Here is a 56,145-nt window from a genome sequence, read left to right as displayed (position 1 = left end):
CCAGGTGGCCGTGTTGCGGAAGATCCACGAGAAGTTCGTGGATGACGCCCTGTTCCTGATGGTCACCCACGACGTGAACCCGCGGGCAATGAGCAAGAAGGTGCAGGGCTTCGTCCAGGCCCAGAGCTGGTTCCAGGACTTCTCGCCGATCACCATGGCGAAGTAGACGCCTGCCTCGCGTGAGAGGCCAACGTTACAACTGACATCCTCCTGGTCGTTCCGGGGCCGCGCCGCGGAGCCCGGAATCCAGAAGCGCCGGGACTTCAGGACAAGGCGGGCACGGTCCCGCCCCGTCCGGCACCTCCTGCGGTTCCGGATCCCGGGCTCCGCTTTCGCGGTCCCGGGATGCCCCGGAGGATCGCAGACCCGTCGGGCCAGGCCCGCCCCCCGAGATTCCGGCGCCGCCGCAAGGATCCGCTCGTCATGATCCTCTTCATCCTCAAGCGCATCGGCTACGCCGCCCCGGTCGCCCTGGGCGTCAGCCTGGTGTGCTTCCTCCTCGTCCACCTCGCCCCCGGCGATCCCCTGAGCGCGATCCTGCCGGTGGACGCCACCGCCGAGATGCAGGCGCAGATGCGGTCGGCCTACGGCTTCGACAAGCCGCTGCCGGTGCAATACGGCCTGTGGCTCTGGAAGATCCTGCACGGCGATCTCGGCACCTCGATCGCCACCGGCCGCCCGGTCCTGTCGGAGGTCGGCCGTGCCGTCGGCAACAGCCTGATCCTCGCCTCGATGGCGACGCTGATCGGCTTCACCTTCGGCACCTTCTTCGGCTTCGTCGCCGGCTATGCCCGCGATTCCTGGCTCGACCGGGTCGCTTCGGCCATCGCGGTATTCGGGGTCAGCGTGCCGCATTACTGGCTCGGCATCGTGCTGGTGATCGTGTTCTCGGCCACCCTCGGCTGGCTGCCGCCGACCGGCGCGGGGCCGCAAGGGTCGGGCAACTGGGTCCCCGATATCGAGCACCTGCGCTACATCCTGCTGCCCGCCATCACCATGTCGGTGATCCCCATGGGGGTGATCTCCCGCACCGTCCGGGCGCTCGTCGGCGACATCCTGCACCAGGACTTCGTGCAGGCGCTCCGCGCCAAGGGCCTGTCCGAGTTCGGCGTCTTCCGCCACGTGGTCAAGAACGCGGCACCCACCGCCATCGCCATCATGGGGTTGCAGCTCGGCTACCTGCTCGGCGGCTCGATCCTGATCGAGACGGTGTTCGCCTGGCCGGGCACCGGCTTCCTCCTCAACGCCGCGATCTTCCAGCGCGACCTGCCGCTGTTGCAGGGCACGATCCTGGTCCTGGCGATGTTCTTCGTCTCCCTCAACCTCCTGGTCGACGTGGTGCAGACCGCCCTCGACCCCCGCATCGAGAGGGCCTGACCCGATGTCGAGCCAGACCTCCCTCACGGGCGATCCCGTCGCGTCGGTGCCGGCGCCCGAGATCCCGGTGCAAGCCTCCCGCGGCTACTGGGGCAGCGTGCTGCGGCGGCTCGCCCGTGACCCGGTCGCGATGGCGGCCGGTCTCGTGATCCTCGCCATCGTCCTCGCGGCGATCTTCGCGCCGCTGATCGCCCCGATGGACCCGTTCAAGGGCTCGATGGTCCGGCGCCTGCGCCACGTCGGCGACGCGACCTACTGGCTCGGCTCGGACGAGCTCGGCCGCGACATGCTCACGCGGCTGCTCTATGCCGGGCGCCTGTCGCTGTTCATGGGCGTGCTGCCGGTCGTCATCGCGTTCTTCATCGGATCCGGCCTCGGAATCCTGGCGGGCTATGCCGGCGGCTGGGTCAACACGCTGATCATGCGCGTGGTCGACGTGTTCTTCGCCTTCCCGTCGGTGCTCCTCGCCATCGCGCTCTCGGGCGCGCTCGGGGCCGGCATCCTGAATTCCATCGTCTCGCTCACGGTCGTGTTCGTGCCGCAGATCACCCGCGTCGCCGAGAGCGTCACGGTGCAGATCCGCAACCGCGACTATGTCGAGGCGGCCCGGGTCTCGGGCGCCCATCCGGTCACGGTGGTGCGGGTGCAGGTGCTCGGCAACGTGCTCGGGCCGGTCTTCGTCTACGCCACCAGCCTGATCTCGGTGTCGATGATCCTGGCCTCCGGCCTGTCCTTCCTCGGCCTCGGCGTGAAGCCGCCGGAGCCGGAATGGGGCCTGATGCTCAACACCCTGCGCACCGCGATCTACGTCAACCCGGTCGTGGCGGCTTTACCCGGCGTGATGATCTTTCTCACCTCGATCTCCTTCAACCTTTTGTCGGACGGCCTGCGCTCGGCCATGGAGGTGCGCCAGTGACCGAGCTCGATCCCCGCGACCGCGGCGGTCCCGCCCAGCCGCTCCTGACCGTCGACGGGCTGGTGAAGCACTTTCCCGGCAAGGGCGGCCTGTTCGGCAAGGGACTTGCGGTGCGGGCCGTCGACGGCGTCGACTTCTCGGTGATGAAGGGGGAGACCCTCGGCGTCGTCGGCGAGTCGGGCTGCGGCAAGTCGACGACCGCCCGCCTGCTGATGCAGATCAGCCGGCAGGACAAGGGTGACATCGTCTTCGACGGCGAGCTGCTCGGCTCCCGCGCCCTCGACCTGAAAGCCTATCGCCGCCAGGTGCAGATGGTGTTCCAGGATTCCTATGCCTCGCTCAACCCGCGGCTGACGGTCGAGGAATCGGTGGCCTTCGGCCCGCGGGCGCACGGGCTGTCCGCGGCGGCGGCCCTGTCGCGCGCCCACGACCTGTTGCGCCGGGTCGGCCTGGAGCCGCGGCGCTTCGGCGGGCGCTATCCGCACGAGGTCTCGGGCGGCCAGCGCCAGCGGGTCAACATCGCCCGGGCGCTTGCCCTCGAGCCGCGGCTGCTCATCCTCGACGAGGCGGTCTCGGCCCTCGACAAGTCGGTGGAGGCGCAGGTGCTGAACCTGCTCACCGACCTGAAGCAGGAATTCGGCCTGACCTACATCTTCATCTCGCACGATCTCAACGTCGTGCGCTTCATGTCCGACCGGGTGATGGTGATGTATCTCGGCCGCGTCGCCGAGATCGGCCCGGCCGACGCGATCCTGAGCACCCCGCGCCACCCCTACACGGCGGCGTTGCTGGCCTCGCAGCCGTCGACCGACCCGAATGCCCGGCTCGAAGAGGCGCCGCTCACCGGCGATCCGCCGAACCCGATCAACCCGCCCCCGGGCTGCCGCTTCCACACCCGCTGCCAGTTCGCGGCCGACATCTGCCGCATCCGCGAGCCGGGCCTCGATCCCGTCGCGCCGGCGCATTTCGCCGCCTGCCACATGGCGGTGGCGGGCTCCGGCCACCCGAAGGCTCCGGCCGCCGCGATGGCGGCGTGAGGCGCGAATCATGAACGCACCCCTGCGCCCCTCCGATGCCGCTACGGCGGGCATCTCCGACGCCCTGATCGAGGTCCGCGACCTCACGGTCGATTTCCTCGGCGGCCGCAAACCCGTCCGGGCGGTCGGCGGGGTCGATTTCACCATCCGGGCCGGCGAGGCGCTGGCGCTGCTCGGCGAATCGGGCTCGGGCAAGTCCGTCACCCTGCGGGCCCTGATGCGGCTCCTGCCCGAATCCCGCACCCGGATCGGCGGGCATCTCCGGGTCGACGGGCATGACGTGCTCGCGCTCAAGCCCCGGGCGCTCTCGGCCTATCGCGGCGGCACCGTCGCGATGATCTTCCAGGATCCGGGCCTCGCCCTCGATCCGGTCTACCGCATCGGCGACCAGATCGCCGAGGCGGTGATCCGCCACGAGGGCGTGTCCCGGGCCGCCGGGCGCGCCCGGGCGCTGGAGCTGTTCGAGCGGGTCCACATCCCCTCCCCGGCCCGGCGCCTCGACGCCTATCCGCACGAGCTGTCGGGCGGCATGCGCCAGCGGGCGATGATCGCGCTGGCGCTGGCCTGCCGGCCGAAGGTGCTGCTCGCCGACGAGCCGACCACGGCGTTGGACGCCACGGTGCAGATCCAGATCCTGCTGCTGCTGCGCGAGTTGCAGCGCGACCTTGGCCTCGCGGTGATCTTCGTCACCCACGATGTCGGCGTCGCGGTCCAGGTCGCCGATCGGGTGGCGGTGATGTATGGCGGCCATCTCGTCGAGGTGGGCGCGAGCGGCGAGGTAATCGGCTCGCCGGCCCACCCCTATACGCAGGGCCTGCTCGCCTCCCGCATCACCCCGGATTCGCCGCGAGGCGTGCGGCTGCCCACCATCCCGGGCTCGCCCCCCGACCTCGCCGACCCGCCGCCCGGCTGTCCGTTCGAGCCGCGCTGCGGCCTCGTCGTGCCGGATTGCCGGTCGGGCCTGCCGGCGCGGGTGGCGGTGGCGCCGGGACATGCGGCGCGGTGCGTGCGCCTGGGCGCGGCGGCCTGACGCAAAGGTGATGCTGAGACCGTGATTTTCAATTCATCGTTGTGAGAGCGGCCCCCTGTCCCCGGGGCAGGGTTGTCACCGGGGAGGGGCGCATTTCCGCGCCTCGCCTGTCCCGTTACGGCCCGCCATGGCGGGCACCGGCCGGCACCAGCGGAGCGCCTGATCCGCCGCCGCGTCCGGCGGGCGACGCGTCTTGCCGCGTTGCACCCGTACCACCCGCGGTTTAACTCCGGTTTCGGACTTGGTGACGAAGCGGGAGACCGGAACACGGTGAGCAAAGCCGAGGTGACGAAACGCGGGCCCGCCAAGGCGGCCGCCGCCCCCTTCGCCGAGATCGTGATGCTGTGCGCCAAATGCGCCAAGCGGCAGGGGGTCGGTGCCAAGGCGGTCCGGGGCGGGCTGAAGCGCGCCCTCAAGGCGGGTCACCGCGGCCGCAAGGTGCGGGTGGTCGAGACCGGCTGCCTCGGCCTGTGCCCGAAGCGCAGCCTGACGCTCGCCACCGCCGGCTCCCTCGGCGAAGGGCGCCTCCTGGTGCTCGATCCCGCGCTCGAACCCGAGGCGATGCTGGACGCGCTGCTGCCGGCCAGGCGGGGGCAAGAGCCGGGCGGGACGCCGTGATGGCGGGCGCCGGTGCGGCGCAAGCCCGGCCGAGCCTCGGGCGCCGCCTGCTGCGGCGGGTCCCGCTCCTCGGCGCCGCGATCGGGGTGGGGCTCGCCCTCTGGCTCGTCGCCGCCAACGACGTCGGGGCGGTGGCCGATGCCTTTGGGCGCATCGGCCTCCTCGGCATCGCCGCGGTGGTGCTGGTGCGGGTGGCGATCATCGGGCTGTGCGGCGTGGCCTGGGCCCGGATCCTCACCGGCCTCGTCGGCGTCGCCGCCGGGCCGTTCGTGGTGCTGCGCTTCGTGCGCGAGGGCGTCAACACGCTCCTGCCCGTCGCCTCGGTCGGCGGCGAGGTGCTGGGCGCGCGCCTGCTCACCTTCTGGGGCGTCACCGGTTCGGCGAGCGCCGCCGGCATCCTGGTCGACATGTTCTTCCAGGTCGTCACCGAGGCGGCGTTCGCGCTCACCGGCGTCGTGCTGCTGTCGCAGGTCGAGGGCGAGCAGGCCGCGACCCTGGCGGCCTGGTGCGCCAAGGGGCTGGCCTTGAGCGGCGTCGTGCTCGCCGCCTTCTTCGCGGTGCAGCGCTACGGCGGCGCAGCCTTCATCGAGCGCCGGGTCACGGCGCTCGCCCGCCGCTTCGCCGCGGAGGGCGGGACCGCCCCGGCCGGCGGTGGCGTGCAGGCGTCCCTGGACGCGGTGTGGGACCGGCGGCGCTGGCTGCCGCTGACGCAAGGATTCCTGCTCCACCTCGCCGCCTGGTTCCTCGGCGCCCTGGAGATCTGGATCGCGCTCCGCTGCATCGGCATCGAGGGGGTGACCCTGGCCGAGGCGGTGGTGCTCGAATCCCTGAGCCAGGCGATCAAGTCCGCCGCCTTCCCGGTTCCGAGCGGGCTCGGGGTGCAGGAGGGCGGCTTCGTGGTCCTCGGCAGCCTGTTCGGCATCGATCCGCACACCGCGCTCGCCCTCTCGCTGGTCAAACGGGTGCCGGACGTGGTGCTGGGCGTGCCGGCGCTGATGGTCTGGCAGACGATCGAGGCCCGGCGCGGGCTGATGGTGGCGAAGGCGGTGCCGCCGCCGATTTAACGCGCCTCTCCCGCGGCGACCGCACGGGCAAGAAGCTCCGGCGTGTCCGGCGCGTTCATCGCGCGGGCGGCGCTCTCGGCGGTGTGGCCGCCGGCATCGCGCCGGGCCGGATCGGCCCCACGGGCCAACAGCGTCTCGACCATCGCGACGCGGTTGAACATCGCGGCCGTCATCAGGGCGGTGCGCCCGTCCGGGCCGGCGCCGTCGATCGCAGCCCCGCCGTCGAGGAGGGACAGGAGTACCGGCATCGCGCCCTTGAACGCCGCCGCGGCGAGCGGGGTCTGGCCGCGGTCGTTGGGAATCTCCGCATCGGCCCCGTGCGCCATCAGCACGCGCACCGTCTCGACATGGCCGTGATAGGCCGCGAGCATCAGCAGCGTGTCGCCCTTGTCGTTGCGCAGGTTGGGCGGCAGGCCCATGGCCAGCAGCTCGCCCAGCTCCGCATGGTGGCCGAGGCGGGCATACTGGAAGACCCGGCCCGCGAAGGCGATGGTGTCCTCGTCCAGTGCCGGCCGCGCCGGGGTGCCGGCCTCCTCGTTCTGCATCGCGCTTGTATCCCTTGCTGGTCGGGGCCGGATATCGGGCGGAGGGGCGGGCCGCCAAGAGGGGCGCAGATGCCGACCGGGCGGCGGCCGGGGCGGGCGCCCGATGGGCAGAAATCAAAGATCCGCGCCCGGATTCCTTAGGGACACATTCACTAAGCGCCCAAAGAAACGTGCTGAGGGTGCAAACGACAATGTGGATGTTCACCGCGCGGGGCGCACCTATCGCGCCATGAAGAGCCCACCCATGGGACGCAGCTCGTGACCGCCCTCTACAATTGTCTCGCCGCCACTCACGACCTCAAACTCATTTTTCTCGCGGCAGTTGTATGCAACTTGGCTGCGGCGACCAGCCTGACGCTTCTGGACCATGCCCGGCTCAGTGTGGGCCGCGAGCGCCGGCTCTGGCTCGCCACCGCCGCCCTGGCGGGCGGGACCGGGATCTGGGCCACGCATTTCATCGCCATGCTGGCCTTCTCGCCCGGCCTCGCCTCGGCCTATGACCTCGGGCTGACCGGGCTGTCCCTGATGATCGGGATCGGCATGGCGGCGGCGGGCTTCTGGGTCGCCCTGCGGCCGGGCCTGCCCGGGGCGGCGTGGCTCGGCGGCGCGCAGATCGGCCTCGGCGTCGGTGCGATGCACTTCACCGGCATGGCGGCCTTCGAGGTGGCGGGCCGCATCGCCTGGAATCCGGGGCTCGTGCTCGTGGCGCTCGCGGCCGGCGCCGGGTTCGGCAGCCTGGCCCTCGCCACGACCCTGCGGGACGGCTCGGTGCGGAGGAAGCTGGCCGGGGCCGGCCTGATGGTGGCGGGGATCTGCGGCCTGCACTTCACCGCGATGGCCGCCGCCGTGATCACGCCGGATCCGGGCATCACCCTGTCGGGCACCGCGGTGCCGGCGGAGATCCTCGCCATGGCGGTGGCCGTCGCGAGCATCACCATCCTGCTGCTCGCCTTCGCGGGCCTGTGGCTGCATCTGCGTGACGAGCGCCGCTCGGCCCTTGAGGGCGACCGGATGCGCGGGCTCGCCAACGCCGCGGTCGAGGGGCTGATGGTCTGCGACGGCGATCGGATCGTCACCGTCAACGACAGCTTCGCCGACCTCGTCGGCCGGACGGCCGAGGCGCTGACAGGGGCGGCCCTCTCGGACTTCCTCGACGAGGCGACCGGTTCCGGCCCGGCCGAGGCCCCGGACGTGCCCGAGGCCAAGCTGCGCCGGGACGACGGCAGCCTGATCCCGGTCGAGGTGATCCGCCGCGTCATCGATTTCGCCGGCCGACCGCACGCCGCCCTGGCGGTGCGCGACCTGCGGGCACGCAAGCGCGCCGAGGCACGGATCGCCTATCTCGCCCATCACGACGCGCTCACGGGGGCGCCGAACCGTACCAGCTTCAACGCCCGGCTGGGGCAGGAGATCGCGCTCGCCCAGGCCGCCGGCCGGCCGCTGGCGGTGCTCTGCGCCGATCTCGACCGCTTCAAGGAGGTCAACGACCTGTTCGGCCACGCCGCCGGCGACGCGCTGTTGCGCGCCGTCTGCGCGGCGATCACCCCGGTGCTGAGCCCCGGCCAGATGCTGGCGCGGCTGGGTGGCGACGAGTTCGCCGTGCTGGCGCCGAACCTCGATGCGGCGGGCGCCGAGGCGCTCGGCGAGGCGATCCTGGCCGCCCTGCGGCAGGCCGAAGCCGGGCCGGCCGGCGCCATTGCGGCGGCGAGCCTCGGCCTCGCGCTCTATCCGCATGATGGCGAGGATGCGGAGACCCTGATGGTCCAGGCCGACACCGCCCTGTACCGCGCCAAGCAGGAGGGCCGCGGCCAACTGCGCTTCTACGAGGCGCTGATGGGCGTGCAGGTCCGCGAGCGGCGCCAGATCGAGCACGACCTGCGCCACGCGATCGAGCGGGGAGAATTGCGGGTCGTCTACCAGCCCCAGACCCGCATCGATACCGGCGAGGCGGTCGGGTTCGAGGCGCTGCTGCGCTGGCACCATCCCGAGCGCGGCACCGTGCCGCCGGATCGCTTCATTCCGATCTCCGAGGAGACCGGCAGCATCCTGGAGATCGGCGAGTGGGTCCTGCGCGAGACCTGCCGCGAGGCGGCGTCCTGGGACAACCCGCTGCGCATCGCCGTCAACGTCTCGGCGGTCCAGCTTCATGCCCCGGGCTTCTCGGAGTTGGTGCACGAGGTGCTGTTCGCCACCGGCCTTCCCGCCGCCCGCCTCGAACTCGAGATCACCGAGACGGCGCTGATCCGCGACCTGCCGCGGGCGCTTGCCACCCTGCGCCGGGTCAAGGCGATGGGGGTGCGGATCGCCATGGACGATTTCGGGACCGGCTACTCGTCCCTGTCGAACCTGCGGGCCTTCCCGTTCGACAAGATCAAGATCGATTCCTCGTTCACCCGCGCGGTCGATTCGAGCGAGCAGGCCGCCACGATCGTGCGGACGGTGCTGGGCCTCGGGCGAGGTCTCGGCCTGCCGGTCCTGGCCGAGGGGGTGGAGACGACGGGCGAACTCGCCTTCCTGGGGGCCGAGGCGTGCCAGGAGGCGCAGGGCTATCTGTTCGGCCGGCCGGGTCCGATCGACGGGTTCCGGCACCTGACCACGGGCCTGCCGCCCGTCGCCGACACGGCGGCGTAGGGGATCATCGCGAAACCGGCCGGCCGGGCTGGCCGCCGGTGGCACGAGGCGGCATAAGCCTGGCAGACGGGGCCGCCCGGCCCCCGCCCTCTCCCGAGACGAGACCCCATGACCGTCAAGGCCGTCCCCACGCAGCCCTTTCCCGACCAGAAGCCCGGCACGTCGGGCCTGCGCAAGAAGGTGCCGGTCTTCCGCCAGCCTGCCTACGTGGAGAATTTCGTCCAGGCGATCGTCGATTGCCTGCCCGACCGGGCCGGCACGACGCTGGTGGTCGGCGGCGACGGACGCTTCCTCAACCGCGAGGTGGTGCAGACGACCCTGAAGATCGCCGCCGCCAACGGCTTCTCGCGCATCCTGGTCGGCCGCGGCGGCCTGCTCTCGACCCCGGCCGCCTCCTGCGTGATCCGGAAAGCCGGCGCGATCGGCGGCGTGGTCCTGTCGGCGAGCCACAATCCCGGCGGGCCCGAGGGCGATTTCGGCATCAAGTTCAACGCCCGCAACGGCGGCCCGGCGCCCGAGCCGGTGACCGAGGCGATCTTTGCCCGCACCAAGGCGATCACCGAGTACCGCATCGTCGAGGCGGCCGACATCGATCTCGACACCCTCGGCGACGTCTCGCTCGGTGAGGCCACCGTCTCGGTGATCGATCCGGTGGCGGATTACGCCGCGCTGATGGAGACCCTGATCGATTTCGACGGCGTTGCGGCCCTGTTCCGCTCCGGCTTCCGGATGCGCTTCGATGCGATGAGCGCCGTCACCGGCCCCTACGCGGTGGAGATCCTGGAGCGGCGCCTCGGCGCGCCTGCCGGCACGGTGGTCAATGCCGAGCCGCTGCCCGATTTCGGCGGCCATCACCCGGATCCGAATCCGGTTCACGCCCACGACCTGATGGCGGAGATGACAGGCCCGGACGCGCCCGATTTCGGCGCGGCGTCCGACGGCGACGGCGACCGCAACATGATCGTGGCGCCCCACCTCTTCGTCACCCCGAGCGATAGCCTGGCGATCCTCGCCGCCCACGCGCATCTGGCGCCGGGCTACAAGGCCGGCCTCTCCGGCATCGCCCGCTCGATGCCGACGAGCCGCGCCGCCGACCGGGTCGCGGCCTCTCTCGGGATCCCGGCCTTCGAGACCCCGACCGGCTGGAAGTTCTTCGGCAACCTGCTCGATGCCGGGCGGATCACGCTCTGCGGCGAGGAGAGCGCCGGCACCGGCTCGAACCACGTGCGCGAGAAGGACGGGCTGTGGGCGGTGCTGCTCTGGCTCAACCTGCTCGCCGCGACGGGCAAGCGCGCCGATCAGGTGGTGCGCGACCACTGGGCGGCCTATGGCCGCGACTACTACGCCCGCCACGATTACGAGGAGGTCGAGAGCGCTGCGGCCGAGGGCCTGATGACGGCCCTTCGCGACAAGCTCGCCGGGCTGCCGGGGCAGCGATTCGGGGAGCTGACGGTCGAGGCCGCGGACGACTTCGCCTATACCGACCCGGTCGACGGCTCGGTGACGGCGCGCCAGGGCGTGCGGATCCTGTTCCGCGAGGACGCCCGGGTGGTCTTTCGCCTGTCGGGCACCGGCACGGTCGGGGCGACGCTCCGGGTCTATCTCGAACGCTTCTCGAAAGATCGGCTCGACGCGCCGACCGCCGAGATGCTGGCTCCGGTCGTGGCGGCCGCCGAGGCGATCGCCGGGATCGTGCAGCATACTGGCCGGACCGAGCCGTCGGTGGTGACGTAAGGCATAGGGTGCACCGCCCCGAACCCTCCCCTCTTTGCGGGGGAGGGTTCCGGAGGCGGCGGCTCACGCCGCCCCCTCCTCCCCCGGCGGTGTGACCCGCGGGCGCTCGTGGTACAGGAGGTACAGCCCGGAGGCCGCCACCACCGCGCCGCCGATCACCGTCCAATGGTCCGGCAGGTGGCCGAAGACCAGGACGCCGAGGAGCACCGCCCAGAGCAGGTGGGCATAGGCGAAGGGCGCCAGCGTCGAGGCCGGCGCCCGGCGATGCGCCAGGATCAGCAGCCAGTGCCCGAGCGCCCCGAAGAATCCGACCGACACGATACCGATCCAGGTCGAGGGCGCACTCGGCGTCTCCCACAGGAACGGCAAAGCCGGTGCGGTCAGCACCGAGCCGACGAGGCCGGTATAGAACATGGTCGTCTCGGGCGGATCGGAGGCGGCGAGCATCCGCGTGACCACGATGTAGACGCCGTTGACCAACGCCGTCACCACGGCGAGCAACGCCGCCGGATGCATCCCTGAGACGCCCGGCCGGCTCACCACCAGCACCCCCGAGAAGCCGACCAGCACCGCCGCCGCCCGTCGCCAGCCGACCCGCTCGCCGAGGAGCGGTCCGGCGATCAGCGCCACCACGAGCGGCGAGGCGAAGGTGATCGAGGTCACCTGCGCCAGCGGCAGGTAGCGGAGCGCCACGAACGAACACATCGTCGCCGTCACGAGGCAGAGCGAGCGCAAGACCTGCAACCCGGGCCTGCGGGTCCGCATCAGCCCGACGATGTCGCGCCGCGCGGCCAGGAACGCCGCCACGATGACGAAGCTGACGAGGTAGCGCACGGCGACGATCAGCATCGGGCTCATTGTCCCGCTCAGGAACTTCGCCGAGGCGTCGATCGAGGCGAAGCCCGCCACCGCGCTCACCATCAGGGCGATGCCGATCAGGGTCTCGTGCTGGCCCGTTCCGCCGCGCATGCCCGTCTCCCCTCTCCGGTCCACCCGTCTTGACTTAGGACGGAACTCCATTCAAATCCAGAACTGCGTTCCATATTTGTGAGCGCATGAGACGAGACGAGAGATGGCCGGCTCCCTGCTGCGGCGCGTCCTGGATCTGGTGGAACTCCTCGCGAACCATCCGCGCGGGCTCCCGCTCCAATCCATCGCCGAGACGCTGGATATCCCGAAGAGCGGCGTGCACCGGCTCCTGGCCGAACTGGCCGAGTACGCTTACGTCGTGCAGGACGGCGAGACCGGCCGCTATCTCCTCACCACCAAGTTCGCGACGCTCGGCCTCAAGCACCTCTCGCGCACCGGCGTGGTCGACATCGCCCAGTCGGTGCTCAACCGGCTGGCGGATCTCAGCGGCGAGCTGGCCCGCCTCGCGGTGGTCGATTACCCGCGCCTGGTCTGGGTGGCGAAGGCGCAAGGCGCGCGCACCGGCCTGCGCTACGACGGCGACATGGGCACGGAGGCCCGGCTCTCCACCACCTCGACCGGCATCGCGTGGCTCGCCAGCCTCACCGACGAGGAGGCGCTGCGCCTCGTGATGCGCCAAGGCCTCGGCGCCCCGGAGGAGTGCGGGCCCAACGCGCCGCGCACCATCGCCGCCCTGATGAGCCTGGTGAACGAGGCCCGGGCCCGGGGCTATGCCTGGGTGCAGGACACCAACACCCCGGGCGCCGCCGCGATGGCGGCCAACATCGTGCATCCGCAGACCGGCCGGGCGATCGGCAACCTCAGCGTCGCCGGCCCGAGCCTGCGCCTCACGGTCGCGCAGCGCGACGCCATCGCGCCGGACCTGCTCTCGGCGGCGGCCGACCTGTCCTCGGTCGGCGCCTTCTCCGAGTATCTCGGAGCGCTCGGCGGCCGGGCCCCGGCCCTGTCCTGAGACACCGGCATCCCGAGGAGTTCCCGTCCTCGCGACACCCCGACATGGCTCGGCCCCCGGGACGGTGGTAAGTCCCGCGGGCACGTCGAACGACCGGGCCAGCAAGAGCCACCGAGGATCACCCCTCGCACGACCTGCCACGGCCCCGACGGGCCTCCAGGAGGAGACGATGACCGACGCCGACAGCGAGTTCCTGCAACGGGACCGTTCGATCCACCCGCCGGCCTTCACGCCGGACTACAAGACCAGCGTGCTGCGCTCGCCGCGCCGGGCGATGATCTCGCTGCAATCCTCCCTGTCGGAGGTGACCGGCCCGGCCTTCGGCCACTCCGAACTCGGCCCGCTCGACAACGACCTGATCCTCAACTACGCCCGCGAGGGCGAGCCGATCGGCGAGCGGATCTTCGTCCACGGCCATGTCCGCGACGAGAACGGCCGGGGCATACCCCACACCCTGGTCGAGTTCTGGCAGGCCAATGCGGGCGGGCGCTACCGCCACCGCAACGACCGCTACCTCGCCCCGATCGACCCGAATTTCGGCGGCTGCGGCCGGACGATCACCGACGCAAACGGCTTCTACTACTTCCGCACGATCAAGCCCGGGCCCTATCCCTGGCGCAACAACCTCAATTCCTGGCGCCCGGCCCATATCCACTTCTCGGTGTTCGGCTCCGGCTTCGCCCAGCGCCTCATCACCCAGATGTACTTCGAAGGCGATCCGCTGATCTGGCGCGACCCGATGGTGCTCGGGATTCCCGACCGCTCGGCGGCCGAACGGCTGATCGCCCCCCTCGACCTCGGCGCCGCGGTGCCGCTCGACATGCTCGCCTATAAGTTCGACATCGTGCTGCGCGGCCGCCAGCAGACGCTGTTCGAGAACAAGCTTCAGGGGAACTGAGACGATGGTCCAGCCGCTTCCCGTCCGCCTCCAGGAAACGCCGTCCCAGACCGCGGGCCCCTACGTCCATATCGGGCTGATCCCGAAACAGGCCGGCTTCGACATCTTCGAGACCAACTTCACCAACGTGCTGACCGACCCCGACACCGCGGGCGAGCGGATCCGCATCGAGGGCCGGGTCTTCGACGGCGCCGGCGTGCCCGTGCGCGACGTGCTGATCGAGATCTGGCAGGCCAACGCCGCCGGCCGCTACAACCACCCGGCCGACCGTCAGGAGGGCAAGCCCCTCGACGAGGGTTTTCGGGGCTGGGGCCGCACCGGCTCGGATTTCGAGACCGGCCTGTGGCACTTCGAGACGGTGAAGCCCGGCCCGGTCGTCGGCCGGAAAGGCCACCGACCGATGGCGCCCCACATCAACCTCTGGATCGCCGCCCGCGGCATCAATATCGGTCTCCAGACCCGGCTCTACTTCGCCGACGAGGCGGCAGCGAATGCCGACGACCCGGTGCTGAACCTCGTCGAGCGCGGCCAGCAGCGCGACAGCCTGCTGGCGAACCGCGAGGAGCGGGACGGCAAGACCGTCTACGTCTTCGACATCCACTTGCAGGGCCCGAACGAGACCGTCTTCTTCGACGTGTGAGATCGACCCGGTAAAACGTGAAACAGCACGACGCCGCGGCGATTGAAGCCTTCCGCGTCATCCCGGGGACGCGCAGCGGAGCCCGGGATCCAGAACCGTCGATGGTGCTGAAGCGAGCGGATCGCGTTCCGCGGACTTCTCAAAGACCTGAGTTTCTGGATTTCGGGCTCCGCGACGCGACTCCGGAATGACCTGGAGGGTGGAGTACCCCGGCACGCACGACCATCATCACTGAGGAAACCACCATGAACCCCGTCGTCATCGCGGTCGCGATCACCGGATCGGTGCCGCGCAAGAAGGACAACCCGGCGGTCCCCACCACCGTCGCCGAGCAAATCGAATCCACCCATCAGGCTTATCAAGCCGGCGCCACCCTGGTCCATATCCACGTCCGCAACGACGACGAGTCGCCCTCCTCCGACCCGGACAAGTTCGCCGCCGTCCAGGAGGGCGTGCGCAAGCACTGCCCCGGCATGATCGTGCAGTTCTCGACCGGCGGCCGCGGCCGTGATCCGAGCGCGCGCGGCCTCTCGCTGGTGCACCGGCCCGACATGGCCTCGCTCTCGACCGGCTCGGTCAACTTCCCGACCATCGTCTACGAGAACCACGCCACCCTGGTGAACGACCTCGCCGGGTCGATGCACACGCATGGCATCCGGCCCGAGATCGAGATCTTCGATCTCTCCCACATCCACGGCGCCAAGCGTCTGATCGAGGACGGGCTGATCGACGCCCATCCCCACGTCCAGTTCGTGATGGGCGTGAAGAACGCGATGCCGGCGGACGAGCACCTGCTCGACATCCTGCTCGCCGAGACCAAGCGCGTGATCCCGGGCGCGACCTGGACCGCCGCCGGCATCGGCCGCGAGCAGGCCCGCGTGATGGGCTGGGCGCTCGCCCGCGGGGCGGATGCGGTGCGGACCGGGCTCGAGGACAACGTCCGGGTGACCAAGGACCGCCTGGCCGCGAGCAATGCCGAGCTGGTCTCGCTGGCCGCCGAGATGGTGACCCGCCACAACCGCACGGTCGCGACCCCGGCGGAGGCGCGCGCCCTCCTCCACATCAAGCCCGCGGCCTGATCCGATGACGCTCTCGGCCCTCGACTCCGCCCTGCTCGGGCCCCTCTTCGCCACGGATGCGATGCGCTCCGTCTTCGCCGACGAGGCCCGGGTGGCGGCGATGCTGCGGGCCGAGGCGGCCCTCGCCCGGGCGCAAGCCGAGGCCGGCCTGGTGCCGGCCTCCCTTGCCCCCGCCATCGAAGGCATGGCCCCGAAGGCGCTCGATCCGGCGGCTTTGGGCCGGCGCACTGCCGTCGCGGGCGTGCCGGTGATCCCCTTCGTCAAGGCGGTGCAGGGGGCGCTTCCCCCGGAGCTGGAACCCGCCTTCCACAAGGCCACCACCACCCAGGACATCGCCGATACCGCCCTGGTGCTCCAGGTCCGCGACGCCCTCGACCTCGTCGCGGCGGACCTGAAGGCGATCCTCGACGGTCTCTCGGGGCTCGCCCGCCAGCACCGCGAGACGCCCTGCGTCGGGCGCACCTACGGCCAGCACGCGGCGCCGGTCACCTTCGGCTTCAAGGTGGCGATCTGGGCGCTCGGCATCGCCGAGGTGGCGGCCCTGCTGCCCTCCTTGCGCGAGCGGGTGCTCACCGCCTCCCTCGGCGGCCCCGTCGGCACGCTCGCCGGCCTCGGCGAGACAGCGGAAGCGGTCGGCGACGGATTCGCGGCGGCCCTCGGTCTCCACCCCGACCTCGCGCCCTGGCACACGCGGCGCGCCCGCATCGCCGAGACCGGGTCGTGGCTCGCCCTCCTGATGGGGGCGCTCGCCAAATTCGCCACCGACGTGGCGCATCTCGCCACAACCGAGGTCGGTGAGGTGGCGGAGCCCTACGTGCCGGGCCGCGGCGGCTCCTCGGCCATGCCGCACAAGCGCAATCCCGTCTCCTCGACGGTGATTCTTTCTGCCTTCGGCGCCGCCAAGGGCACGAGCTTGATCCTTCTCGACGGGATGGCGGCGGCCCACGAGCGCCCGGCCGGCGCCTGGCACGCCGAGTGGCACGCCCTGCCGACCCTGTTCGGCCTCGCCTCGGGCGCCTTGCGCGAGGCGCGTGGCCTCGCCCAGGGGCTGGTGCCCGACCCGGAGCGGATGCGCCGCACCATCGACGTGACGCAAGGTCTCCTCTTCGCCGATGCCGCGGCGGGCCGGCTCAGCCCGGTGATCGGCGCCAAGGCCGCCCACGCCCTGGTCGAGGCGGCCGCCGGCGCCGTCCGCGACGGGCAGGGCTCGCTCCAGGAGGTTCTGCGCACCCGGCCCGAGGCAGCGGGCGCCGATCTCGACGCCGCCTTCGACCTGACCCCCGCCATCCGGGCCGGGGCCCGCACCGCCGACCGGGCGCTCGCCGAGGTGTCGCGCCTTGCCGCCTTCCTGCACTCCGCTTGAACCCGAGGTTCCCATGCCCCAGATCGAGGCCAACGGTACCCGTCTGAACTACGAGATCTCCGGCCCGAGCGGCGCGCCGGTGGTGGTCTTCTCCAACTCGCTCGGCACCTCGCTGGCGATGTGGGACCCGCTGGTGCCGCTCTTGCGCGGCCGCTACCGGGTGCTGCGCTACGACACACGCGGTCATGGCGCCTCGCAGGTGCGGGACGCCCAGATCGAGATCGCGGACCTGGCCGAGGATCTGATCGGCCTGCTCGATGCGCTTCAGATCCCCCGTGCCCACGTGGTCGGGCTGTCGCTCGGCGGCATGACCGGACAGGCGGCGGCGAGCCGCCATCCCGACCGGATCATCAGCCTGACCCTGATGGCCACCGCCGCCTTCATGCCGAGCGAGGCGTCCTGGAACGAGCGCGCCGCGCTGGTGCGGGAGAAGGGCACCGCGGCGATCGTCGAGGCGACGATGACCCGCTGGTTCACGCCCGACTTCCCGGCCAAGGCTCCTGAGGCGGTGGCACCGGTGCGCCAGCAGTTCACCGGCACGGATTCCGCCGGCTATGCCGTGTGCTGCAACGCGATCGGCCGCATGGACCTGCGGCCGGTCCTGAACCGCATCACCGCCCCGACCCTGGTGATCGCCGGGCGCGACGACCCGGCGACGCCGCCCGCCATGGCGCAGGAGATCTGCGACGGCATCCGCCACGCCGAGCTGGTGGTGCTGCCGAACGCCGCCCATCTCCTCGCCGTCGAGCAGCCGGCGGCCAGTGCCGCCCACCTCCTCGGCTTCCTCGACCGTCACCGCGGGGCGCCCGAGGCGGCGACCGGCGCGGTGGCGTTCGAGACCGGGCTTTCCAACCGCAAGAGCGTGCTCGGCGAGGCCCATGTCGCGCGCTCGCTGGCCGCGGCCGGCGACTTCGCGGGGCCGTGGCAGGACTTCATCACCCGCACTGCCTGGGGCGAGGTTTGGGGCGACCCGCGCATCCCGTGGAAGACCCGCTCCTTCGTGACGCTCGCCATGATGGTGGCGCTCGGCCGCGAGGAGGAGTTCAAGCTCCATATCCGCCCGGCCCTGCGCAACGGCGTCACCCCGTCCGAGTTGCAGGCGCTGCTGATCCAGACCGCGATCTATGCCGGCGTGCCGGCGGCGAACGGCGCCTTCCGCTGGGCCCGCGAGGTGCTGGACGACGAGCTGGCGTAACCAACATCCCGGCGCGAGCCGATGCGCCGGAGCGGCCGGGATGGTAGAGCACCCATCCCGGCCGCCCTCCCCCGCCCGCCGAAGTGTTCGACCCATGGACGCCGTCACGCCCCGCGCCTCCTCCCGCATCAAGGATCCCGAGCGGACCAAGGCCGACATCCTGGCGGTCGCCACGGAGGAATTCGCCGCCTTCGGGCTCAGCGGCGCGCGCGTGGACGCCATCGCGGAGCGCACCCGCACGTCGAAGCGGATGATCTACTACTACTTCGGCGGCAAGGAGGGCCTGTACCTCGCAGTGCTGGAGAAAGCCTATGCCGATATCCGCCAGGTCGAGGCCGATCTCGATCTCGGCAACGTGAGCCCGGCCGAGGCGATCCGCCGGCTCGTCGAGTTCACCTTCGACTATGACGAGGCCCATCCGGACTTCATCCGCCTCGTGGCGATCGAGAACATCCACCGGGCCGAGCACCTGGCGGGATCGGAGACGATCCGCGGGCTCAATCTCGGGGTGATCCAGACGATCACCGACATCATCGCCCGCGGCCAGCGCGAGGGCCTGTTCCGGCCGGATGTCGATCCCCTCGACGTGCACCTGATGATCAGCGCCCTGTGCTTCTTCCGGGTCTCGAACCGGCACACCTTCGGGGCGATTTTTTCCGTCGATCTCGGCGCGCCCGATTTGCGCGCGCGCCACAAGCGGATGGTCGGCGATGCGGTGGTGGGGATGCTCGCCCTGCGCTGATCGGGCGGGAACCGGATCCGGCGTGTGGCGATTGCTTCGGCAAGACTGCACGCCACCTTTCGCAGGAGAGCCCGATGACCCGTGGCATCCACCGCCTCATCCTGCTCGCCGTCCTGGCCGCCTCGCCCGTTGTGGCGCAGGTCACGGACACGCCGCAGCGCAGCCGCGAGCAGACCCCCAACATGCCGCCCCCCCACGAGACCCCGCCCGAGCGCGTCCGCCCGGGCGACACGGATGCGACCGGCACCGTGCGGCCGAGCGCCCCGGCGCCGGACCCGAAGACCAGCGATGGCGTGCTGCGGCCGCAGAAGGGATAGGAGGCTCAGCTCCGCGCCGCCGCGATCGGTCTTCGGCGAGGCGACGGCGATCGTGTCGAGGGGATGTCCTCGGCCCGGGCCGTCGGGCCCGCGACGGCGCGGCGCCGCCAGCAGCACCGGACCCAGCTCGAACGATCTCGCCCTGCCGATGGCTGGACCGGCAAACAGCGTGCGTGCAAACAGCGTGCGTGTCATACCAACGGTCGTTGGAAACGACCTTTGGTTCCGTTCGCGAATTTTCGCCAAGCCTCTGGCTTGGCATCGAAAATTTGAGATGGTTCATCGGCCCGATGCGTCAGCATCTTGGGCCGATGGTATCAGAGGGCCGCGAGGTCACGCCGCAGGGTCGGCAGCCCGATCCCGGCCGCATCGAAGCCGCCATCCACCGCCAGGGTCTGGCCGGTGACGTAGCTCGCCCGTGGACCGCACAGGTAGACGATGGCGTCGGCGATCTCGCGCTCCAGGCCGTAGCGGTTGAGCGGGACGGCGTCGTGGTAATCGGCGCGGATCGCCGCGCTGTGGACCTTCTTCGCCATGGCGGTGTCGACCGGCCCCGGCGCCACGGCATTGACCCGGATGTTCAGGTGCGCGAGTTCCACCGCCTGCTGCTTCGTCAGGTGCTTCAGCGCGGCCTTGCTGGTGCCGTAGGCGACCCGCAGGGTCGAGGCGCGCTGGCCTGAGATCGACGTGATGTTAACGACCGCGCCGCCGCCGCTCCGCGCCATCAGGGGAGCCGCCGCCTGCACGAACAGGAACGGGCCGGTGAGATTGACGGCAAGCACCCGGGCCCACTCGGCGGGGCTGGTGTCGAGGAGCGGCTTGAACACCGCGGTGCCGGCGTTGTTGACCAGCGCATCGAGCCGGCCGAACCGGGCCTCGACCGCGGCGACGGCCTGCGCGACCGCCTCGGCTTCGGCGACGTCGGCGGTCAGCGCCAGGGTGTCGTCGGGCCGGCCGAGCGCGGCCACCGCCTGTTCCAGCGCCGCTCCGTCGATGTCGAGGAGCGCGACGCGCCACCCCTCGTCGAGGAAGAGTTGCGCCGCCGCCAGCCCGATGCCCCGCGCCGCGCCGGTGACCAGCGCGACCTTGCTCTCGCCCATCATGGCGTGTCCTCCCGCTTGTTATGCGCCGTGCATCGCGGGCGGAGCCCGGCAGGTCAAGCCGGATCGGCGCGGTGAGCGTTGCGGGCCATGAAGCTCTGCGCCGTGCCGGTGCCGGGATCGACGAAGATCACGTCGGTCGGGGCGCGCCGGGGCGTGTCGACGGAGAGGAACACCACCGGCTCCTCGATCAGGCGCGGCAGGGCGTGGACGACGCCGCGCTCGAAGACAAGGAGCTGACCCGGGCCGAATTCCGCCTCGTCGGAGGCATCACCGATCCAGAACGTGCCGCGGCCGGACAGCACGTAGAGATATTCGTCGCAGCCCTCGTGGTAATGCGCCGGCGTCGGTCGGTAGACGCGAAACACCCGGGCGCTCGCCGCCGGCCGGTCTGTCAGGTAGGTGTCGACCAGCATCGTGGTCGCGCTCTCGGGCAAGGCGGCGGCGATCGCCCCGATGTCGAAACGGCCCCTTGTCGGCGGCGCGTCTGACCCGCTCTCGGCCATCTCATCCTCCCATCCGGGCGTTTCGAATCACCGACCTTAACCCGGCTCCCGGCCGAGCGGGAGGGGCGCCAACCCCAGGCCCTGCCGCATCGGTCGCGGGCAACTTTTCAGAAGCCTCTTATTCTTCGATCTTGACGGACCATCGGCGCCGGCTACCCTCTCACCCAATTCGCCGCGAAAAGGCGAAGCTGATGCAAGAGGGAGGAGAGTGGATGCCAGCATCCATGCCGCTCGACCATGCCATCACGGCAACGCCATGCCGCTGATGACGCGACGGGTTTATTTCTGGAATCGTGCTGCGAGCGTGGCCGTTGCCTTGTTTCTCGTCTGTGTCCCGGCCATGGCCGGCGATATCGACGTGGTGCATGCCTTCGTTGCGCCCACGGCAAAGGTCGGAGCCGACATCCCGCTCCACCTGACGGTGATGAACCGCGCATCCGAGGCCGATGCCCTGGTGCGCTTGCGCTGCCCCTTTGCGAATTTCAGCGAGCGGGTCACGGTCGACAAGGGCGGCGAGGGTCCGCCCTCGAAACGTCCGGTTCAGACCATTCCCGTCAAGGCCGCGGGCGAGACCGCCCTGACCCCCGAGGGCATGCACGTCATGCTGCTCCAGACCCGCCAGCCGCTGGCCGCGGGCGAGCGCTTCACCTGCCAGGCGAGCTTCCGCAAGGCCGGCGCGATGGACGTGCCGGTCGAGGTCCGCGCGTCCCGCTGAACGTCATGCGCCGCCGCGCTCATCGGCTCGGCGGCGAACATGACGCAAAGACAAGAAGCTGCGATGAGTCGTGCCACCCGACTCGGCTGAGCCACCGCACACCAAACCACGCCCGGCCGCGAGGCGGCCCGCGCCGAGGCGACGACAAACCATAAGGCCGCCTGGAGGAGAGACCCATGACGACGCCCCGCACGGCGCGACGCATCCTTGCCGCGACCTCCGTCGCCGCCCTGATGGCCGGCACCCTCTCCCTCGCCCCGGCCCGCGCGGCCGAGAGCGGCGTCACGCAGGAACGCCTGCTGAACGCCGACAAGGAGGAGGGCAACTGGATCCAGCACCACAAGAACTTCGCCGGCCACCGCTACTCGACGCTGAGCCAGATCAACAAGGGCAACGTCAAGAACCTCAAGGTCGCCTGGACGATGGCGCTCGGCGGCATCGAGTCCGGCGGCATCTGGAGCCATGGCGGGCTCGAAGGGACGCCGATCGTCGAGAACGGCATGATGTACGTCACCGACGGGTGGGGCTCGGTCTACAAGATCGACACCCATGGCGGCGAGGGCAAGCTCGTCTGGAAGATGGACCCGAAGACCGACCGGGAATGGGCCGGCGCGGTCGCCTGCTGCGGCGTCAACAACCGCGGCGTCGCGCTCTGGGGCGACCTCGTGGTCAGCCACACCCTCGACGGGCGCCTGATCGCCACCAACAAGGAGACCGGTCAGGTCGCCTGGCAGCGCCAGGTCGCCGATCCCGACAAGGGCGAGACCATCACGGGCGCGCCGCTCATCGTGAAGGGGATGGCGATCTCCGGCGTCGGCGGCGCCGAATACGGCATCCGCGGCTGGATCGCCGCCACCGACCTGAAGACCGAGAAGGAGGTCTGGCGCACCCACACCATCCCGGGCAAGGGCGAGCCCGGCTATGAGACCTGGAAGGGCCCGAACAACGCGGCGGTCAGCGGCGGCGGCTCGACCTGGGTCACCGGCACCTACGATCCCGACACCGACACGATCGTCTGGGGCGTCGGCAATCCGGGCCCGGACTGGGACAATGCCTACCGGCCGGGCGACAACCTCTACACCGACTCGACGCTGGCCCTCGATGCCACGACCGGCAAGATCAAGTGGCACTTCCAGCACACGCCGAACGATCCCTACGACTACGACAGCGTGTCGGAGAACCTGCTGGTCGATGCCAATGGCCGCAAGCTCGCCATCGAGGCCGATCGCAACGGCTTCGCCTATGCGGTCGACCGCACCAACGGCCAATTCGTCTGGGCGACGCCCTTCGTCAAGAAGGTGACTTGGACCAAGGGCATCAACCCCGATACCGGCAAGCCGTTCGAGTACGACCCGACCAAGGACGTGCAGCGCTACAACCCTGCGGCGACGCCTTCGGCCGAGAACAAGAACGCTGATTTCTGCCCGGGCAACATGGGCGGCAAGAACTGGCCGCCGACCGCCTATAACCCGAATTTGCAATACTGGTACATCCCGGTCATCGAGAGCTGCAACCGCGTCACCCACGAGGCGATGACGCAAGCGAACCTCAAGCCCCGCGAGTTCTTCACCGGCGGCGGGCCGAGCCAGCCGTTCCGCATCACCGGCAGCGTGACGGCGATCGACGTGAAGACCGGCAAGGTCGCGGGCAAGCACGAGACCCCGTTCCCGCTGCTGGGCGGCATGCTGGCGACGCCGGACCTCGTCTTCACCGGCGAGCCGTCCGGCGGGGTGATGGCGCTGGACGCCAAGAGCCTCGACAAGCTGTGGGAGTTCCGCACCGGCAGCGGCGTCAACGCCCCGCCGATGACCTTCACGGTCGACGGCAAGCAATATGTCGCGATCCTGGTCGGCCTCGGCGGCGCCTGGGACAAGTGGTTCATCGACTCGACCCCGGAGCTGAAGAACATCCAGACCGGCTCGATGCTCTACGTCTTCGCGCTCTGAATCGATGTCAGTCCAGGCGGGGCGCATCAGTGCCCCGCCGCGCACGAGGTTTTGACGGATGCGGAAAACGGTGTTGCCGGCTGTGCTCGCCGGCCTCGCGCTCGCCTGCGGTCCAGCCTGGGCGCAGGGCGCCCGGACGGCTGCGGGCGAAGGCGATCTCGCGGTGTTCAAGAAAGCCTGCTCGGGCTGCCACAAGTGGCATGGCGGCGGCGGCGGCGGCTATGGCGGCGACGCGCTGTCGCTGCGCAAGACGCAGCTCGACAAGGAGCAGGTCGCCGAGGTGGTGCGCTGCGGCCGGCCCGGGACCGGCATGCCCTACCACCTGCGCGGCGCCTACGAGACGGTGAAGTGCTACGATTCGCTGAAGGCCGACATGGCCGGCAACATGCCGCCGGAGACGGCGGTGTTCTTGCGCCCGGCGGAGATCGATGCGGTGGCGACTTACGTCGTCACCCAACTCAAGGGCAAGGGCGATCCGACCGCCGCGGAGTGCACGGCCTTCTTCGGCACGACCTCCCGGGCCTGCGACGTCTACCGCAAGAAGGAGGGCTCCGATGCGCCGACCGTCTCGCACTGATCTCGCGGCTCTGGCCGCCCTCCTGTGCGCCGGGCCGGCGCTCGCCGCCGGGCCCGAGACCGCGGATCTCCGCGACCTGCGGGTCGGGATGCCGGTCTCGGCGATCTCGAGCAAAGGCTATGGCGATCTCGCCTGCCGCGAAGGGCCGGCCCGTCCCCTCTCGGGCTGGAGCGAGTGGCGCTCCTGCCCGGCGGATGCCAAGGGCCGGCACGCCATCGGCTTTGCCTATGCCGACGGCACCACGCGCAACGGCACCCGGGTCGCCGGCCACCCGGCACGGCTGACGCTGCTCGTCGGTGACGACGCCCGGGTCGACGGGCTGGTGATCGAGACCGACGACGCGGTGCCGCTCTACCTGCGCAAGAAGGGGCACCTGCTCGGGCTCCAGGCCCGCAGCCATTGGGGCGATGACGGCTGGACCTGCGCCGAGGCCAAGCCCGCCGGCGACGAGACCCCGCTCGGCGAGACCTTCGTCAAGGAGGAATGCCGCAAAGCCCTGGGGAGCAAGAGCGTGACGGTCACCCGCGACCTCTACGGCCACCAGGGCGCCGACCCGCGCGCCTTCATCAGCCGGACGCGGATCGTGGTGGCGGCGACGCCGTAGCGCCGCCCCACCACAAGGATCATGCCGCCCGGATCGTCGCGAGGAACCGGGTCACCTCCTCGGTCAGCTGCCCGGTCCGCCGCGACATCGCCGAGGCCGAGGCCAGGACCTCGGTGGCGGCGGCGCCGGTGTCCTCGGAGGTCCGGGCGACCGCGCCGATGGTGCCGGTGACCTCGCCGGTGCCGGCGGCGGCCTCGGCGACGTTGCGGACGATCTCCTGCGTCGCCGCTCCCTGCTGCTGCACGGCGGTCGCGATCGCGTTCGCCACGCCGCTGATCTCCCCGATCCGCGCCGTGATCCCGTCGATCGCCCCGACGGCCCGGCCGGTCGAGGCTTGAATCGCCGCGATCTGGCTGGTGATCTCGTCGGTCGCCTTGGCGGTCTGGCCGGCCAGCTCCTTCACCTCGGCGGCGACCACCGCGAAGCCGCGGCCCGCCGCGCCGGCCCGGGCCGCCTCGATGGTGGCGTTCAGCGCCAGCAGGTTGGTCTGGCTGGCGATCGAGGAGATCAGCGCCACGACGTCGCCGACCCGGGCCGCCGCGCCGCTCAGGTCCTGCACCAGCGAGACCGTCTGCGCGGCTTCCGCCGCCGTGACGCGCACGAGCGCGGCCGAACCGTCGACCTGCCGGCTGATCTCGGCGATCGACGAGCCCAGCTCCTCGGCCGCGGTCGCGACGGTGTGCACGTTGGCCGCCGTCTGGCCGGCCGCCGCCGCGACGGCGTGGCTGTGATCGGCCGTCCGCGTCGCCGTGGTCACCATGGCCTGGGCGGTCGCCTGCATGGCGTGCGCCGCCTGTGCCACGTGGCCGACGACCGCGCTCACCGCGCCCTCGAACTGGTCGGCGATCCGGTGCAGGTCGGCCCGGCGCCGCGCTTCCGCGCCCGCCCGCGTCGACGCCGCTTCCGCTTCGAGGGCCCGGTTGCGCATCAGGCTGTCCTTGAACACCGCGACGGCCCCCGCCATCGCGCCGATCTCGTCGCGACGCCCCATACCGGGGATCGCCACGTCGAGATCGCCCCGGGCCACCCGGCCGATCGCCTGGGCCATGCCGGCGAGAGGCCGGATCACCCGCGCGACCACCAGAAGCAGCACGCCGAGCCCGACCGCGACCGTGGCGGCGAGGGCGGCCAGCGCCAGACCGAGGCCGCGTTCCGCCTCGGTGCGACGCTCCGCCAGGAGGGCGGCGGCGCGGTCGAACGCGGTGTCGCGCAGCCGCAGCACCGACGGCCACATCGGAATCGCCCGGTCGCGATAGGCCGCGCCGTCGAGCGGGAAGGCGCCGGTATCGACATGCGGCAGCAGGTCCTTCTTGAGTGCGGAGAAGGTCTGGACGTAGCCGCCCCGCACGCCCTCCATCGCCGCCGCCACCGCCTCGCCGGCGCCGGGATCGGCCACCGCCTTCTCGAGTCCGGCGAGCAGCTGGTCGACACGGCCCTGGGCGGTCCAGAAGGCGATCCGCTGCTCCGGCGTCACCGGTTTGCGGGCGACGACCAAGCTCTGGAGGAAGCCGGCCTGCCGGCCGCCGATGTCGCGCAGCTCACCGGCCGCCGCGGCGAGGAGGACCCAGCGATGGGCCTTGCCGTCGGCCGCGGCGAGCTCGCGGCTCAAGGCCGAGGCGGGCGCGGCGGCGGCGTCGTTGATGCCCGCCATGACCTTCGCCAGCGCGCTCTCGGCATCGCCGCGCTGGCCCACCAGCAGGGCGAGCCGGGCCTGGGCCAGTTCGCGGGCCGCCCCGTAGCCCGCCTCGATCTCCCGCGCCGTCGCCTGAAGGGAGCCGGATTCCGGCAGGGTCGCAGACGCCTCGACCACCCGCCGGAGCGTCGCCACGGCCGCGTCGGACCGGCGCCGCAGATCGGCGAGCCCGGCATGCTTGGCCGCCTCCTCCAGGGAGCCCGTCGTCAGGAGCAGGCTCCACAGGCCGCGCTCCATGTTGACCGCCTGGGGGATCGCCGCGAGGGCCCGCACGACGTCGAGGCGGATCGCGCCGCGATCGATCTCCGCGGTCCGGGACCGGTGGACCAGCGCCATCGTCGCCGCCAAGCCGCATGCGATCGCGCAGACCATGACGATGGACGAGAACAAAAGCTTCTTGATGCTCACGATCGCGGTCCTCTCCGATCTCGCCATGATGCATCAGAGTGGCTAATCGGAGATTACCGTGGGGAATTTTGATGTTCGCAAAAACCAATCGCGCGATTGAATCCTGCATGACCGTAGGCCATCCTGGTTCGCGATCCATCGTCATCTCTCGCCGGAGCGGGCCCGGTCCTGGCCGCCGCGAGACCCGCCCGGGACGGTGTCCGCTTGCGAGCGGAGGACGCTTCCCCGACCGCGCGGCCTTAGCAGACTTGCGGTGGCGGGCCACCGCTTCGTCCGCTTAGGTTCCTGTGTCATCGCAGATTTTTGCCGCCGAACCGGTGACCACGTCGGCGAGACCTGCTGAGGGCCGGATCCTGTCTGCCCGACAACGGCCGCTTCAGCCGTGGTTCAACGCCCGGGCGCTGGTGATGCCTCACCCGACGATCGGAATCTCCGTTCCGATCGTCACCTCGGTCGCATCGACCCGGCACGTGAAGGCGTGGGCCGCCACCCCGGCGTCCCGCGCATGCCGGAACGCGGCGGCAAAGGCCGGATCGAGATCGCCCGCGACGGTGAAGCGCTCGGCCCGCATCTGCACCACCCAGATCACCACGGCACGGCCGCCGAGGCGCACCACTTCGGCCAGTTCGTCCATGTGGCGGGCGCTGCGGGCGGCGACGCAGTCCGGGAACTCGGCGAGGCCGGGCGCCCGCATCAGGTGGCAGTTCTTGACCTCGACATGAATCGGCCCGGCGGCATCGCCGGCCAGGAAATCGACGCGGCTCGCCCGGCCATAGGCGCCCCCCGCCCGCCACGACGTGGCGCCGGCAAGCGGCGTCAGGCGCCCCTCGTGAAACGCCTCGGCCACCAGGGCGTTCGGCCGGGCGGTGTTGATGCCGACCCATTGCGGCCCGCCCGGCAGGTCCGCCTCGACCAGTTCCCACGACCAGGCGAGCTTGCGGGCCGGGTTGGTCGAGGCCGAGAGCAGCACCGGCCGGCCAGGCGCGGCCAGCCCCAGCATCGCCCCCGGATTGGCGCAATGCGCGGTGACGAGCGTGCCGTCGGCGAGTTCGATATCGGCGAGGAAGCGCTTGTAGCGGCGCACCAGCCGCCCCTCGGTCAGCGGGCCGGGGAAGCGCATGGGGAAGCGCAGGGGGAAGGGATGGCGATGGGCATGCCCGGCGCTTACCCGGCGAGGGCCCAGGTGTCACGCTTGAGCGCGCCCGGAGGCCGCGATAAGGCGGGCGTCAACCGACTGTTCCCGGGTCGCGGGACAGTCTTGAGGAAGCACGATGTCTGACGCCAGCCCCGCCCCGGTCACGGCCGCCATCCTGGTCATCGGCGACGAGATCCTGTCCGGACGCACCAAGGACAAGAACATCGGCTACATCGCCGAGTACCTGACCAATTCGGGCATCGACCTGCGCGAGGTGCGGGTGGTGCCGGACGTGGCCGAGGAGATCGTGGCGGCGGTGAACGCCCTGCGGACCCGCTACACCTATCTGTTCACCACCGGCGGCATCGGGCCGACTCACGACGACATCACGGCCGATTGCGTGGCGCAGGCCGTCGGCGTCGGGATCGACGTCGATCCGCGGGCGAAGGCGATGCTGCTCGAGCGGATCAAGCCGGAAGACCTCAACGAGGCCCGCCTGCGCATGGCCCGCATCCCGTTCGGCGCCGCGCTGATCGAGAACCCGATCTCGAAGGCGCCGGGCTTCATGATCGAGAACGTGATCGTGATGGCGGGGGTCCCGGCGATCATGCAGGCGATGCTCGATTCGGTCGCCCCGCGGCTGAAGACCGGCGCGCGGGTCACCGCCGAGACGATCGAGGCCGGCAACCTGCCGGAGGGCGGCTACGCCGAGGGGCTCTCGGCCATCGCCAAGGCGCATCCGGGCGTCTCGATCGGCTCCTACCCGTCGATGACGCCTGCGGGTTTCCGCAATCAGATCGTCGTGCGCGGTCGCGGGCCCGAGGCGCTCGCCGCCGCACGCACCGAGATCGAGGCGCTGATCGCGCGCCTCCAGGCCGAACGGAACTGAGGACACGATGGCTGCCCCGAGCGACAAGGCTTTTCCCGTTTCCTGGGACCAGTTCCACCGCGACGCCCGGGCGCTGGCCTGGCGCCTTGCCGGTGCCGGCCCGTTCGAGGCCATCGTCTGCATCACCCGCGGCGGGCTGGTGCCGGCCGCGATCGTGGCGCGCGAACTCGGCATCCGGCTCGTCGAGACCGTCTGCGTGGCGAGCTACCACGATTACCAGGAGCAGGGCGCCCTCCAGGTGCTCAAGGACGTGGCGCCGAGCATCCGGGCCATCGGCGACGGGTCCGGCCGCGGCGTGCTCGTCCTCGATGACCTGACCGATACCGGCAAGACCGCGCAAGTCGTGCGCGCGATGCTGCCTGGCGCTCATTTCGCCACCGTCTATGCCAAGCCCGCCGGCCGGCCGTTGATCGACACCTTCGTCACGGAGGTGAGCCAGGACACCTGGATCTACTTCCCGTGGGACATGGGCCTGTCGTACCAGGCGCCGATCCAGCCCGGAACGTCCGGTTAAGGTATTCGTCCCCCTAACGTGGCCCGGTGAATGCACCGGGCCAGATGAGTGAGGTCTTGGTCCTGTCCGCCGGGCCCTCTCCTTGCCGGGCCGATCGATAAAATTGCGCGGATCCATTTCAGCGCGGCCCAGCAGGTGGGGGGCCATTCTCCTTCGTAACGAAGGGGATGGCGCAGATGACCACGGGTTTCGGGCAGCGGGTGAAGCGGGTTCTGGTCGGTGCGGCGATGCTGTCGGCGGCGCTGGTGTCGGCCCAAGGTGACGAGGCGACGGCCCAGACCCTCGCCGCCCTGCCGGTGCCGAGCGCCGGCGCGCCGGATCTCGGCCATGCCCGCCCGATCGTCGGCTGGGTCGAGTTCTGCGCCCGCTACGCTGCGGAATGCGCGGTGGACGTGACCGAGCCGGCGCAGGTCACGCTGACCCCGCGTCTGTGGCAGACGGTCACCGGCATCAACCGGCAGGTGAACACCAGCTTGCGCGCGATCACCGATCAGGAGCATTGGGGCGTGCCGGACCGCTGGGACCTCGCCGAGGACGGCTCGGGCGATTGCGAGGATTTCCAGTTGCTCAAGCGCAAGCTGCTCGCCCAGGCCGGCCTGCCGCGCCGCGCGATGCGGATGACGGTGGTGATCGACGAGAAGGGCGAGGGCCACGCCGTGCTGATGCTGCGCACCGACCGCGGCGATCTGGTCCTCGACAACAAGACCAGCGCCGTGCTGCCCTGGCACAAGACCGGCTACACCTACATCAAGCGCGAATCGCAGACCACGGCCGCCTGGGTGTCCCTCGGTGGCGCGACGGCGCCGACCGTCACCGCCAACCGGTGACGGGCCGAATCAGCTGGAAAATCTGCGTATCAAATTGGAACCAAAGTGCGGCGGAGGCGTTTACCGAGGTTTAAATTTTTCGGTTGAGCGCCGCCCGGCCCCGTGGCAGCTTGGATGCGAGAACCAAGCGACGAGTCGATGGGGCAATGCGGGCAGTGTTGGACGGCCTCGGCCGGGCGAGCCATGTCGACATGCGGCATGTCGATCGCCAGGGCCTCCTGAAGCGCGGCGCCCGGGCGGCGCAGCTGGGACTCCTCGGCACGCTGCTGATGATCGGCGGCGCGACCGCACAGGGACGGAGCCAGACCCTCGCGGCCCTGCCCGATGCCAGCGTGGCGATCGAACGCGGCGGGTCGGCCAAGCCCGTGAGCGCCTGGACGGATTTCTGCAACCGCTATCCGGCGGAATGCGCCGTCGACACCCAGGAACCGACCACGGTGACGATGACGCCGGCCCTGTGGCGCACGCTCACCGCGGTGAACCGGCGCGTCAACGGCCGGATCCGGCCGATGATCGACCAGGACCATTGGGGCGTGGTCGACCGCTGGGATTTCCCGGATGACGGCATGGGCGATTGCGAGGATTACCAGCTCCTCAAGCGCCGGATGCTGGTCGAGCGCGGCCTTGCCCGCCGGGCCCTGCGCATGACCGTGGTGATCGACGAGATCGGCGAGGGTCATGCCGTGCTGATGGTCCGCACCGACCGCGGCGACTACATTCTCGACAACAAGACCAACGCGATCCTGCCCTGGCAGCGCACCGGCTACACCTACGTGAAGCGCGAGGGCCAGGACGGCCTCGCCTGGGTGGCGCTCAACGGCGTCGCATCGCCGATCACCACGGCGAATCGCTGATCCTGACGAGGCCGGGTCGGGCTCCGGGCACGGTCTACCCCCTGCGACGCACAGCCCGTCGCCTCTTGAAAGCCCGCGGACATTGCGCAAGGCTCGCGGACATTCCGCGGGCGCGCGGGCCCAGCCGACCTTGCGCAGGCGATGACGGATCGTGTCCTGGCGGCGCTCCGGTCTCCGAGGCCGATCTCTCGGCGCCGTGGCCGCGCGGGACACCGTCCCGGACATCCGGCTCACCGGCCCGCCTCCTGTGCTGCCGGACGATCTCTGATCCGACGGCTCCCCGGATTTTATGGCAAAGCCCGGCGGCCCGGAAAACGCCGCGGCGGAACCGGTGATCCGGCCTCGGCGCCGGGGCCGCTCCGCCGTCGCGGCTGAGAGTTCAGGCGCCCGACACCATGTGGGCGAGGTCGAGCACGAGCCGGCCCGAGACCAGGCTCCAGCCGCAAGCCAGCATCGTCGCCAGCATCACGAAGGGGATCGGCCGCCCCTCGATCCGCCGGCCGCGCACGGTGTTGCGCAGGATGATGAACGGCGCGCCAAAGACGAGGATCGGCAGGGAGGCGAGCGCCACGAGCCCGCCGCCGGACAGGAGGCCGAAGCTGGCCCGCCGCGCCGTCGCCCATTCGAAGGCGCTCGCCAGGAGGCCCGCGAAGGCGAGGCCGAGGATCAGGGTCTGGATGTTCTCGAGGGCGGAGGGCGAAAGGTTCATGGTGGGTTAACTTCCGGTCGGCGCGGTCGTCCCACCTTGCGCCAGGGGCGATTGTCGGGTGTGGTTAATTTTTCGTTATCCACAGATCTCTGAGGCCGATCCCATTGCGGGATTCGTTTCGGCATGAGGCGGCCGCGCCACGGAAATCCGTCCCACCCCGGCCTCTCCGTAGGGATGTGTTAACGGTCCGGGTAGACCGTTCGGGGACATGCCCGGTCCGGGCCTGGAATCGAACGAATCGGAGGCGGGCACCATGGAGCCTGCACTGAGCGCCGCGGTGGCGCGTCTGGAACGGGATATGCTGCACTCGGTCCGGCTCGGCCGGCCCGCGGCCGTGACCGGCCTTCCGGTCGACCGGCGCCTGATCCTGGCGGCGGCCGTCGGCCTCGCCGGCTCGGTCGCCCTCACGGGTGTCGCCGCCGCCTGGCTCGCCCGTCCGCCGGCCCCGGCCGGCCCGGTGGTGGTCGGCAGCCTCGCCCCCCGGCCGCTGGTGCTGCCGGCGGCCTGGTTCGTGCGGCCCGGGGCTGCCGCCGAGGCGGCGCCGGAGCGCATCGACCTGGCCATCCCGTGGGGCGAGCTGACCGGCAGCGCCCTGCCCGGCCTGATGCGGGTCACCGCGACCCGGGCGCCCGAGACTGACGCGCCCTTGAGCCCGGCCCGGCGCTATGCGCGGTTCCTGACCGCCGAGGCGCAGCCGCTGGCCGAGGGGCTGATGCGCCGGCGCTTCCGGGCCGGCACGCCGTTCGAGGGCGAGGATCTCTACCTCGCGCAAGGCGACGGCAGCCGCTTCGCGGCGCGCTGCGCCACCGGCCCGGTGCCGGAGCCGGACGCTGCCTGCCTCAGCGAGATCCGGATCGGCACCCTGTCCTTGCGCCTGCGCTTCTCGGCCGACCGGCTGCCCTCGTGGAGCGCCGGCCTCGCCGGGCTGGAGCGGGTGTTCGGCCCCAACCCCTGAGGGTGCAGGGCCGATCCCGGCGGGACTCCGTCCGGGATCGATGTGCATGGCCGAGGGACGCCGCCGTGCGACGCGGGGCGACAGGATCGCCGGACGCACGCGATCGGACGTCGTCCGGCTACTCGTCCAGGTCGGTATCGAGGATCGCCATCGAGAAGTTGAACGAGCGGTCGCCATCCTCGTCGTCGACCGACAGCACGCCGACGAATTCCTCGCCGATATAGACCTCCGCCGAATCCGTCTTCTTGGGACGGGCGACGAGCCGGATGTTGTGGTTGGCGAAAGTGCGGCGGAGATAGCCTTCCACCTTCGTCATCTCGGTCTTGTTCACGCTGGCCTCTTCACGTGCTTGGGCGTGGCAGCGACCGCAACGGGCGCAGGCACTGCCGCCGTCAACGAGGACCCCGCGCCGCCGGCACGGGATGCTGGGACGCCCCCTGCCCGCCGGGCGTGCCGCGGGCGCTGCCGCGGGATCCCTCCGGGAGATGTCCCTTCGGGCGTCTTCGGGGGCGGCAGGCCCCCGCCTTGCCACGGCGGGGCCGGGCGGGCAAGGCGCCAGCGCGCACCTCCGTCAGATCCCGTCCGATGCGTGGATGAACTGGTCCATCGCGCGCGCCGGATCGCAGCAGCCGGCTGAGCCGACGACGCGGGCCGGCACGCCCACCACCGTGGTGCAGGGCGGTACCGCCTGGAGCACCACCGAGCCGGCAGCGACGCGGGCGCAGGCCCCGACCTCGATATTGCCGAGGATCTTGGCACCGGCGCCGATCATCACGCCGTGGCGGATCTTCGGATGGCGATCGCCGCCATGCTTGCCGGTGCCGCCGAGGGTGACGTCGTGCAGCATCGAGACCTCGTCCTCGATCACCGCCGTCGAGCCGACGACGAGGCCGGTGGCGTGGTCGAGGAAGATGCCGCGGCCGATTCGGGCTGCCGGATGGATGTCGGTCTGGAAGACCTCGGACGAGCGGCTCTGGAGATAGAGCGCGAGATCGCGCCGGCCGCGGACCCAAAGCCAGTGGCTCAGGCGGTGGGCCTGGATGGCATGGAAGCCCTTGAAGTACAGGACCGGCTCGATCGCCCGGCCGGCGGCCGGGTCGCGGTCGATCACCGCGCCGATATCGGCGCGGAACGCTTGGCCGATATCGGGATCGTCCGCCACCGCCTCGCCGAAGCTCTGGGCGATCAGGTCGGCGGTGAGCGCCGGATGGCCGAGCCGGGAGGCGACCCGGTGAGCCACCGCCGATTCCAGGGTGGCGTGGTTGAGCACGCTGGCGAACAGGAAGGAGGCGAGGCGCGGTTCGTCGCGCATCACGGTCTCGGCCTCCTGGCGCAGCCGCCGCCAGACCGGATCGACGATGCCGGCCACCGGATCGGCGCCGGAGAGGGTGGGGGCGGGGCTGGACGACAACGGCCTTCTCCTCGGCAGCGGCGGCGGGCGAACGACTCTCCACCCGCCGCACAGAGCACGACGGCATTCTCCCGCCATAGCGTGGAGAGGCCCTTCCCATTCATCAAGCCCCCAGGGTCACGAAACCGCTTCGCGCGGGAGCCCGGCCTCAATCGCCGTCGGGCCGGAACACGTAGCCCATGCCGCGCACGGTCTTGATGAAGCGGGGATTGGCCGGGTCGGGCTCGACCTTCTTGCGGATGCGGTTGATCCGCACGTCGATCGCCCGGTCGAACGCCTCGGGGTCGCGGGCATCCGCGAGATCGAGCAGGCGCTCGCGGGTCAGCACCCGCTTCGGGTTGTCGAGGAAGGCTTTCAGCAGGGCGAATTCGGAGCGGGTCAGGATCTGCTCGGCCCCCGCCTCGTCGCGCAGGCGCAGGGTGTCGATATCGACGATCATCCGGCCGAAGCGGATCCCGCTCTCGTGTCGGGTCCCTGGTCGGCTGTCTGGCCTGTGTCCCGGGTGCGCCTCCTCGGGCGGGCCTTTGCGCGCCTGGGCCGCCCGGCGCAGCACCGAGCGGATGCGGGCGACCAGCTCGCGCAGCTCGCAGGGCTTGGACAGGTAGTCGTCCGCCCCCAATTCGAGGCCGACGACCCGGTCGATCGGGCTCGCGGTGGCGGTGAGCATGATGATGGGGACTGTCGAGCGGCCCTTCAGGTCGCGCACGATCGAGAGCCCGTCCTCCTCCGGCATGTTGAGGTCGAGGACGATCAGGTCCGGGGCGACCTCGGCGAGGCGTTGTCGCAGCGCGCGGCCGCCGTCGCACAGGCTCACCTCGAAGCCGTGCATGCGCAGGTAGTCGCCCACCATGGCACGGGCATCGGGTTCGTCGTCGACCACCACGACGTGCGGGGCCGCTCCCGGCATCACGCCGCCTCCGGCCTGGCCACCCGCCCGCATCCCCGCGTCTCCGCCATCCCTCACCCCCGTGCCGCCGCGATCCCCACATCCCCTGACGCCGGCACCGACAATGCCGTGCTGGGCGCATTCCGTCCACGTACCGCACCGGGGGCAAGAGCAACGCACGAAATTTGTCCTCAGATCATCGGGGCTTCGCGGCCGGCCGGGCGTCTCGGGCGAGGAGGCCGGCCAGCCGATCGGCGAGCCGGGCACGGGCGACGGCCGAGAGGGCGCCGGGCGCCTCGGCCTCGATCAGCGCGGCGATCTGGGAGCGGCTCGGCCCGCGCGGGCGGGAATCCTGGAGAATCGCGTTCAAGGCGTCGAGATCCCGCCGCCAGGGTGCGTCCTCCGGCAGCGGGTCGACGGTCACGTCGACATATCCCGGGACCACGTGAAGCATAGCGTGCCTCCGTTATCGGCAATCAGGGCGGGGCTCTGTTGCCTTCATATTACGGGGGGATGATCGTCAGGAGGGATGTGCTCTCGCGCACAGGACATCACGTCTCGCCGCGCCTGCCCGCGACCATCGCCCCACCCGTCACCGTCGCGATGCCACGGGTCGACCGGCGATGCGGAACGGGGCCGCTCCGCGCGGGACGGCGCGGGGCGTCCGGCGTGATCTTGTCCCGCCGCCGCCGCCCGGCCAGGATGACGCCGCGGCGCCGTCGAGCACCGGTCCGCGAAGACCCTCAACGGACGGTCGATGAGCGACGACGACATCCTGTTTCTCCTGCCGGACGACGAGCCCGGCCCCGAGGCTCCCGCCGCGTCTCCCGCCGCGTCCTGGCCGGTGCTGGTGGTCGACGACGATCCCGCCGTGCACGAGGGCACCCGCTTCGCCCTGTCGGGCTACGGCCTCGACGGGGCGGGGCTCGAACTCATCTCCGCCTATTCGGCGGCCGAGGCCAGGACCCTGCTCTCGGCCCGGCGCGGCATGGCGGTGATCCTGCTCGACGTGGTGATGGAGACCGACGATGCGGGGTTGAGGCTCGTCGATTTCGTGCGGCGCGAGCTGAAGGACGACACGGTCCGCATCATCCTGCGCACCGGCCAGCCCGGCCAGGCGCCGGAGCGGCGCATCATCGTCGATTACGACATCAACGACTACAAGGCGAAGACCGAACTCACCGCCGACAAGCTGTTCACCAGCCTCACCGCGGCGCTCCGCGCCTACCAGCAGCTCAAGCGGCTGGAGGAGACGCGGCGCGGCCTCGAGATCATCATCGACGCCGCCCCGATGCTGCTCGACTACAAGTCGATGCAGCGGTTGGCCGAGGGCGTGCTGACCCAGGTCGCCTCGCTCCTGAACGCCGCCTGCGAGGGCATCCTGGTCCTGCGCGAGCAATCCGGACCGCAGGACGCGGTGAGCGTGCTCGCGGGATCCGGCTGCTACCAGCACCTCGCCGGCGGGGACCGGCCGCGGCCCCTCGACGAGGACGTGCGGGCGATCGTCGCCCATGCCTTCGCCGAGCGGCGCCACACCTTCGGCGACCGCTGGTCGACCCTCTACGTCCGCACCGCCAGCGGCAGCGAGATCGTCGCCCTCCTGAAGGCCGACCGCTCGCTCTCGGAGACCGACCGCGCCCTGATCGGGCTGTTCACGTCGCGCCTGTCGGTCGCCTTCGACAACGTGATCCTCTACGAGCAATTGCAGCGGGCCAATATCGGCCTGGAGCAGCGGGTGGTGGAGCGCACCGGCGAATTGATGCGGGCGAACCGCCGGCTCGCCATGCAGCGCTCGGACCTGCGCCGCGCCAACCAGCTCAAGACCGAGATACTGGGCACGGTCGCCCACGACCTGAAGAATCCTCTCGCCGTCATCCTCGGCCGGACCGAGATGCTGGGCGACATGATCGCGGCGAGGCCCCAGCCGACCGAGGCGATGCACGCCCAGATCGGCCATATCCGCGACACGGCCCGCCGCCTCACCGGCATGATCGAGAGCCTGATCGCCGACGCGATGAACGACGCCCACGACATCACGCTGCGGCGCGAGTTGCTGGATGTCGCGGCCCTCGCCCGCGAGGTGTCGCAGGCCAACGCGCCGCTGGCCGAGACCAAGGGCCAGACCCTGCGCTCGGAGATCCCCGACAGCCTCACGCTCCACGGCGACGCCGAGCGCCTGCGCGAGGCGATGGACAACCTGATCTCGAACGCCATCAAGTACTCGCCGCCCGGAGGCGAGATCGTCGTCACGGTGACGCGCGAGGCGGACGACACGGTCTACGCCGTGCGCGACCATGGCCCGGGCCTGTCGCCGGAGGATATCGGCCGCCTGTTCGGCCGCTTCCAGCGCCTCTCGGCCAAGCCCACCGCCGGCGAGGGCTCGACGGGCCTAGGGCTCTCGATCGTCAAGCGCATCGCCGAACTGCATGGCGGGCAGGCCACCGCGGAGACGCACGCGCCCGAGCCGGGATCGACCTTCGCGATCCGGCTGCCGGCCGTTGCGGGCGACCCGGCATAGCCGGGTCCGGGCCAACCCGTCCAGGACGCCCCGGTGGATCGGGGCGAGCGGTCATCGGTGAGCCGGGCCCTCGCTCGTCGTTCCTTGGCAAATCTGTTTTCCGGGCCATGCGATGGCGGGCCGGAAAGTGTAAAGCGCGATTGACGCTCGCGGCCGCCCATGACAGACTACAACCTGTGATCAACAATCGATCAGCCTTTCGGCGATCGTCGTTCACGTCTCGTCACGATCCCGCATCACAGCGTCAGGCCGGCGGTCGTCGACAACGACCCTCGGCTCCAGTTTCGAAGTGTCGTCTGGGCCGAGTTTTCCGACCTGAGGGCTTGGTGTCGACAGCGCGCGATGTGTCGACGGCCTGATGTTCCAGCATATCAGGCCGTTTTGATAAGCCATCATCTTTCATATCAACAAAATACCGATGTCGTTCAGCCGGACGATCTTCGGCTGGCCGAAGACAATCTTTTTGAGCGATGACATTCATCGGCTTGAACACGCGATCGCCCGCCCAGTCGTCGGACGCCTGGTCGACCGGTGCGGCGCGCATAAAAACAACACGAAGTTGTATCGACAGGCTGACAGGGAGGCACGCCATGGGATTGTTCTCTGCTTTCGAAATTCTGGCCGAGACCTTGGTACCGGCGAGCGTGGGGGTTCCCGCCGCCATCAACCCGCTGGTGATTCAAGGCTATTGGGTGCAGATCTCGCTGTTTCCCGGCTCAGGCCCGGTGCAGTTCAACATCATCTTCCAGGAGACGACCGATTTCAAACAGGGCGGAGGCCCTGGAATTCTCCAGGCTCAGTACATCGACGAGAACGGAAACGTCAATTTCTATCAAAACTTCTTTGCCTCGACCGGTCGCGGCTTTCTTGGCTTCCAGATCTTTCCAGGACAAACCAAGATCTTCGGTGTCCAGGCCATTCCCGGCCTCCAGACCGACAGTGCCGTTCCCCAGTCCGGCACGGGATGGCGCGGCACGGTGTCGATCAATCCGTCGGTTGCCAACGCGCTGATCGCGACCCCGACCCATCGCCTGCTTTACGTCAACGGAACCGACCTCAGCAAGGCGACCGCGCTCGATGCCGTCGTCTACCCGGTTGCGACCTTCGCCGGCAACCTGAGGGTGTGAGCATGACAACCCAGAGCATCACGGCCTTCTGGCTCGGATATGTCCCGTCGGGAGAGGGCGCGGGCCCTCTCCTCCAGGCGACCCCGCCCTGCGTCGACGTGCTGATCCTGGCTTTCGGCAATCTCTTCCCGGGCAACACGACCTGCCTGCAATTCCTCCAGACATCGCATAGCCGCGATCAGATCCGCGCGGGGCTCGCCGCACTGCGCCGGTCCTCGCCCGACCTCAAGATCCTGCTGTCGCTGATCGGCACGCCGAATCCGCCGGTCGGCTGGAACACCGGGATCACCGATCCGGCCGCGTTCGGGGCGTGGTGCGCGCAGCTCGCCCGGGAGTGGGACCTCGACGGCTTCGACATCGACAACGAGGATCTCGACACCTTTCCGGGAGACGCCTTCGTCGCAACGGTGAAGGGCATGCGGGCGGCGATGCCGGACGCCGTCCTCACCCTCGACACCTACCTGTTTGAGCGGGACAGGGCGGTGATCGCGGCGCTGAGCACGACGCTCACCGCCATCAACACCATGGCGTATTTCTATGATTTCGACGCGATGACCCGCCTCGTCGAGCAATACGCCACGGTGATCGATCCCGGACGGATCGCCGTCGGGGTCAAGGCCGGCAAGGTCGGCCTCGATCAGGGCACGTCGGTCGCCGATACGGCGAAGCTCTGCCGCTGGAATCCGGGCAGCGGCCCGAAGCGCGGGATGATGCTCTGGAACCTGAGCCAGGACATCCAGAGCGTGACCGGCCAGCCGGACGGCACCTGGATCCGGACGATCCAGGAGAACCTGCCCGGACACCCCCCGGCCCGCGACGCGCAGGCTGCCGCCATCGACACAGCTGGTCCGAGGAATCCGGGATGACCTTCGCCTCCCTCGACGACAGGGTCCTGATGACCCTTGCGGGCATCGCCTATGGCGATCCCGGCTCGATCGCGACCTTCCTCGCCGAGGCGGAGCCGACGGCGGGATGGGACCTCGTCTGGCTCGCCGCGCCGCCCGATCCACCGGTCAACTTCGCCTATCTCGCCCGTGACCCCTCCGGCGGCGCGGCCGTCCTGGCGATCCGCGGGACCTACCCGGATCCGTTCTCCTCGGCCTACTGGGACGATGGTGCCGAGGATTCCCCCTTCGGCGACATGATGGCATGGCCGTCGGCGCCCGGCGCGGCGATCTCGGCCGGCACGGCGCGCGCCCTCGCCACTCTCCTGGCCCTGACCGATGCGTCCGGGACGACGCTGGAGGCTGCCGTCGCGGCGCTTCCGGCCGGCTGCGCCCTCACCGTCACCGGCCACAGCCTCGGCGGCACCCTGGCGCCGGTCCTGGCGCTGCACCTCGCGGAGTCGGACCGGCACCGGGTCCCCGCGGCCACGAGCTACGCCGGCATGACGCCCGGCAACCAGGCTTTCGCGGCCCTGTTCGGTCCCGGAACGTCCCTCGACGGCCGGGTCCGGCGCGTCTTCAACACCCTCGACACGGTGTCCTATGGCTGGGACCGGGTGCTCGAGACGCACAGCTTCTACGAGCCCGCCCCCCGGGGCGGTCCCGTCGTCGCCGCGATGCTCCTCGTCACGCAGGCACGCCTGACGGCGGGCGGCTACGACTTCGCCCCGGTGGGCGAGGCGGTGGCCCTCGACGGCGTGCTGCGCCCGCCGAGCGTGTCTTGCGAACTTGTCGCCTACGTGCTGGAGAACCTGCACCAGCACATGCCCGATACCTATCTCGCTTTGCTCGGCGCACCCCCCCTTCCGTTCTCGATCGGGTTCGGCACCCAGGTCGTGCCGCGGAGCCATCCGGCCGCGGCGCGGCCGCTCTCCCCCCATCCCCCGGTCGTCTACGTCGCGCCCGGTGCCGGGTGACCCGCCGGCCGACCGGATCAGCCCGCGTCGCTCGCCCCCAGCCCCTGTTCGTGCGGGTCCGTCACCGCGTCGGGAATCGGGCTGCGGGCCTTCGGGGTGATGTGCAGGGCGGTCAGCGCCAGGGGGTCGAGGCCGTGATCGGCCTCCTCGCAATAGGCGGCGAGCTGGTCGCGCATGCGCGGGGTCCAGAACGCCACGACGTGCTTGTGGATGCCCGCCACCGCCTCGTCCTGCGGGTAGGAGCGGAAGAAGGCGGCGATCTGGTTCGCCATGCGGACGAGCTTCTGGTTGGGATCGACGGCGCTCATTGCGACACACTCACGGCAAAGACCTTACGGAACGATCAGGCGCTCGGGCGCGGTGAACAGGGTGACGGTGTCGTGGCGGGCGATCGCCGCCAGGGTCAGGCCGTGGAGGGCGGCGCGGTCGACGGCAAGCGCGGTCGGGGCCGAGATCGCCACCAGGATGGCGGCGCCGAAGCTCGCCGCCTTCTCGACCATCTCGAACGAGCAGCGGCTGGTGATGACGAGGAAGCCGGATTCCGGCGCCGTGCCGGCCCGCATCAGCGCGCCGATCAGCTTGTCGAGGGCGTTGTGGCGCCCGACATCCTCGCGCACCGCCAGGACGGCGCCGTCCCGGTCGGCCCAGGCGGCGGCGTGGACGGCGCGGGTCTCGCGGCCGAGCACCTGGAGACCGTCGAGGGCCTGGAGCGCCCGCTCGACCGCCGCCAGCGAGACGGTCACGCCGTCGGCCGCCCGCCGCTCGGCGCGGGGAATGTCCTTCAGGTCGTCGATGCCGCAGACGCCGCAGCCGGTCCGGCCCGACAGCGCCCGCTTGCGGGCGAGATGCTCGCGCAGGCGCCCCGGGGCGAGGTCGACGACGAGGCGCAAGCCCCCCTCCCCGGCCTCGACCACGGCACCGCGGATCTCGGCGGCCCCGGCGACGACGCCCTCGGTCAGGCTGAAGCCGTAGGCGAAATCCTCCAGGTCCGCCGGCGTCGTCATCATCACCGCATAGGGAACGTCGCCATAGACGACGTTCACCGGCATCTCGACGGCGAGCGCGCGGGTCCCGTCCTGCGCCTCGCCGCGGCCATAGGCGACGGTCCGGGTCGGGACGGGCATGCTCGTCGCGACGCCGCTACTCGGCGGCATCGAGGCTCTGGGCGATGCGGGTGAGGGAGATGTCTTCCTCATAGAACCGGGCCTGCCAATCGGAGGGCCGGTTGGTACGCCGAACCTGCACCGCCGTCACCTTGTACTCGGGGCAGTTGGTCGCCCAGTCCGAATAATCGGTGGTGATGACGTTGGCCCCGGTCTTGGCATGGTGGAAGGTGGTGTAGACCACCCCCGGCTGCATCCGCTCGGTGACCCGGGCCTTCAGGGCGATGTCGCCGGACCGGCTCTCTAGGCTGACGAGGTCGCCGTCGACGATGCCGCGGCTCTCGGCGTCGAAGGGGTGGATCTCCAGCACGTCTTCCGGGTGCCAGAGCGAGTTGGCGGTCCGCCGGGTCTGCGCGCCGACATTGTACTGCGACAGGATCCGGCCGGTGGTGAGGACCAGCGGGAATTTCCGGGTCGTGCGCTCGTCGGAGGGCACGAACTCGGTCAGCATGAACCGGCCCAGACCGCGCACGAAGCGGTCGACATGCATCATCGGCGTGCCCTGCGGCGCCTTGTCGTTGCAGGGCCACTGGATCGAGCCGAGTTCGTCGAGCTTGGCGTAGGATACGCCGGCGAAGCTCGGGGTCAGCCGCGCGATCTCGTCCATGATCTCGGACGGGTGGGTGTAGTGCATCGGGTAGCCGAGCGCGTTGGAGAGCAGCATCGTGCCCTCCCAATCGCCATAGCCGCCCATCGGCGCCATCACCTGGCGCACCCGGCTGATCCGCCGCTCGGCATTGGTGAAGGTCCCGTCCTTCTCCAGGAACGAGGCGCCGGGCAGGAAGACGTGGGCGTATTTGGCGGTCTCGTTCAGGAACAGGTCCTGGACGACGATGCACTCCATCGCCCGCAGGCCGGCGGTGACGTGGTGCGTGTCGGGATCGGACTGGGCGATGTCCTCGCCCTGGATGTACAGGCCCTTGAAGGTGCCGGCGACGGCTTCGTCGAGCATGTTGGTGATGCGCAAGCCCGGATTCGGCGACAGCGCGGCGCCCCACAGGGCCTCGAAGGTCTCGCGGGTGGCGTCGTCCGAGACGTGGCGGTAGCCGGTCAGCTCGTGCGGGAACGAGCCCATGTCGCAGGAGCCCTGGACGTTGTTCTGGCCCCGCAGCGGGTTCACGCCGGCACCCGGCTTGCCGATATTGCCGGTGGCCATGGCGAGGTTCGCCATGCCCATCACCATGGTCGAGCCCTGGCTGTGCTCGGTGACGCCAAGGCCGTAATAGATCGCCGCGGCCCCGCCCGTGGCGTAGAGCCGGGCGGCCGCCCGCACCTCGGCCGGGTCGCAGCCGGTCAGGTCCTGCACCGCTTCCGGAGCATGGCGCTCGTCGGCGATGAACCGGGCCCAGATCTCGAAATCCTTGAGGTCGCAGCGCTCGCGGATGTAAGCCTCGTCGATCAGCCCCTCGGTCACGATGGTGTGGGCGAGCGCATTGACGATCGCCACGTTGGCGCCGGGCTTCACCGGAAGATGGTGCGTGGCCTTGATGTGGGGCGACTTGACGAGGTCGATCCGGCGCGGATCGATCACGATCAGCTTGGCGCCCTGGCGCAGGCGCTTCTTCATCCGCGAGCCGAAGACCGGATGGCCGTCGGTCGGGTTGGCGCCGATCACCAGGATCACGTCGGACTCTTCGACCGACTTGAAGTCCTGGGTGCCGGCGGAGGTGCCGAGCGTCGACATCAGGCCGTAGCCGGTCGGCGAGTGGCAGACCCGGGCGCAGGTATCGACGTTGTTGTTGCCGAAACCGGCGCGCACCAGCTTCTGGACGAGGTAGGCTTCCTCGTTGGTGCAGCGCGACGAGGTGATGCCGCCGATCGAGTCGCGCCCGTACTGCGCCTGGATGCGCTTGAAGGCGGTGGCCGCGTGCTGGATCGCCTCCTCCCAGGACACTTCGCGCCACGGATCGGTGATCGTGTCGCGCACCATCGGCGTGGTGATGCGGTCCTTGTGGGTGGCGTAGCCGTAGGCGAAGCGGCCCTTGACGCAGGAATGGCCCTCGTTGGCCTTGCCGTCCTTGTAGGGCACCATGCGGACGATCCGGTCGCCCTGCATCTCGGCCTTGAACGAGCAGCCGACGCCGCAATAGGCGCAGGTCGTGACCTTGGAATGCTCCGGCTGGCCCATCGCGATGACGGACTTCTCCTGAAGCGTCGCCGTCGGGCAAGCCTGCACGCAGGCGCCGCAGGAGACGCATTCGGAGTTGAAGAAGTCGGTCGGTCCCGCCGCCACCCGCGAGTCGAAGCCGCGGCCGGCGATGGTCAGCGCGAAGGTGCCCTGCACCTCCTCGCAAGCCCGGACGCAGCGGTTGCAGACGATGCACTTCGACGGGTCATAGGCGAAGTACGGATTCGACTCGTCCTTCGGCAGGTACAGCTCGGAATTCTTCGAGACGTGGTTGGCCCCGTCATAGCCGTAGCGCACCTCGCGCAGGCCCACCGTCCCGGCCTGGGTCTGCAACTCGCAATCGCCATTGGCCGAGCAGGTCAGGCAGTCGAGCGGGTGGTCGGAGATGTACAGCTCCATCACACCTTTCCGCAGGCGCGCGAGCTTGTCCGACTGGGTGTGCACCACCATGCCGTTCTCGGCCGGGGTGGTGCAGGAGGCCGGCGTGCCGCGCCGCCCGTCGATCTCGACGAGGCAGAGCCGGCAGGAGCCGAAGGGTTCGAGGGAATCGGTGGCGCAGAGCTTCGGGATCTGGGTGCCGGCATGCATCGCCGCCGCCATCACCGAGGTGCCGGCGGGCACCGTCACGCTCTGGCCGTCGATCGTCAGCGTCACGCTCTGGTCGGAGACGCGGATCGGGGTGCCGTAGTCGATTTCCTTGATGAGGGCCATCGGGTGCGTCCTCACTCGGCGGCCAGCGGCAGACGGGCGCCGCGGCCGGAAAAGTCTTCCGGGAAGTGGGTGAGCGCGCTCATCACCGGCACGGGCGTGAGCCCGCCCATGGCGCAGAGCGAACCGTCGGTCATGACCTCGCAGAGGTCGGTGACGAGGGCGAGGTTCTCGCGCGGCGACTCGCCGGCGAGCACCTTGTCGATCGTCTCCATGCCCCGCACCGCGCCGATCCGGCACGGCGTGCACTTGCCGCAGGATTCGGCGGCGCAGAACTCGAAGGCGAAGCGGGCTTGGCGGGCGAGATCGACGGTGTCGTCGAACACCACGATGCCGCCATGGCCGAGCAGGCCCTTCTTGGCCGCGAAAGCCTCGTAATCGAGCGGCGTGTCGAGGAGCGAGTCGGGGAAATAGGCCCCGAGCGGCCCGCCGACCTGCACCGCCCGCAGCGGCCGCCCCGAGGCGGTGCCGCCACCGAAATCCTCGATCACCTCGCGCAAGCTCAGGCCGAAGGCGGTCTCGATCAGGCCGCCGCGCTTGACGTTGCCGGCGAGCTGGATCGGCAAGGTGCCGAGGGACCGGCCCATGCCGTAGGCGGCATAGGCCGGACCGCCATGCTCCAGGATCCACGGGACGGCGGCGAAGGACAGCACGTTGTTGACCAGCGTCGGCTGGCCGAACAGGCCCTTGAGCGCCGGGATCGGGGGCTTGGCCCGCACGATGCCGCGCTTGCCCTCCAGGCTCTCCAAGAGCGAGGTTTCCTCGCCGCAGATATAGGCCCCGGCGCCCAGCCGCACTTCCAGGTGGAAGGCGTGGCCCGACCCCATCACGTTCGCGCCGAGGGTGCCGGCCCGCTCGGCCGCCGCGATGGCGGTCTCCAGCGCCGCGAAGGCGTGCGGATATTCGGAGCGGCAATAGATGTAGCCGCGGGTGGCGCCGACCGCGACCGCCGCGATGGTCATGCCCTCGATCAGCGTGAGCGGATCGCCCTCCATCAGCATCCGGTCGGCGAAGGTGCCGGAATCTCCCTCGTCGGCGTTGCAGACCACGTATTTCTGCGGCGCCTGCGCCAGCATCACCGTGTTCCACTTGATGCCGGTCGGGAAGCCGGCGCCGCCGCGGCCCCGGAGCCCCGACGCCTTCACCGCCTCGACAGTGCCGGCCGGCCCGGCCTTGAGGGCGGCTTCGAGGCCGCGATAGCCGCCATGGGCGCGATACGAGTCGACCGAGGCCGGGTCGATCACGCCGCACCGGCCGAAGGTCAGGCGCTGCTGGCGCGCGAAGTAGGGGTGGTCCTCGGGCCGGCCGATCCGCAGGCGGTGGGCGCCACCTTGCACCAGCCCGGCATCGAGCAGGGATTCGATGTCGCCCGGCCGCACCGGCCCGTAGGCGATGCGCCCCTCCGGCGTCTCCACCTCGAGCATCGGCTCGAGCCACAGCATCCCGCGCGAGCCGGTGCGGACCAGGGTGATGTCAAGCCCGCGGGCTTGCGCCGAGCGCCGGAGCGCCTTGGCGACGCGCTCGGCGCCGAGCGCGAGGCTGGCGGCGTCCTTGGGCAGATAGACGGTGATGCTCACGCCGCCTGCTCCGTCAGGGCATCCGCCAGGGTGTCGAGGTCGAGGCGGCCGACCGGCGCGCCGTCGACGAGGGCCGCCGGGCCGCAGGCGCAGAGCCCGAGGCAGAAGACCGGCTCGATCGTCACCCGGCCGTCCCGGGTCGTGCCGTGCCAGGCGACGTCGTAACGGCGCAGCACGTCGTCGTGGAGCGCATCGGCGCCGACCGCCTGGCACGCCTCGGCCCGGCACAGCTTCACGGTGTGGCGGCCCGCCGGCTCCTTGCGGAAATCATGGTAGAAGGTGAGGCAGCCATGAACCTCGGCCCGCGACAGGTTCAGCGCCTCGGCGATCAGCGGCACGGCGGCGGCGTCGACATAGCCGAACGTCTCCTGGAGCGCGTGCAGGATCGGCAGGGTCGCGCCCTCGCGATGGGCGTGATCGGCGATGATCCCGGTCGCCCGGTCGGCGTCCCAGGGTTCGTATCCCGGCATGGTTTCCAGCCCAGATCGTTGTCGTTCTAATCTCCAAACTGACCGCCGCAGGGTGGGGAATCAATCGCGCGGTTCCGTGGTGCGACAAGGATTTTTTGTCAAACTCGGTCGCGGCGACGCGGTTTCGTCGAACGACTGCGCGCCTGCGGGGGCCCTGGCTCGCCGGACAACGCATTGACGGAAAATATGATTTCGCAATCCTGGCGTCCCCGCGGCCCGTCCGCGTCGCCCTCGGCATCACGCGCCGCACGGGTCACCGGGACGGCGGCAGGATGATGCAAAAAGCGCCAGATGCTGAGCGGCGTCGCGCGCTGCCACTCTGCTCAGAGGGCCGCCACCTCCGCCGCCAGACCGGGGGCGATCGCCCGCGCCTCGGCCAGGAAGGCGGCGACGAGCGGGGTCATCGGGTCGCGCTCGGGCACGACGAGGCCGATCGTGTGGCTGACGTCGGGATCGGTGATCGGCACCGCCCGCACCCGCTCGGTCAGGCGGAACGTCTCGGCGAGCGCCGCCGGCATGATGCTCGCCCACTTGGCGGTCCGCACATGGGTGACGAGCACGATCATCGAGTTCGATTCCAGCAGCGGCGCCGGCTCGGCGCCGGCCGCGCGCAGGTGTCGATCGATGATGCGGCGGTTCTGCATCGCCGGGGTGAGCAGGCAGAGCGGGATGCGCCCGACCTCGGCCCAGGTCACGCTCTCGCGCCCGCCATAGATCCCGTCGGCGGCGGTGAGGAGCCGGTAATGCTCGCGGTAGAGCGGCAACGCCGTCACCCGCCCGAGGGGCTCGTCCTCGATATAGGTCAGCCCGGCATCGAGTTCGAGATTGGCGATCTGCCGGACGATCTCGTGCGAGGTCGAGGATTGCACCGAGAAGCGCACCGCCGGGTGCCGGGCGCGGAACGGCGTGGTGAGCGCCGCCACCATCGGGGTCGCGGTCGGCACCGCCGCCATCCGGAGCGTGCCCGAGAGGCCGCGGCGCAAGGCCGCCACCTCCTGGCGCATGGCGCGGGCGTCGCCGACGATCCGCCGCGCCCAGTCGAGCACCCGCTCGCCCTCCGGGGTGAAGCCCTGGAAGCGCGAGCCGCGTTGCACGAGAAGCACACCCAGCCGCTCCTCGAGCTGCTTGACCCCCGCCGAGAGGGTCTGCTGCGACACCCCGCAGACCTGGGCGGCGCGGCCGAAATGCTGCTCGCGGGCGAGCGCCAGGATGAACTCGAGACGATCGATCATCGCAGGGTGAGGGTGAGGGTCCGGCGGTCCGAGACGGCCCGGCAGGACGGGGCGCGGTTGGGCGGAATCATTCGAGCCTCAGGACGAATGTCCAGTGCCCACAGGCGAATTCCCGACGCCGATGCGACGCCAACGCCGTTGCGCTTGCGGCGGCATTGTGGTGAGAGACGGCGACCGGGTCTCGGCCGGATTTCGGCCGCAGGGCGGCGAGCCGGCACCGCGCGGCCGAAACAGGACGGCGCTCCCGCCCCGCGGGCGGCCGTTGCCGGCAGACAGCCTGTTGGGGAGCATCGAGGGCACCATGGGGATGGCGAGGGCGCAAGGCCGGCGGTTGAGCCGGGGCTTCTGGGGAGGCGCCGCGGCGCTGGCGGCGGCCGGGATCCTCGGCACCGTGACGGTGGCGAATGCGGCGGGCATCGGCCAGCCGGTCCCATGGCAGATGGACCTGCAGAAGCCCGTGACCGAGGTGGCGACGGAGATCTACAATTTCCACCACCTCCTGAACTGGATCATGCTCGTCATCGTCCTGTTCGTGCTCGGACTGCTGATCGCGGTGGTGGTCAAGTTCAACGAGAAGGCGAACCCGAACCCCTCGCGCACGACCCACAACACGATGCTGGAGGTCGCCTGGACGATCGTTCCGGTGCTGATCCTGGTGGCGATCGCGATCCCGTCGTTCCGGGTTTTGCGCACGCAGCTCTCCGACCCGAAGGCCGACCTGATGGTCAAGGTCATCGGCCACGCCTGGTACTGGTCCTACGAGTACCCGGAGACGGTCGGCGGCTTCAAGTTCGACGCCAACCTGCTGGAGGGCGACGACCAGGTGAAGTCCGGCCAGCCGAAGCTCCTCGCCACCGACAACGAGATGGTCGTGCCGGTGAACAAGATCGTGAAGATCCAGGTCACGGCCGCCGACGTGATGCATTCCTGGGCGATGCCGTCCTTCGGCTTCAAGATCGACGCCATCCCGGGCCGCCTCAACCAGTTCTGGTTCAAGGCCGAGCGCGAGGGCACCTATCATGGCCAGTGCTCCGAGCTGTGCGGCCAGCGCCACGCCTACATGCCGATCACCGTGAAGGTGGTGAGCGAGCAGGCGTTCCAGGCTTGGACCGCCGAGGCCAAGACCAAGTTCGCCCGCACCGATGGCGGCGCCAAGTTCGCCGAGGCGAAGTAATCCAGTTCGCGAACGCCGACTGATTTCATGATGCGGGGTGCGGCCGGCGGCGCGCCCCGCCCCTTCGACAGACCGACCGAGACATACCTCGAAGAGGCTGACCCCATGGCTCAAGCCGTTGCGGCAGGGCACGACCACGCCCACGACCACACACCACCGTTCTTCCAGCGCTGGTTCAACTCGACCAACCACAAGGACATCGGCACGCTCTACCTGCTGTTCGCCTTCTCGGCGGGCATCGTCGGCGCGTTCCTGTCCTTCGGCATCCGGATGGAGATGGAGGCCCCCGGCCTTCAGTATTTCTCCAACCCGCAGACCTACAACGTGTTCGTGACCGGGCACGGCCTCATCATGGTGTTCTTCATGGTGATGCCGGCCCTCATCGGCGGGTTCGGCAACTGGTTCGTGCCGCTGATGATCGGCGCGCCCGACATGGCGTTCCCGCGCATGAACAACATCTCGTTCTGGCTGACGGTCGCGGGCTTCATGAGCCTCGTCTGCTCGCTGTTCGTCGAGGGCGCCCCGGGCGCGCTCGGCGCCGGCACAGGCTGGACCGTCTACCCGCCGCTCTCCACCGCCGGCCATCCCGGCCCGGCCGTCGACTTCGCGATCTTCGCCCTGCACCTGTCCGGCGCGGGCTCGATCCTCGGCGCCATCAACTTCATCACCACCATCCTGAACATGCGCGCGCCGGGCATGACCCTGCACAAGATGCCGCTGTTCGCCTGGTCGATGCTGGTGACCGCCTTCCTGCTGCTGCTGTCGCTGCCGGTTCTCGCCGGCGCGATCACCATGCTGCTGACCGATCGCAACTTCGGCACGACCTTCTTCGATCCGGCCGGCGGCGGTGACCCGATCCTGTACCAGCACCTGTTCTGGTTCTTCGGCCATCCCGAAGTCTACATCATGATCCTGCCGGCCTTCGGCATCGTCTCGCACATCATCTCGACCTTCTCGCGCAAGCCGGTCTTCGGCTACCTGGCGATGGCCTACGCGATGGTGGCGATCGGCGTCGTCGGCTTCGTGGTCTGGGCCCACCACATGTACACCGTGGGTCTCACGCTCCAGACCCAGTCCTACTTCGTGTTCGCCACCATGGTGATCGCGGTCCCCACCGGCGTGAAGATCTTCTCCTGGATCGCCACGATGTGGGGCGGCTCGATCCGCTTCACCGCCGCCATGCACTGGGCCGTCGGCTTCGTGTTCCTGTTCACCGTCGGCGGCGTCACCGGCGTGATCCTGGCCAACGCCGCCGTCGACCGCTACCTGCACGACACCTACTATGTCGTCGCGCACTTCCACTACGTGCTGTCGCTCGGCGCGGTGTTCATCATCTTCGCCGGTGTCTACTACTGGTTCCCGAAGATGACCGGCCGCATCATCCCGGAATGGGCCGGCAAGCTGCACTTCTGGCTCGCCTTCGTCGGCGCCAACGTGCTGTTCTTCCCGATGCACTTCCTCGGCCTCGCCGGCATGCCGCGTCGCTATGCCGACTATCCGGAGGCGTTCGCGGGCTGGCACTGGGTCGCCACGATGGGCGGTCACATCTTCGCCCTCGGCATGGTCGTGTTCGTGATCGGCGTGGTGCTCGCCTTCCGCTCCAAGGAGCGGGCTGCGGACAACCCGTGGGGCGAGGGTGCCACCACCCTCGAATGGACCCTGTCCTCGCCCCCGCCCTTCCACCAGTACGAGACCCTGCCGGTGATCGTGGACGAGCCGTCCCACGCCCACTGACGGATCAAGACCCGGTTCGCCGCGGGATCCCGCGGCGAACCATCATCGGAAGCGGACGGGCCCGCGACGGTGCGGCCCTTCTCGACGGGGACCGCCCTCCCGGCGGTCCCCGCTCTTCCCCCGAGCGCCACGCGGGCGTTCCGGCGAGGAGCGCGACACACGAAACCTCGCCCGCGAAACCCTCACACGATGGCCGCGACACCCAGCATGACCACCCTGTCGAACAGCGCGATCTCCGACCGTCCCTTCGTCGAGGCGAACAGTTCCGGCGGCGAGGTCGCGGATTACTTCGCGCTCCTGAAGCCCCGGGTGATGGCGCTGGTGATCTTCACCGCCCTGGTCGGCATGACGGTGACGCCGTCGCACGTGAACCCGGTGATCGGGGCGATCTCGCTCCTGATGATCGCGGTCGGGGCCGGCGCCTCGGGCTGCCTCAACATGTGGTGGGACGCCGATATCGATGCGGTGATGACCCGCACCCGCACCCGGCCGATCCCGGCCGGGCGGATCCAGCCGGGCGAGGCCCTGTCCTTCGGGCTCACCCTCTCGGTCGGCTCGGTGCTGGTGCTCGGGCTCGCGGCGAACTGGCTGTCGGCGGCGCTCCTCGCCTTCACCATCGTGTTCTACGCCGTGATCTACTCGATGTGGCTGAAGCGCGCGACGGCGCAGAACATCGTCATCGGGGGTGCGGCCGGCGCCCTGCCGCCGATGATCGGCCAGGCGGTGGTCACCGGATCGATCGGGATCGAGGGCACGGTCCTGTTCCTGATCATCTTCATCTGGACGCCGCCGCATTTCTGGGCGCTGGCGCTCGTCAAGGCCGGCGAATACGCTCGCGCCGGCATCCCGATGATGCCGAATACCGCCGGCCCCGATTCCACCCGCCGACAGATCCTCGCCTATTCGGTGCTGCTGGCCCCGCTCGGCCTCGCCCCGGTCTTCCTCGGCTTCGGCGGCCTGATCTACGGCGTCGTCGGCCTCGTCGGCGGGCTGGCCATGATCGGCCTGAGCGTCCAGGTGCTGCGTCGCCGCGAGGGCGAGGCGGCCAACAAGGCAGCGATGAGCCTGTTCGGCTTCTCGATCCTCTATCTCTTCCTGCTCTTCTCCGCCCTCCTGGCGGAACAGGGCCTCGGGCTGTTCCGGCCGGTCTTCGGCTGACACGGCGTTCCATGGTCGATCCGGTGATGAGCACGGTGCCCCAGCCACTGACCCCCGACGAGATCCAGCGCCGGCGCAAGCGCTCCATCGCGATCGCGATGGTGCTCGCCGCCCTGGTCCTGATCTTCTACGTGCTGACGATCGCCAAGCTCGGTCCCCAGGTCCTCAACCGGCCGCTGTGACGATCCGCGAGGCGATGCCGTCATGACTGTTTCCCGCACGCAGAGGCAGACGAAGACCCGCACCACGGCGCTCGCCTGTCTCGGGCTCGTGGTCGGAATGACGGCGCTGGCCTTCGCCTTCGTCCCGCTCTACGATCTGTTCTGCAAGGCGACCGGCTATGACGGCACACCGCTGCGGGGCACGGCCGCGTCCGGCCCGGCGAGCCAGGACAGGATGGTGGTGCATTTCGACACCAACGTCGCGCCCGGCCTCCCCTGGCGCTTCCAGCCTGAGACGCCGCAGATCGAGGCGCAGCTCGGCGCAACCCAGACGGTGTTCTTCCGCGTCACCAATACCGGCACCGCGCCGAGCACCGGGATCGCGACCTTCAACCTCCAGCCCGGCCTGACCGGCGGCTACTTCGTCAAGGTGCAGTGCTTCTGCTTCAACGAACAGACGCTCCAGCCCGGCGAGACCATGGACTTTCCGGTGGTGTTCTACGTCGAGCCCGGCATCAAGGCCGATTCGAACACCCGCGATCTCACCGAAATGACCCTGTCCTACACCTATTTCGCGTCGAAGAACGGCCAGCCGCAGGCGGCGCTCGCGGCGCCGACGCGGACCAGGCCGAATTGACGAGTTGGGCCCATCGACGGGATGGGCCAATTGACGAGGTGACAAATCCGCCGGGGCGGCATTAAAGCGTGACCGTGAGGCGCCGACGGCCGACAGGGCCGGGGCGCCGGGAGCGAGCCGCCTCGCGAACACCAAGATCCAGGGCCGGCGCGGGGCGCGACCGGTCTCGAGACAAGGCAGGAGACCCGACACGATGGCCGAGGCGCACGGGAAGCACCACGACTACCACCTCGTCAATCCGAGCCCGTGGCCCCTCATCGGCTCGATGAGCGGCTTCACCATGACGACGGGCGCGGTCCTGTGGATGAAGAGCCTGACCGTCGCCAACATGGCGCTCGGCCCCTACGTGTTCTTCGCCGGACTCCTCGGCGTGCTCTACACCATGCTGAGCTGGTGGCGCGACGTCGTCCACGAGGCCAATACCGGCGACCACACCCGGGTGGTGCAGCTCTCGCACCGCTACGGCATGATGATGTTCATCGCCTCGGAGGTGATGTTCTTCGTCGCGTGGTTCTGGGCCTATTTCGAGGCGGCGCTCTATACTGGCGACCCGATCCAGGCGTCGCGGGTCGAGTTCACCGGTGGCCTGTGGCCGCCGAAGGGCGTCGAGGCATTCGACCCCTGGCACCTGCCGCTGCTCAACACCCTGATCCTGCTTACCTCTGGCACCACGATCACCTGGGCGCACCACGCCCTGCTGAACAACGACCGCAAGGGCGTGAAGTACGGCCTGTGGCTCACCATCGCGCTCGGGGCGCTGTTCTCCTGCGTCCAGGCGTATGAGTACGGCCACGCCCATTTTGGCTTCTCGGGCAGCATCTACTCGGCCACCTTCTTCATGGCGACCGGCTTCCACGGCGCCCACGTGCTGATCGGCACGATCTTCCTGGCGGTTTGCCTCTACAGGATCTATCTCGGCCAGTTCACCCCCAAGCAGCATCTCGGCTTTGAGTTCGCTGCCTGGTACTGGCACTTCGTCGACGTGGTGTGGCTGTTCCTGTTCGCCGCGATCTACGTCTGGGGCTCGGGCGTCGGCCACGCCGCCGCGCACTGACCGCGCCGCGCTGCGCCAGGATCATGAGAGGGCGGCGAAAGCCGCCCTTTTTCTTATGGCGTCCAGGGTCCAGATCGGGCTCAGCGCGCCGACCGCGTTCAGGAGCAGGTCATGGACCACAACCGCACCGTCGATTCCCCGGCGACCGTGGGCTTACGCGGCCGCTGCCCGCGCTGCGGCGAAGGGCACCTGTTCAAGGGCTATCTGAGCTTCCGGCCGTCCTGCGAGGTCTGCGGGCTGGATTTCCGCTTTATCGATTCCGCCGACGGCCCGGCCTTCTTCGTGATGTCGATCGTCGGCATCGTGGTGGTGGCGTTGGCGATGTGGGTCGAGTTCGCCTACGAGCCGCCGATGTGGGTCCACGCCGCGCTCTGGGCGCCGCTCTCGATCGTCTTGAGCCTGATCCTGGTCCGTCCGCTCAAGGGCATGATGGCGGCCCTGCAATATTCCAACAAGGCCGCCCAGGGCCGCTTCCGGTGACGGTGCCGGACCCGGCGGGGCGGCGCGCCGCGATCCGCGACCTCGTCGCCCCTGCCCTCGCGAGTCTGGTCTGTCTGGCGATCCTGATCGGCCTCGGGGTCTGGCAGCTCGAGCGCAAGGCGTGGAAAGAGGCGCTGATCGACCGGATCGTCGCCCGCTCGCGCATCGAGCCGCCGGCCGCCCTTCCGGCCTTCGATCGCTTCGACCCGGCGCGGGACGAGTTCGAGCGGGTGCGCGCCACCGGCCGCTTCCTCCAGGACCGGGAGACCCTGGTCCACGGCCTGGCGCCCGGCGACACGCCGGGCCGCGCGCTCCAGGGCTACTACGTCGTCACCCCCCTGCGCCTCGATGACGGCCGCACGGTTCTGGTCAATCGCGGCTTCGTGCCGACCGAGCTGAAGGACGTCAGCCGCCGTGCCGCCGGCCAGGTCGAGGGCGAGACCACCGTGACCGGCATGCTGCGCCAGAGCGAGGCACGGGCGATGTTCGTGCCGGCCCCGAACCCGCAGACCGGCGAGTGGTTCAACCGGGACGTGGCCGGCATCGCCGCCGCCAAGGGCCTCACGGGCGTCGCGCCCTACCTGATCGAGGCCGACGCGACCCCCAATCCCGGCGGCTGGCCGAAGGGCGGGCAGCTCCGGGTCGACCTGCCGAACAACCACCTGCAATACGCCTTCACGTGGTTCGGCCTCGCGCTCTGCCTCGTCGGCGTGTTCGTGGCCTTCGCCCTCCGTCGCCTGCGCGACGAGGCTGTGGAGAGTGCCGCTCCGTCAGCAGCGCCCCCGCCGCGTCCTTAAAAGAGCCGCGTTGTCCAGGCTCGGTTCATCCCGCTAGGCGCCTCCTGCCGCCGGGCGCTCTCTCCCACTGGCGCCCTCGGCCCTCTGGTCATCGATGAACGCGATCCTCATCAAGCTGTTTGCCACGGCCCTGACCCTGAGCCAGGTCACCACCCGTCCGGATGCGATCCGGACCCAGTTCGATCCGGTCAAGGACGGGCCGGCGGTGGTGCAGCTCCTGCGCGACGGCTGCGCCCATATGCGCAAGGCGTTCGACATCGAGGACATCAACCTCGACGACCTGATCTCGACGGCGATGGAGGATCCGAAGGCGGTCGCGGGCGAATCGAAGCTCCTGCACGGCCTCGATATCGGTGAGCTGAACACGAGCTACAAGCAGTTCTGCAAGGGCGAGAACCCGGCGAACTCGCCCTTCGTGGCGCGGGACGTGATCGAGTTCTACAACAAGGCCGTCACCGACCTGCCGGACGCCAATGCCCTCAAGACCCTGCGCCTGCCCGGCGCGACCACGATCCTCGACGGGCGGGGCAACCGCTTCTCCGAGACCTTCGAGCCCAACGGGCGCCGGATCGCGGTGCCGATCGGCGAGGTTCCGCCGCTGGTCCAGAAGGCATTCATCGCCGCCGAGGACAAGCGCTTCCTCACCCATCACGGCATCGACGAGCGCGGGGTGATCCGCGCCTTCATCGGCAACCTCGCCTCGCCGGGCCGGCCGCAGGGCGGCTCGACCATCACCCAGCAGGTGGTGAAGAACCTGTCCGTCGGCGACGACGTCACCTACGAGCGCAAGATCCGCGAGATGATCGTCGCGGCCCGGGCCGAGCGGGTGATGACGAAGCCCGAGATCCTCGGGCTCTACCTCAACGGGATCTATCTCGGCCGCGGCGCCTATGGCGTCGAGATGGCCTCGCGCAGCTATTTCGGGAAATCCGTCAAGGATTTGAACGTGGCGGAGGCGGCGCTCCTCGGCGGCATGCCGAAGGGCCCGAACTTCTACAACCCCGATCGCTACCCCGAGCGGGCGCGGGAGCGCCGCGCCTATGTCCTCACCCGGATGAAGGAGGAGGGCGCGATCACGGATGCCGAGATGACCGCGGCCCTGGCCGCGCCGCTCGGCCTCGCGCCCCTGGAGCGCCTGCGCCAGGATGCCGGCTTCCATTTCGTCGACCATCTCACCCGCGAGGCGCGCACCCTCGCCGGCCTCGATTCGCTGACCGCCGGCGCCTACACGGTGCGGTCCACTCTCAATGCCGGGCTCCAGGAGGCGACCGAAGGCATCCTTCAGGAAAGCCTGTCGCGCTACGAAGCCTCGACCGGCCGCGCCCGCTACGAGGGACCGGAGGCGAACCTCGCCGAGGCGGTGCGCCGG

General features: G+C 70.1%; 57 protein-coding genes (1 of these 57 only partly in view). 39 read left to right on the top strand and 18 right to left on the bottom strand.

The genetic code is table 11. The annotated features are described in order from the left end of the window. The 7 genes from VP06_RS02505 to VP06_RS02475 all read left to right on the top strand — a co-directional run. On the top strand, positions 1–166 hold the end of the coding sequence (locus VP06_RS02505; RefSeq protein WP_048462254.1) for an ABC transporter substrate-binding protein. The gene continues 1,463 nt to the left of window position 1, outside the view; the window shows 166 of its 1,629 coding nt (coding positions 1,464–1,629); the start codon falls outside the window, past its left edge; its stop codon occupies positions 164–166. 257 nt (positions 167–423) lie between these two features. Next, a complete protein-coding gene (locus VP06_RS02500) occupies positions 424–1,377 on the top strand; it encodes an ABC transporter permease (protein WP_048462253.1) in 954 nt (317 codons plus the stop codon). A 4-nt stretch (positions 1,378–1,381) separates the two neighbouring features. Next, positions 1,382–2,293 carry an ABC transporter permease gene (locus tag VP06_RS02495; protein WP_048462252.1) on the top strand — a complete coding sequence of 304 codons (912 nt, stop codon included), beginning with the start codon at positions 1,382–1,384 and terminating at the stop codon, positions 2,291–2,293. After that, entirely contained in the window at positions 2,290–3,330 is a 1,041-nt protein-coding gene (locus VP06_RS02490; protein WP_048462251.1) for an ABC transporter ATP-binding protein, read from the top strand. Before VP06_RS02495 ends, VP06_RS02490 begins: the two co-directional genes overlap by 4 nt. Before the next feature lie 10 nt (positions 3,331–3,340). Further along, positions 3,341–4,360 (top strand): ABC transporter ATP-binding protein, encoded by a 1,020-nt coding sequence (locus tag VP06_RS02485; protein ID WP_048462250.1) that lies wholly within the window; start codon positions 3,341–3,343, stop codon positions 4,358–4,360. A 270-nt stretch (positions 4,361–4,630) separates the two neighbouring features. After that, the gene (locus VP06_RS02480) at positions 4,631–4,978 is read left to right on the top strand and encodes a (2Fe-2S) ferredoxin domain-containing protein (protein WP_053081497.1); all 348 of its coding nucleotides are present in this window, start codon (positions 4,631–4,633) and stop codon (positions 4,976–4,978) included. Continuing rightward, positions 4,978–6,042: a lysylphosphatidylglycerol synthase domain-containing protein gene (locus tag VP06_RS02475; protein WP_048462248.1), complete on the top strand. Its 1,065-nt coding sequence runs from the start codon at positions 4,978–4,980 to the stop codon at positions 6,040–6,042. Before VP06_RS02480 ends, VP06_RS02475 begins: the two co-directional genes overlap by 1 nt. Here the strand turns inward: VP06_RS02475 and VP06_RS02470 are convergent. After that, positions 6,039–6,587 (bottom strand): ankyrin repeat domain-containing protein, encoded by a 549-nt coding sequence (locus tag VP06_RS02470; protein WP_048462247.1) that lies wholly within the window; start codon positions 6,585–6,587, stop codon positions 6,039–6,041. The two genes, VP06_RS02475 and VP06_RS02470, sit on opposite strands and share 4 nt — an antisense overlap. A gap of 258 nt (positions 6,588–6,845) precedes the next feature. On the opposite strand from VP06_RS02470, the gene VP06_RS02465 reads away from it, so the two are divergent. Beyond that, a complete protein-coding gene (locus VP06_RS02465) occupies positions 6,846–9,218 on the top strand; it encodes an EAL domain-containing protein (protein ID WP_048462246.1) in 2,373 nt (790 codons plus the stop codon). A gap of 108 nt (positions 9,219–9,326) precedes the next feature. Beyond that, complete coding sequence (locus VP06_RS02460) at positions 9,327–10,952, top strand: alpha-D-glucose phosphate-specific phosphoglucomutase (protein ID WP_048462245.1); 1,626 nt, start codon at positions 9,327–9,329, stop codon at positions 10,950–10,952. Between the two features lie 63 nt (positions 10,953–11,015). Here the strand turns inward: VP06_RS02460 and VP06_RS38485 are convergent, their stop codons facing one another. Then, positions 11,016–11,921, bottom strand: coding sequence for a DMT family transporter (locus tag VP06_RS38485; protein ID WP_048462244.1), 906 nt, complete (start codon positions 11,919–11,921; stop codon positions 11,016–11,018). Between the two features lie 103 nt (positions 11,922–12,024). Here VP06_RS38485 and VP06_RS02450 point away from each other — a divergent pair, with 103 nt between their 5' ends. From VP06_RS02450 to VP06_RS02415, 8 genes are all read left to right on the top strand, one after another. Beyond that, a complete protein-coding gene (locus tag VP06_RS02450) occupies positions 12,025–12,834 on the top strand; it encodes an IclR family transcriptional regulator (protein WP_048462243.1) in 810 nt (269 codons plus the stop codon). Positions 12,835–13,003: 169 nt separating this feature from the next. Further along, positions 13,004–13,732 (top strand): protocatechuate 3,4-dioxygenase subunit beta, encoded by a 729-nt coding sequence (pcaH, locus tag VP06_RS02445; RefSeq protein ID WP_048462242.1) that lies wholly within the window; start codon positions 13,004–13,006, stop codon positions 13,730–13,732. A 4-nt stretch (positions 13,733–13,736) separates the two neighbouring features. Next, positions 13,737–14,372: a protocatechuate 3,4-dioxygenase subunit alpha gene (pcaG, locus tag VP06_RS02440; protein ID WP_048462241.1), complete on the top strand. Its 636-nt coding sequence runs from the start codon at positions 13,737–13,739 to the stop codon at positions 14,370–14,372. Positions 14,373–14,617: 245 nt separating this feature from the next. After that, positions 14,618–15,451: a 3-oxoadipate:acetyl-CoA acetyltransferase gene (locus VP06_RS02435; RefSeq protein ID WP_048462240.1), complete on the top strand. Its 834-nt coding sequence runs from the start codon at positions 14,618–14,620 to the stop codon at positions 15,449–15,451. Between the two features lie 4 nt (positions 15,452–15,455). Next, positions 15,456–16,814, top strand: a complete 1,359-nt coding sequence (locus VP06_RS02430; RefSeq protein ID WP_048462239.1) for a lyase family protein — start codon at positions 15,456–15,458, stop codon at positions 16,812–16,814. Positions 16,815–16,827: 13 nt separating this feature from the next. Then, positions 16,828–18,009: a bifunctional 3-oxoadipate enol-lactonase/4-carboxymuconolactone decarboxylase PcaDC gene (gene pcaDC / locus VP06_RS02425; protein WP_048462238.1), complete on the top strand. Its 1,182-nt coding sequence runs from the start codon at positions 16,828–16,830 to the stop codon at positions 18,007–18,009. A gap of 94 nt (positions 18,010–18,103) precedes the next feature. Further along, the gene (locus VP06_RS02420; RefSeq protein ID WP_048462237.1) at positions 18,104–18,751 is read left to right on the top strand and encodes a TetR/AcrR family transcriptional regulator; all 648 of its coding nucleotides are present in this window, start codon (positions 18,104–18,106) and stop codon (positions 18,749–18,751) included. Positions 18,752–18,825: 74 nt separating this feature from the next. Next, complete coding sequence (locus VP06_RS02415; RefSeq protein WP_048462236.1) at positions 18,826–19,068, top strand: hypothetical protein; 243 nt, start codon at positions 18,826–18,828, stop codon at positions 19,066–19,068. Between the two features lie 317 nt (positions 19,069–19,385). On the opposite strand, the gene VP06_RS02410 is transcribed toward VP06_RS02415, so the two are convergent. Further along, positions 19,386–20,171, bottom strand: coding sequence for an SDR family NAD(P)-dependent oxidoreductase (locus VP06_RS02410; RefSeq protein ID WP_048462235.1), 786 nt, complete (start codon positions 20,169–20,171; stop codon positions 19,386–19,388). A gap of 53 nt (positions 20,172–20,224) precedes the next feature. Further along, a complete protein-coding gene (locus VP06_RS02405; RefSeq protein WP_048462234.1) occupies positions 20,225–20,674 on the bottom strand; it encodes a cupin domain-containing protein in 450 nt (149 codons plus the stop codon). 256 nt (positions 20,675–20,930) lie between these two features. Between VP06_RS02405 and VP06_RS02400 the strand changes: the two genes are divergently transcribed. From VP06_RS02400 to VP06_RS02385, 4 genes are all read left to right on the top strand, one after another. Continuing rightward, a complete protein-coding gene (locus VP06_RS02400) occupies positions 20,931–21,389 on the top strand; it encodes a copper chaperone PCu(A)C (RefSeq protein ID WP_245291015.1) in 459 nt (152 codons plus the stop codon). A 233-nt stretch (positions 21,390–21,622) separates the two neighbouring features. Then, a complete protein-coding gene (locus VP06_RS02395) occupies positions 21,623–23,335 on the top strand; it encodes a PQQ-dependent dehydrogenase, methanol/ethanol family (protein ID WP_048462279.1) in 1,713 nt (570 codons plus the stop codon). A gap of 70 nt (positions 23,336–23,405) precedes the next feature. After that, positions 23,406–23,912 carry a c-type cytochrome gene (locus tag VP06_RS02390; RefSeq protein WP_425350875.1) on the top strand — a complete coding sequence of 169 codons (507 nt, stop codon included), beginning with the start codon at positions 23,406–23,408 and terminating at the stop codon, positions 23,910–23,912. Further along, positions 23,890–24,516 carry a hypothetical protein gene (locus tag VP06_RS02385; protein WP_053081496.1) on the top strand — a complete coding sequence of 209 codons (627 nt, stop codon included), beginning with the start codon at positions 23,890–23,892 and terminating at the stop codon, positions 24,514–24,516. Before VP06_RS02390 ends, VP06_RS02385 begins: the two co-directional genes overlap by 23 nt. Positions 24,517–24,535: 19 nt before the next feature. On the opposite strand, the gene VP06_RS34290 is transcribed toward VP06_RS02385, so the two are convergent. Together VP06_RS34290 and sfsA are read right to left on the bottom strand one after the other, a co-directional pair. Then, the gene (locus VP06_RS34290; RefSeq protein WP_048462277.1) at positions 24,536–26,617 is read right to left on the bottom strand and encodes a methyl-accepting chemotaxis protein; all 2,082 of its coding nucleotides are present in this window, start codon (positions 26,615–26,617) and stop codon (positions 24,536–24,538) included. A 412-nt stretch (positions 26,618–27,029) separates the two neighbouring features. Then, positions 27,030–27,737: a DNA/RNA nuclease SfsA gene (sfsA, locus tag VP06_RS02375; RefSeq protein ID WP_048462232.1), complete on the bottom strand. Its 708-nt coding sequence runs from the start codon at positions 27,735–27,737 to the stop codon at positions 27,030–27,032. Between the two features lie 151 nt (positions 27,738–27,888). On the opposite strand from sfsA, the gene VP06_RS02370 reads away from it, so the two are divergent. The 4 genes from VP06_RS02370 to VP06_RS02355 all read left to right on the top strand — a co-directional run bounded on the left by VP06_RS02370 (position 27,889) and on the right by VP06_RS02355 (position 30,836). Further along, complete coding sequence (locus VP06_RS02370) at positions 27,889–28,641, top strand: competence/damage-inducible protein A (protein WP_048462231.1); 753 nt, start codon at positions 27,889–27,891, stop codon at positions 28,639–28,641. A 7-nt stretch (positions 28,642–28,648) separates the two neighbouring features. Next, positions 28,649–29,155, top strand: a complete 507-nt coding sequence (gene gpt, locus VP06_RS02365) for a xanthine phosphoribosyltransferase (RefSeq protein WP_048462230.1) — start codon at positions 28,649–28,651, stop codon at positions 29,153–29,155. A 176-nt stretch (positions 29,156–29,331) separates the two neighbouring features. After that, entirely contained in the window at positions 29,332–29,982 is a 651-nt protein-coding gene (locus tag VP06_RS02360) for a transglutaminase-like cysteine peptidase (RefSeq protein ID WP_048462276.1), read from the top strand. Between the two features lie 146 nt (positions 29,983–30,128). Further along, on the top strand, positions 30,129–30,836 hold the full coding sequence (locus VP06_RS02355) for a transglutaminase-like cysteine peptidase (RefSeq protein WP_048462229.1): 708 nt from the start codon (positions 30,129–30,131) through the stop codon (positions 30,834–30,836). Between the two features lie 379 nt (positions 30,837–31,215). Here VP06_RS02355 and VP06_RS02350 read toward each other — a convergent pair whose 3' ends face one another. Beyond that, complete coding sequence (locus VP06_RS02350; RefSeq protein WP_048462228.1) at positions 31,216–31,545, bottom strand: DUF6949 family protein; 330 nt, start codon at positions 31,543–31,545, stop codon at positions 31,216–31,218. Positions 31,546–31,798: 253 nt separating this feature from the next. Here VP06_RS02350 and VP06_RS02345 point away from each other — a divergent pair, with 253 nt between their 5' ends. After that, positions 31,799–32,500: a hypothetical protein gene (locus VP06_RS02345; RefSeq protein ID WP_245291014.1), complete on the top strand. Its 702-nt coding sequence runs from the start codon at positions 31,799–31,801 to the stop codon at positions 32,498–32,500. Between the two features lie 118 nt (positions 32,501–32,618). On the opposite strand, the gene VP06_RS02340 is transcribed toward VP06_RS02345, so the two are convergent. From VP06_RS02340 to VP06_RS02325, 4 genes are all read right to left on the bottom strand, one after another. Continuing rightward, on the bottom strand, positions 32,619–32,816 hold the full coding sequence (locus VP06_RS02340; protein ID WP_210344710.1) for a DUF3126 family protein: 198 nt from the start codon (positions 32,814–32,816) through the stop codon (positions 32,619–32,621). 255 nt (positions 32,817–33,071) lie between these two features. Continuing rightward, positions 33,072–33,911 (bottom strand): serine O-acetyltransferase, encoded by an 840-nt coding sequence (gene cysE / locus VP06_RS02335; RefSeq protein ID WP_048462227.1) that lies wholly within the window; start codon positions 33,909–33,911, stop codon positions 33,072–33,074. Between the two features lie 148 nt (positions 33,912–34,059). After that, positions 34,060–34,818, bottom strand: coding sequence for a response regulator (locus VP06_RS02330; RefSeq protein WP_048462274.1), 759 nt, complete (start codon positions 34,816–34,818; stop codon positions 34,060–34,062). A gap of 175 nt (positions 34,819–34,993) precedes the next feature. Beyond that, positions 34,994–35,251, bottom strand: coding sequence for a hypothetical protein (locus VP06_RS02325; protein ID WP_048462226.1), 258 nt, complete (start codon positions 35,249–35,251; stop codon positions 34,994–34,996). 303 nt (positions 35,252–35,554) lie between these two features. Between VP06_RS02325 and VP06_RS02320 the strand changes: the two genes are divergently transcribed. Next, a complete protein-coding gene (locus VP06_RS02320; protein WP_048462225.1) occupies positions 35,555–37,315 on the top strand; it encodes an ATP-binding response regulator in 1,761 nt (586 codons plus the stop codon). A 244-nt stretch (positions 37,316–37,559) separates the two neighbouring features. On the opposite strand, the gene VP06_RS36965 is transcribed toward VP06_RS02320, so the two are convergent. Next, a complete protein-coding gene (locus VP06_RS36965) occupies positions 37,560–37,907 on the bottom strand; it encodes a hypothetical protein (protein WP_197093108.1) in 348 nt (115 codons plus the stop codon). On the opposite strand from VP06_RS36965, the gene VP06_RS36960 reads away from it, so the two are divergent. Genes VP06_RS36960 through VP06_RS02305 form a run of 3 tightly spaced genes read left to right on the top strand, consistent with a single transcriptional unit; the run spans position 37,906 to position 40,303 of the window. Continuing rightward, the gene (locus VP06_RS36960) at positions 37,906–38,442 is read left to right on the top strand and encodes a hypothetical protein (RefSeq protein ID WP_048462224.1); all 537 of its coding nucleotides are present in this window, start codon (positions 37,906–37,908) and stop codon (positions 38,440–38,442) included. The genes VP06_RS36965 and VP06_RS36960 overlap by 2 nt on opposite strands. Positions 38,443–38,444: 2 nt before the next feature. Beyond that, positions 38,445–39,308 carry a glycoside hydrolase family 18 protein gene (locus VP06_RS36955; RefSeq protein ID WP_048462223.1) on the top strand — a complete coding sequence of 288 codons (864 nt, stop codon included), beginning with the start codon at positions 38,445–38,447 and terminating at the stop codon, positions 39,306–39,308. After that, complete coding sequence (locus tag VP06_RS02305) at positions 39,305–40,303, top strand: lipase family protein (protein WP_048462222.1); 999 nt, start codon at positions 39,305–39,307, stop codon at positions 40,301–40,303. Before VP06_RS36955 ends, VP06_RS02305 begins: the two co-directional genes overlap by 4 nt. A 17-nt stretch (positions 40,304–40,320) precedes the next feature. Here VP06_RS02305 and VP06_RS02300 read toward each other — a convergent pair whose 3' ends face one another. From VP06_RS02300 to VP06_RS02275, 6 genes are all read right to left on the bottom strand, one after another. Continuing rightward, entirely contained in the window at positions 40,321–40,611 is a 291-nt protein-coding gene (locus VP06_RS02300) for a formate dehydrogenase subunit delta (protein ID WP_048462221.1), read from the bottom strand. 24 nt (positions 40,612–40,635) lie between these two features. Further along, positions 40,636–41,457, bottom strand: a complete 822-nt coding sequence (gene fdhD, locus VP06_RS02295; RefSeq protein WP_425350874.1) for a formate dehydrogenase accessory sulfurtransferase FdhD — start codon at positions 41,455–41,457, stop codon at positions 40,636–40,638. Further along, positions 41,444–44,305 (bottom strand): formate dehydrogenase subunit alpha, encoded by a 2,862-nt coding sequence (fdhF, locus tag VP06_RS02290; protein WP_048462219.1) that lies wholly within the window; start codon positions 44,303–44,305, stop codon positions 41,444–41,446. Before fdhF ends, fdhD begins: the two co-directional genes overlap by 14 nt. A gap of 11 nt (positions 44,306–44,316) precedes the next feature. Beyond that, positions 44,317–45,879 (bottom strand): formate dehydrogenase beta subunit, encoded by a 1,563-nt coding sequence (locus tag VP06_RS02285; RefSeq protein WP_048462218.1) that lies wholly within the window; start codon positions 45,877–45,879, stop codon positions 44,317–44,319. Further along, a complete protein-coding gene (locus VP06_RS02280; RefSeq protein WP_048462217.1) occupies positions 45,876–46,349 on the bottom strand; it encodes a formate dehydrogenase subunit gamma in 474 nt (157 codons plus the stop codon). The genes VP06_RS02285 and VP06_RS02280 overlap by 4 nt, the downstream gene beginning before the upstream one ends. Positions 46,350–46,672: 323 nt before the next feature. Beyond that, positions 46,673–47,581, bottom strand: coding sequence for a LysR family transcriptional regulator (locus VP06_RS02275; RefSeq protein WP_048462216.1), 909 nt, complete (start codon positions 47,579–47,581; stop codon positions 46,673–46,675). A 307-nt stretch (positions 47,582–47,888) separates the two neighbouring features. Between VP06_RS02275 and coxB the strand changes: the two genes are divergently transcribed. From coxB to VP06_RS02230, 9 genes are all read left to right on the top strand, one after another. Beyond that, positions 47,889–48,755: a cytochrome c oxidase subunit II gene (gene coxB, locus VP06_RS02270; protein WP_156295419.1), complete on the top strand. Its 867-nt coding sequence runs from the start codon at positions 47,889–47,891 to the stop codon at positions 48,753–48,755. Positions 48,756–48,860: 105 nt separating this feature from the next. Next, on the top strand, positions 48,861–50,489 hold the full coding sequence (gene ctaD, locus VP06_RS02265) for a cytochrome c oxidase subunit I (RefSeq protein WP_048462214.1): 1,629 nt from the start codon (positions 48,861–48,863) through the stop codon (positions 50,487–50,489). A 207-nt stretch (positions 50,490–50,696) separates the two neighbouring features. Beyond that, positions 50,697–51,647 (top strand): heme o synthase, encoded by a 951-nt coding sequence (locus VP06_RS02260; RefSeq protein ID WP_048462213.1) that lies wholly within the window; start codon positions 50,697–50,699, stop codon positions 51,645–51,647. Positions 51,648–51,673: 26 nt separating this feature from the next. After that, positions 51,674–51,829 carry a hypothetical protein gene (locus tag VP06_RS36950; protein WP_048462273.1) on the top strand — a complete coding sequence of 52 codons (156 nt, stop codon included), beginning with the start codon at positions 51,674–51,676 and terminating at the stop codon, positions 51,827–51,829. A 22-nt stretch (positions 51,830–51,851) separates the two neighbouring features. After that, the gene (locus VP06_RS02250; RefSeq protein ID WP_048462212.1) at positions 51,852–52,445 is read left to right on the top strand and encodes a cytochrome c oxidase assembly protein; all 594 of its coding nucleotides are present in this window, start codon (positions 51,852–51,854) and stop codon (positions 52,443–52,445) included. Between the two features lie 193 nt (positions 52,446–52,638). Continuing rightward, positions 52,639–53,499, top strand: coding sequence for a cytochrome c oxidase subunit 3 (locus VP06_RS02245; RefSeq protein WP_048462211.1), 861 nt, complete (start codon positions 52,639–52,641; stop codon positions 53,497–53,499). A 111-nt stretch (positions 53,500–53,610) separates the two neighbouring features. After that, positions 53,611–53,979, top strand: a complete 369-nt coding sequence (locus VP06_RS02240) for a DUF983 domain-containing protein (RefSeq protein ID WP_048462210.1) — start codon at positions 53,611–53,613, stop codon at positions 53,977–53,979. Beyond that, a complete protein-coding gene (locus VP06_RS02235; protein ID WP_048462209.1) occupies positions 53,976–54,776 on the top strand; it encodes an SURF1 family protein in 801 nt (266 codons plus the stop codon). Before VP06_RS02240 ends, VP06_RS02235 begins: the two co-directional genes overlap by 4 nt. Before the next feature lie 94 nt (positions 54,777–54,870). Beyond that, positions 54,871–56,145: transglycosylase domain-containing protein (locus VP06_RS02230; protein WP_048462208.1), on the top strand; the 1,275-nt coding region annotated here is incomplete at its 3' end.

The sequence above is a fragment of the Methylobacterium aquaticum genome (assembly GCF_001043915.1).
In the GTDB taxonomy this organism is placed as follows: domain Bacteria; phylum Pseudomonadota; class Alphaproteobacteria; order Rhizobiales; family Beijerinckiaceae; genus Methylobacterium; species Methylobacterium aquaticum.
The sequence above is the reverse complement of the archived record's forward strand: the minus strand, read 5'-3'. Positions and strand labels throughout refer to the sequence as shown.

Coding starts and splice junctions, on each gene's coding strand:
- VP06_RS02395 (WP_048462279.1), top strand. CDS start 21,623: ATGGCCGGCACCCTCTCCCTCGCCCCGGCCCGCGCGGCCGAGAGCGGC.
- VP06_RS02340 (WP_210344710.1), bottom strand. CDS start 32,816: ATGACGAAGGTGGAAGGCTATCTCCGCCGCACTTTCGCCAACCACAAC.
- fdhF (WP_048462219.1), bottom strand. CDS start 44,305: ATGGCCCTCATCAAGGAAATCGACTACGGCACCCCGATCCGCGTCTCC.
- ctaD (WP_048462214.1), top strand. CDS start 48,861: ATGGCTCAAGCCGTTGCGGCAGGGCACGACCACGCCCACGACCACACA.
- VP06_RS36955 (WP_048462223.1), top strand. CDS start 38,445: ATGACAACCCAGAGCATCACGGCCTTCTGGCTCGGATATGTCCCGTCG.
- VP06_RS02410 (WP_048462235.1), bottom strand. CDS start 20,171: ATGATGGGCGAGAGCAAGGTCGCGCTGGTCACCGGCGCGGCGCGGGGC.
- VP06_RS02250 (WP_048462212.1), top strand. CDS start 51,852: ATGACTGTTTCCCGCACGCAGAGGCAGACGAAGACCCGCACCACGGCG.
- gpt (WP_048462230.1), top strand. CDS start 28,649: ATGGCTGCCCCGAGCGACAAGGCTTTTCCCGTTTCCTGGGACCAGTTC.
- VP06_RS02450 (WP_048462243.1), top strand. CDS start 12,025: ATGGCCGGCTCCCTGCTGCGGCGCGTCCTGGATCTGGTGGAACTCCTC.
- VP06_RS02345 (WP_245291014.1), top strand. CDS start 31,799: ATGGAGCCTGCACTGAGCGCCGCGGTGGCGCGTCTGGAACGGGATATG.
- VP06_RS36965 (WP_197093108.1), bottom strand. CDS start 37,907: ATGGCGTGCCTCCCTGTCAGCCTGTCGATACAACTTCGTGTTGTTTTT.
- VP06_RS36960 (WP_048462224.1), top strand. CDS start 37,906: ATGGGATTGTTCTCTGCTTTCGAAATTCTGGCCGAGACCTTGGTACCG.
- VP06_RS02260 (WP_048462213.1), top strand. CDS start 50,697: ATGACCACCCTGTCGAACAGCGCGATCTCCGACCGTCCCTTCGTCGAG.
- pcaG (WP_048462241.1), top strand. CDS start 13,737: ATGGTCCAGCCGCTTCCCGTCCGCCTCCAGGAAACGCCGTCCCAGACC.
- VP06_RS02275 (WP_048462216.1), bottom strand. CDS start 47,581: ATGATCGATCGTCTCGAGTTCATCCTGGCGCTCGCCCGCGAGCAGCAT.
- VP06_RS02320 (WP_048462225.1), top strand. CDS start 35,555: ATGAGCGACGACGACATCCTGTTTCTCCTGCCGGACGACGAGCCCGGC.
- VP06_RS02360 (WP_048462276.1), top strand. CDS start 29,332: ATGACCACGGGTTTCGGGCAGCGGGTGAAGCGGGTTCTGGTCGGTGCG.
- VP06_RS02475 (WP_048462248.1), top strand. CDS start 4,978: ATGGCGGGCGCCGGTGCGGCGCAAGCCCGGCCGAGCCTCGGGCGCCGC.
- fdhD (WP_425350874.1), bottom strand. CDS start 41,457: ATGCCGCCGAGTAGCGGCGTCGCGACGAGCATGCCCGTCCCGACCCGG.
- VP06_RS02330 (WP_048462274.1), bottom strand. CDS start 34,818: ATGCCGGGAGCGGCCCCGCACGTCGTGGTGGTCGACGACGAACCCGAT.
- VP06_RS02415 (WP_048462236.1), top strand. CDS start 18,826: ATGACCCGTGGCATCCACCGCCTCATCCTGCTCGCCGTCCTGGCCGCC.
- VP06_RS38485 (WP_048462244.1), bottom strand. CDS start 11,921: ATGCGCGGCGGAACGGGCCAGCACGAGACCCTGATCGGCATCGCCCTG.
- VP06_RS02435 (WP_048462240.1), top strand. CDS start 14,618: ATGAACCCCGTCGTCATCGCGGTCGCGATCACCGGATCGGTGCCGCGC.
- VP06_RS02370 (WP_048462231.1), top strand. CDS start 27,889: ATGTCTGACGCCAGCCCCGCCCCGGTCACGGCCGCCATCCTGGTCATC.
- VP06_RS02280 (WP_048462217.1), bottom strand. CDS start 46,349: ATGCCGGGATACGAACCCTGGGACGCCGACCGGGCGACCGGGATCATC.
- VP06_RS02355 (WP_048462229.1), top strand. CDS start 30,129: ATGCGGGCAGTGTTGGACGGCCTCGGCCGGGCGAGCCATGTCGACATG.
- VP06_RS02350 (WP_048462228.1), bottom strand. CDS start 31,545: ATGAACCTTTCGCCCTCCGCCCTCGAGAACATCCAGACCCTGATCCTC.
- VP06_RS02420 (WP_048462237.1), top strand. CDS start 18,104: ATGGACGCCGTCACGCCCCGCGCCTCCTCCCGCATCAAGGATCCCGAG.
- VP06_RS02300 (WP_048462221.1), bottom strand. CDS start 40,611: ATGAGCGCCGTCGATCCCAACCAGAAGCTCGTCCGCATGGCGAACCAG.
- pcaH (WP_048462242.1), top strand. CDS start 13,004: ATGACCGACGCCGACAGCGAGTTCCTGCAACGGGACCGTTCGATCCAC.
- pcaDC (WP_048462238.1), top strand. CDS start 16,828: ATGCCCCAGATCGAGGCCAACGGTACCCGTCTGAACTACGAGATCTCC.
- VP06_RS02245 (WP_048462211.1), top strand. CDS start 52,639: ATGGCCGAGGCGCACGGGAAGCACCACGACTACCACCTCGTCAATCCG.
- sfsA (WP_048462232.1), bottom strand. CDS start 27,737: ATGCGCTTCCCCGGCCCGCTGACCGAGGGGCGGCTGGTGCGCCGCTAC.
- VP06_RS02495 (WP_048462252.1), top strand. CDS start 1,382: ATGTCGAGCCAGACCTCCCTCACGGGCGATCCCGTCGCGTCGGTGCCG.
- VP06_RS02460 (WP_048462245.1), top strand. CDS start 9,327: ATGACCGTCAAGGCCGTCCCCACGCAGCCCTTTCCCGACCAGAAGCCC.
- VP06_RS36950 (WP_048462273.1), top strand. CDS start 51,674: ATGAGCACGGTGCCCCAGCCACTGACCCCCGACGAGATCCAGCGCCGG.
- VP06_RS02405 (WP_048462234.1), bottom strand. CDS start 20,674: ATGGCCGAGAGCGGGTCAGACGCGCCGCCGACAAGGGGCCGTTTCGAC.
- VP06_RS02400 (WP_245291015.1), top strand. CDS start 20,931: ATGCCGCTGATGACGCGACGGGTTTATTTCTGGAATCGTGCTGCGAGC.
- VP06_RS02485 (WP_048462250.1), top strand. CDS start 3,341: ATGAACGCACCCCTGCGCCCCTCCGATGCCGCTACGGCGGGCATCTCC.
- VP06_RS02385 (WP_053081496.1), top strand. CDS start 23,890: ATGCGCCGACCGTCTCGCACTGATCTCGCGGCTCTGGCCGCCCTCCTG.
- VP06_RS02470 (WP_048462247.1), bottom strand. CDS start 6,587: ATGCAGAACGAGGAGGCCGGCACCCCGGCGCGGCCGGCACTGGACGAG.
- VP06_RS02305 (WP_048462222.1), top strand. CDS start 39,305: ATGACCTTCGCCTCCCTCGACGACAGGGTCCTGATGACCCTTGCGGGC.
- VP06_RS02500 (WP_048462253.1), top strand. CDS start 424: ATGATCCTCTTCATCCTCAAGCGCATCGGCTACGCCGCCCCGGTCGCC.
- VP06_RS02325 (WP_048462226.1), bottom strand. CDS start 35,251: ATGCTTCACGTGGTCCCGGGATATGTCGACGTGACCGTCGACCCGCTG.
- coxB (WP_156295419.1), top strand. CDS start 47,889: ATGGCGAGGGCGCAAGGCCGGCGGTTGAGCCGGGGCTTCTGGGGAGGC.
- VP06_RS02430 (WP_048462239.1), top strand. CDS start 15,456: ATGACGCTCTCGGCCCTCGACTCCGCCCTGCTCGGGCCCCTCTTCGCC.
- VP06_RS02240 (WP_048462210.1), top strand. CDS start 53,611: ATGGACCACAACCGCACCGTCGATTCCCCGGCGACCGTGGGCTTACGC.